The organism is Staphylococcus sp. SUC_1.2 (assembly GCF_026222585.1).
Genome location: NZ_JANJPM010000001.1, coordinates 115,344 through 173,014 on the forward strand (window position 1 = coordinate 115,344; position 57,671 = coordinate 173,014).

The window sequence follows — 57,671 nt, forward strand, 5'->3', positions numbered from 1 at the left end:
CATGGTACTTAAACGTTCATCCCACATAATAATTTCAATATTTGGTAAAGCCTCTTGAAGCAATTCTTTGTATTTAAGAGATGCTTCTCCACGAAAACCAATAGAATTATTCATGTTTTTCGGTAATCCTATGACTACTGAACCAACATTATTGTCTTTTATGATTGAAACCAGTCTATCAATACCAAATTCTTCATTTTCTTCATTTATTCTTAGAGTGTCTAGTCCTTGAGCAGTCCAGCCCATCAAATCACTAATTGCGATACCTACAGTTCTACTACCTACATCTAATCCTAAAATTTTATGACTTAACATTTATTTATTATTCTCTTTTAAGTAGTTTGAAACGAGTTCTTCCATAATTACATCTCTATCAATATGTCGTATTTGATTACGTGCATCATTTTGACGTGGAATGTATGCAGGGTCTCCTGAAAGTAAATAACCAACAATTTGATTTACAGCATTGTAGCCTCGTTCTTCTAGAGTTTGATGTACGTTTTTTAAAACTGTTTGGACATTTTCTTTTGGAATTTCATCATAATCGAATTTCATAGTTTTATCAATATTTTCCATAGATGCGACACTCCTCTGACATGTATTAACTTACATATTAATTTTACACCAGTTGATTAAAAAGTTATAGGTTTTTAATATAATCTTTAATAAAGCGTAATGATTCTGAGATGTTTTCAGGTTGTGTGCCGCCACCTTGTGCCATATCTGGACGACCGCCACCTTTTCCTCCTACAATTGGAGCCATGTTTTTAATGATATCTCCGGCTTTAACCTGACTTGTAAGCTCTTTAGGTACAGCGGCAATTAACGAAACTTTTTCACCAACATGACTTGCTAAAATAATAATTGTATCTTGTTGTTTTGATTTAAAATCATCCATTGTTTGACGGATTTCTTTTGGATTAGATACTTCTACCTCTGTAGCTAATACTTTAAATCCATTAATCATTTCTACTTGATCCTCTATATTACCCATTTTAAGTGAAGTAATTTCCTTATTACGTTGCTCTAATTGCTTATTCAATTGTTTTTCATTTTCTTGAATTTGAACAACTTTATCATAAACTTGTTTATCTGATTTTACTTTAAGTTGTTCTTTGACAGAATTAAATTTATTCTGAATATCTTCAAAATATAAGAATGCAGCTTTACCGGTAAGTGCCTCAATACGTCTAACACCTGCGCCTGTACCTGATTCGCTTACAATTTTAAACAACCCTATTTCAGCCGTATTATCTACATGAATACCACCACATAATTCAATTGAAAATGGAGCCATATTGACTACTCTTACAATATCACCATATTTTTCACCAAATAGAGCCATAGCACCCATTTCTTTAGCTTCTTGAATAGGCATTTCTTGAATATGAACTGAAATTCCTTTCCAAATTTCTTCATTTACTCTTCTTTCAACTTGATCAATCTCTTCTTCTGTCATTGGACCAAAGTGAGAAAAGTCAAATCTTAATCGTTCACTTTCAACGAGTGAACCTGCTTGGTTAACATGTTCACCTAAAATCTCTTTTAATGCAGCATGTAGTAAGTGAGTGGCACTATGATTTTTTTGTATATCTTTACGTTCTTCTTTATTTACAGTTGCATCTACATGACTATTTACACTTACTTGTCCAAATTGAACTGTACCTTGATGTAAATTTTGTCCATTTGGTGCCTTTGTAACTTCTTGAACGGCTATTTCGAAATGATCATTTCCTACTGTTCCTTTATCTGCAACTTGTCCACCACTTACTGCATAAAATGGTGTTTCTTTTAAGATAAAGTAAACTGTTTCTCCAGCCTCAGCAGATGTAACAGTTTTACCATTATAAATTAAATCTGTTAAAATTGTTTGATATTCTGTTGTTTCATATCCAACAAATTGACTTTCAGTATTAATATTTTTTAAAACATCACTTTGAACTTGCATAGATTGTGAACTTTGTCTAGCTTCTCTCGCTCTAGTACGTTGTTGTTCCATTTCAGTTTCAAATGTTGCCATGTCGACTGTAATACCTTCTTGACTTGCTAGTTCTTCAGTTAACTCAATTGGGAATCCATACGTATCATATAATTTAAACGCATCTGAACCATTAATCTGATGTGTAGATTCTTTTGCTTGCGTAATGAGTTGATTTAATATAGATACACCCTCTTGAAGTGTTTCATGGAAACGTTCTTCTTCAGATTTAATAACACGTTTAATAAAATCCGATTTTTCTTTTACATTTGGATAATATGGCTCCATAATGTCAGCAACGATATCAACCAATTTATACATAAATGGCTCATTAATGCCAAGCGTTTGACTAAAACGTACAGCACGACGTAAGAGACGACGTAAAACATAACCGCGCCCTTCATTTGCAGGTAAAGCGCCATCAGAGATTGCGAATGAGATTGTTCTGATATGATCGGCGATGACTTTAAATGCTACATCTTGTTCGTTATTTTCAAGATATTTTTTTCCTGATATATGCTCTACTTCTTCAATAATTGGCATAAATAAATCTGTTTCATAATTGGTACGAACATTTTGGGAAATAGACGTCATACGTTCTAATCCCATGCCGGTATCAATATTTTTATTTGGAAGTGGTGTATAAGTATGATCCTTATTATGGTTATATTCACTAAATACTAAGTTCCATACTTCTAAATATCTCTCATTTTCACCGCCAGGATACATTTCTTCTGCTGGATCATTTTGACCATATGCTTCACCACGATCATAGAAAATTTCGGTATTAGGTCCTGATGGTCCTTCTCCAATATCCCAGAAATTCCCTTCAATTCTAATAATACGACTTTCTTCTAAACCAATATCTTCATGCCATAAACGATAGGCTTCAACATCTTCTGGATGAATCGTTACATATAGCTTCTCTGGTTCCATCCCCATCCATTTGTCACTAGTTAAAAATTCCCAAGCAAATTCAATTGCTTCTTTTTTAAAATAGTCACCAATTGAGAAGTTTCCAAGCATTTCAAAGAAAGTATGATGACGCGCAGTAAAACCTACGTTTTCAATATCATTTGTTCTGATTGCTTTTTGAGAGTTCACTATTCTAGGCTTTTTAGGTGTTTCTCGTCCATCAAAGTATTTTTTTAAAGTTGCAACACCAGAGTTTATCCAAAGTAACGAATCATCGTCAATAGGCACAAGTGGTGCAGATGGTTCTACCATATGACCTTTTTCAACAAAGAAATCAATATATTTTTGACGTATATCACTTGCTTTAAGTTTTTTCATTTTTTCACTCCTAATATAATTAATACATTTATAAATAAAAAAACGTTCATCCAACAAAGGGACGAACGTTTTCGCGGTACCACCCTAGTTACAAGAAATAAATATTTTTCAAATATATTTAATTTCTCATCACTTAATTATCATATTAACGTTAACACAAAGTAGCGTTCAACAGATTAACTTGTACTTTTCACCAACCAGTACATCTCTACTTAAGTTAAAAAGTTTACTCATCTTTATGCGAATTCAAATTTATTTTAAGTATTTTTATTTAAATTGTCAATGTTCAACAAAGTCGTAAGGTGAAACATTTCCCATATTAATCATTGGATTAATTTGATAAATTGTTTCTTCACTTAAAGTAATGTGTTCATCTGCATTATTATCCTCTGTATCATCTATATTTATCGGTTCATCATTCTCTTCTACGTCTATATTAACATGACTCATACCAAAATAATTTATAATTAGTGTTTTTAATTGTGTATGTCTTTCTTGACCTTGAGTATTTAAGGCAATGTCAAATGCTTTTGGATCTCCTAATAGTACTAAAGATTGTTTTGCACGTGTCAGACCTGTATATAAAATAGGTCTTTGCAACATTCTAAAATATTGTTTGACAATAGGCATAATAACAATTGGGAATTCTGATCCTTGTGATTTATGGATTGAGGTACAATAAGCATGTGTGAGTTCTAATAAATCTTGTCTAGTAAATGTAATTTCATTTCCTTCAAAATCGACAATCAGTACATCTTTATTAAGTGCATTTTCTTTAGCCCAAAATATACCTACTATGACGCCAATATCACCATTAAAAATATTGTCATTTGGTCGATTAACTAGTTGTAAAACTTTGTCTCCTTTTCTAAACTTTATATCGCCAAACTCTATTTCTCTTGTATCTTTTTCTTTAGGATTTAAAATATTTTGTAATACTTGATTAAGTCTTTTTATCCCTGCACTTCCTTTGTACATAGGTGCTAAAACTTGAATATCACTCATATCATATCCTTTATTTACAGCGCTAGATACTACTTTCTCCACTACGGTTGGAATTTGTTCTACATTGCAATGAATAAAACTTCTATCGTGATAACGTTTTGTAATATCTATTGACTCATGATGTTTCATGCGATGAGCTAAGTCAATAATACTAGAACCATCTTGTTGGCGATAAACTTCAGTTAAATTAACTCTTGGAAATGCTTTAGACTCAATTAAATCCTTAAATACTTGGCCAGGACCGACAGACGGCAATTGATCTTCATCGCCTACTAGAATAATTTGTGCATCTAGTGGAACGGCACTTAAAAATTGATGGAACAACCAAGAATCAACCATTGACATTTCATCAATTATAATGAGCTTAGCTTTAATTTCATTTTCAAGAATATCTTCTGGTTGAGTATCTTGATTCCATCCTATTAATCGATGAATCGTCATTGCTTCTAATCCAGTTGATTCTTGTAAACGTTTTGATGCCCTTCCAGTTGGGGCGGCTAATACGATTGGATAATCATCTTCTTGATAATCGGAATACTTAAGAGATAGACCATGAATTTCAGCATACAATTCTACAATCCCTTTAATAACAGTTGTTTTACCTGTTCCTGGACCTCCAGTTAGTAACATTATTTTCGAATTCATCGCCGTTTCAAGTGCTTCTTGTTGTGATTTAGCATAATTAACATTATTTTGATCTTCTATTTCACCAATATGTATCTGTAAATCTGATTGCTCTATTATTTTAAAGTGATTTTTGTATGTGTTGATACGATACAAATTTTGAACACTTTTAAGTTCTGAATAGTATAAACTTGGAATCGCAACATGACTATTCTCTAAAATAATTTTCTTTTCTTCAAAAAGTGTTTGTAGCACATGTTTTAATTGTTCTTGTTCAATTGTTTCATCTAAATGCTTATCTGAAAGCATATCTTCTGTAATTTCTAATACAGCATTTTCATCTAAATAAGTATGTCCCTGTTTTATACATTCTTCTTCAAGAGTATATAATAACCCAGCTTTTAAACGTTCTGAATCGTTATAAGCAATACCATTATTTCTAGCTAATGTATCAGCTTTTTGAAAACCAATACCTTTTACATCATAAACTAATTGGTATGGATTGTTTTCTAGAATTTTTAAAGTCTCTGATTGATAAAATTGATAAATCGCCATGGATAATTTTGGACCAAAACCTAAGTCATGTAAGCGAATCATTATTTTTTCTGACTCTTGATTTGCACTAATTTGTTCTGCAATCTGTTTTTGTTTCGATTTTGCTAAACTAGGAACGTTTTCGAGAACAGAAGGATCAGTTAAAATATCATTTATTGCATTTTCTCCTAATGTATTTACAATATTCTGAGCAGTCTTTTTACCAATACCTTTAAATAAATCACTAGATAAATAACTTATTATGGCATCTTTAGTTTGAGGCAGTTCTTTTTCAAATGTTTCAGCTTTAAGTTGTTTACCATAACGAGGATGTTGAACAATTTGTCCTTTAAACGTATAGACATCTCCTTCAACAATATTAGGAAAAAACCCTACAACTGTAGGCAGATTATCAAATAATTCATTAGTTTCAATGGAATCTACTTTTAAAACAGTATAAAAGTTATCTTTATTTTGAAATAGAATGGTATCAACTGTTCCTTTAACCATTGAGTAATCAAATAGTGTAGGGTTTGACATATTATTCCTCCTCATTTTTTAGAGATTTAAATGTTTGTTTAGCATGCTGACTTAATAAATGTTTAGGATCAATTTGAATTGCTTTATCAAAATACTGAATTGCTTCATCAGCATCCTCAGTTTCCATATACGTTGCCAGACCTAAATTATATAATGCATCTACGTGATTAGGATTAATAGATAAAACATAGTTTAATTGCTTAATGGCTTCTTGAAACATTTCTAAATGACATAAGGTTAAACCATATTGAAATTGAACTTCTGTGTCCAAAGTTTGATCTAATTCAGCAGCAGTCATAAAAAACGGTAATGCTTCTCTTTGCGCATCTAGTTGGCTAAAAGACATACCAATCATATAATTAGTATCAATGGGATTCATATTATACTTTAAAGCTCGTTGATAAAGTTTTATTGCTTCTTGAAAACGAGATTGTTCATAATATAGATTAGCTAAATTATAGTAAACAGCACCATTTTTGTCATCTAATGTTATTGCTTTTTGGAAGAATCTTTCTGCTTTCTCAATCTCACCAACATCAGCTAAAATAATACCAGCATTAATATAATTTTCAATAATGTTAGGATTCTCTTCAATGTTATTAAATAATGCTTTAATGGCTTCTTCATAATTACCATTATTCATCCACTGATATATTGTTTCTTGTTCAATCATTTCCATGTCTCCATTTCTAACATAAATTTGCAATTAAAAAGAAACCGCTAATTCTCATTTACAATGAGTTAACGGTTTACTAAAAATTAAACAACATAGCTAAGTTGACCTGTTGTTTTATATACATCGTCTATAGTAGCGCCACCTAAACAAACTTCTCCATTATAGAATACCACTGCTTGGCCTGGTGTAATAGCTCGAACAGGTTCGTCGAAAGTAACTCGAATAGATTGTTCATCTTCTTTTTGAACAAATACTTTAGTGTCTTTTTGACGATATCTAAATTTAGCAGTACATTCAAATCCATTTTCTAAATCAACTGGATTAACAAATGATGCGTCGGAAGCAATTAAATAATCACTATATAATGCATCATGATGGAAGCCTTGCTCGACATATAAAATATTATCTTCAAGATTTTTACCAACAACAAACCATGGATCTCCATCTCCACCAATACCTAGTCCATGACGTTGGCCAATAGTATAATACATTAAACCACTGTGTATGCCCATTTTTTTACCATTGAGTGTTCTCATTTCACCAGATTGTGCCGGTAAATATTGAGAAAGGAATGATTTAAAATTACGTTCCCCAATAAAGCAAATACCTGTAGAATCTTTTTTCTTAGCTGTTGCTAAGTCTTGTTCTTCAGCGATTTTACGAACTTCTTTTTTTTCTATGTCTCCAATTGGAAACATGACTTTAGATAATTGTTCTTGAGATAATTGATTTAAAAAGTATGTTTGATCCTTATTATCATCTACCCCACGTAACATTTCTACGCGACCATCTTCATGTCGATGGATTCGTGCATAATGACCAGTAGCCACATAATTGGCTCCTAATTTTAATACATGTTCTAAAAATGCTTTAAATTTAATTTCTTTATTACACATGACGTCTGGGTTAGGGGTACGACCTTTTTTATATTCATCTAAGAAATATGTGAATACTTTATCCCAATATTCTTTTTCAAAATTCACAGCATAATATGGTATACCAATTTGATTACATACAGCTATGACATCATTATAATCTTCTGTAGCTGTACATACACCATTTTCATCTGTGTCGTCCCAGTTTTTCATGAAGATACCAATGACATCATATCCTTGTTCCTTTAAAAGATATGCTGTGACTGAACTATCTACACCTCCAGACATACCAACTACAACACGTATATCTTTATTTGACAAGTTCTATTCCTCCTTAAATTTATGATATATTTTATGAATTTCAGCAACAATATATTTTATATCTTGTTCGGTTGTGAGTTCATTAAAACTAAATCTAACTGAATGTTTTGCACGATCTTCATCTTCATACATAGCAGCAAGTACATGTGACGGAGTTGTTGAACCAGCTGTACATGCAGAACCAGACGAAACATAAATATTTGCTAAATCCAATAAAGTTAACATTGTTTCTACATCTATAAATGGAAAATATAAATTAAGTATATGGCCAGTCGTTTCTACCATTGAACCATTGACTTCAAATGGAATTGCACGTTCTTGCAAACTTACTAAAAATAGTTCTTTTAATTGCATTAAATGAATATTATTTTGATCTCGATTTTTAGTAGCTATTTCTAGAGCTTTTGTCATTCCAACTATTTGTGGAACACTTTCCGTTCCAGCACGGCGTTTAGTTTCTTGTTCCCCGCCTAATTGAGAATACTCGATTGGTGTATTGTTTTTTACTAATAAAATACCTACACCTTTAGGTCCACCAAATTTATGAGCAGTAATACTCATGGTATCAATATTAAACTCACTAAATTTAATATCTAAATGGCTAATTGCTTGGACTGCATCCACATGTAATAGAGCATTTGAATTAGAAACAATGTTTTCGATATCGTAAATAGGTTCTACTGTGCCCACTTCATTATTGACAAACATAATAGATACTAAGATAGTATCATCTGTTAAGGCTTCTTCCAATTGATCCAAATCAACTTTACCTGTATCATCTACATCTAAATATGTGACTTCATATCCTTCTTTTTCTAGTTGCTCGAATACGTGTAATACAGAATGATGTTCAATTTTTGTAGTAATAATATGATTACCTAAATGCTCATTAGCATAGACTAAACCTTTAATAGCAGTATTATTTGATTCTGTAGCACCACTAGTAAAAATGACTTCGCTTGGTTTAGCACCTAGTAATTGAGCTACATTTCTTCTAGATTCATCTAAATAACGTCTAGCATCTCTACCTACTGTGTGAATAGAAGATGGATTGCCGTAGTGCGATTGATATATATCCATCATTGCTTCTATAACTTCTGGTTTGACTGGTGTAGTTGCAGCATAATCTGCATATACTTCCATTATTAAGTACACTCCTCACAATATTATCAATGTTCCTATAATAGCACCTCATTCTAAAATTTTCTACCTTCTTGTTTATGAATTAATATATTAACTATTTTTCTTTCAATAATTATTTTAAGTATGAGCAATTTAATAACTGTAATCGTTTTAAGTTGTTAAACTATTAGATAATAAAGATAAAAAGGAGAAATAGTCTATGTCTGATATAAAATTTTCTGCATTAAATTTAGTTCCTATACGAGAAGGTCAAACTGATAAAGATGCAATTAATGATATGGTGACTTTAGCTCAGAAATTAGATGAATTAGATTATGAGCGTTATTGGATTGCAGAACATCATAATGCACCTAATTTAGTAAGCTCAGCTACATCATTGTTAATACAACATACGCTTGAACATACTCATAATATTAAAGTTGGTTCAGGTGGCATCATGCTTCCAAACCATGCACCTTTAGTTGTTGCTGAGCAATTTGGTACCTTAGAAACCATTTATCCCAATCGTGTAGATTTAGGATTAGGTAGAGCACCTGGTACTGATATGATGACAGCAAGTGCATTGAGACGAGATCAACATAATGGTGTGTATGCTTTCCCTGAAGAAGTAGAACAATTACAAACTTATTTTGGTCCAGGAAATAAACAAGCTTATGTAAGGGCTTATCCTGCAGTAGATAAAAATGTACCGTTGTATATACTCGGATCATCAACTGACTCTGCACATTTAGCAGCTAGAAAAGGTCTACCCTATGTTTTTGCAGGTCATTTTGCACCACAGCAAATGAAAGAAGCAATTGAAATTTATCACGACTTATTTGAACCATCTGAAGCATTAGATAAACCATATATGATTGTATGTTTAAATGCTATAGTGACAGAAACTGATAAAGAAGCAGAATATTTAGCTAGTTCTTTAGCACAAGTATTCATTAGTATTGCTCGAGGAAGAATGCAACCAGTTCAACCACCAACTGATGATTTAAAAGGTCTTTTAACACCTAGAGAGTATGAAATGGCAAAACAAAGATTTGATGATTCTCTTATTGGTTCTGAAGAAACAGTGAAAGCTAAATTAGAAGCATTTTTAGAGGAATATGGTGATATTGATGAAATAATGGTCGTAAGCTATATTTATGACCAAGATAGACAATTTGAATCATATGAGCGTTTTAAACGAGTCATTCAAAAATTAAATAAATAATATTGATTAAAACCTGTTGAATATAAATAAATTGTCAACAGGTTTTAAATTTTTCATAAAAAAAGAGTGATGATCAAAATCACCACTCACAATTTTAATTATTTATTGTCTTTTTTGTCGTCTTTACTGTCATTATTTCCGCCAGTATATTCATTAATTTTATCTTTTACTTTATTTACTTGTTCGTTATCGCTATTTTTAAATTTCTCTGCTGCATCTTTTGCTTTATCCATGAATCCCATGTTGAAATTCTCCTTTCGAATTTAAGCATTTAATTTTTAATAAATAATTTTTACTTATATTAATCCAATACCACAGCAAAAAAGTTTTAAACATAATAAATTTAAATTTTTAAATGTAAAACATATAACCATCTAAATCGTTATCTGATTCTACAAAATCAGCTAAATATTTTAATGTTGTATTATCTAAAACTTCTCTAACAGCATCTCTCATTCGCAACCATAATTCTTTTTGTGCTGGTGGTTCAGAATCTATACTTTCTACAATAGTAATAGGTCCTTCTAATAAGCGAATAATATCGCCAGCTGAAATTTCTTCAGATGGGACTCTTAATTGATATCCACCCTTAGCGCCACGAATACTTCGAATTAATCCAGCATTTCTTAAAGGACCCACGAGTTGTTCTAAATATAAATCACTTAAATGATTTTCTTCAGCAATTGTTTTTAATGATACACACCCTTGCCCCTCTCTTTTTGCTAGGGAAATCATTAAAGTTAACCCATATCTCCCTTTCGTTGATATTTTCATAGTTTTACCTCACTTAATTCGAATAATATAGTCCCATTCTATCATTTTTTCAGTTAATATAGTAATAGAAAGGTGTGAAAAAATTGAATACAGAACCTTTAGCTTCAAGAATGAGGCCTACAAATATAAATGAAATTATTTCACAACAACATCTAGTTGGTCCAAGAGGCATTATAAGACGTATGGTAGAAACTAAAAAATTATCTTCTATGATTTTTTATGGACCTCCTGGAATTGGAAAAACTAGTATTGCTAAAGCCATTGCTGGCAGTACTGAATATAAATTTAGACAATTAAATGCAGTAACGAATACAAAAAAAGATATGCAAATGATAGTTGAAGAAGCTAAAATGTCAGGACAAGTCATTTTATTATTAGATGAGATTCACCGCTTAGATAAAGCAAAACAGGATTTTTTATTACCACATTTAGAAAATGGTAAAATCATTTTAATTGGTGCTACAACTTCTAACCCTTATCATGCAATTAATCCAGCGATTCGCTCACGTGTACAAATTTTTGAATTATATCCACTTGATGAAAAGGATGTATATCAAGCATTAACTAGAGCATTAAATGATGATCAAAATGGTTTAAAATCGTATCAACCAAAAATTGATGAAGATGCACTAAAATATTTCTCTACTCAAAGTCATGGTGATGTAAGAAGCGCTTTAAATGCTTTGGAATTAGCAGTATTAAGTGCTAAAGTTTCCAATAATCAACGTCATGTTACTTTAGAAGATGCTAAAGATTGTTTACAAAAAGGTGCTTTTATCAGTGATAAAGATGGTGACATGCATTATGATGTCATGAGTGCATTTCAAAAGTCTATTCGTGGAAGTGACGTTAATGCTGCTTTACATTATTTGGCGAGACTAATCGAAGCAGGTGATCTTCCAACAATCGTACGACGTTTACTCGTCATTAGTTATGAAGATATTGGCTTAGCTTCTCCAAGTGCTGGTCAAAGAACACTAGCAGCTATTCAATCAGCTGAACGACTCGGATTGCCTGAAGCACGAATTCCTCTAAGTCAAGCAGTAATTGAATTATCACTATCTCCTAAGTCTAATTCAGCTATAAAAGCAATTGATAGTGCATTAAGTGATATCAGAAAAGGCAAAGTTGGTCAAATACCTAATCACCTACGTGATGGTCACTATCAAGGAGCAAAAGACTTAGGCCGATCTATCGGTTATAAATATCCTCATGATTATGAGAATGGTTATATTAAACAGCAATATTTACCTGACGCTTTAAAAAATAAAATATATTATGAACCAAAAACAACTTCTAAAAGTGAACAACAATTTAAAATAGTGTATGATAATTTAAATCATAAAAACTAATAAAACCTATGGAAAAGATGATAATACTTCATTCATCTCTTCCATAGGTTTTTTGTTAGTTATTACCTTTATCTTTAATTCTACGTACAGGAATATCTTTTAAAATATCATTTACGACATAACTTGCACAAATTAAACCTACTGTGCTTGGTACAAATGCATTCGATGATGGAGGCATTTGACCTTTTCGATTTATTGCATTTGCATCTCCAACAGTTTTCTTAACATCTTCACGAATAACTATTGGACTCTCATCTGAAAAAACAACAGGAACACCTTTTTTTATTCCAAGTTTTTTCAACTTGTTACGAATAATTTTTGCCATTGGATCCATATATGTTTTTGAAATATCAGCAATTTTGAAACGTGTTGGATCTATTTTATTCGCAGCGCCCATACTTGAAATCAACTTGATTCCTCTATCTAAACATTCTTTCATTAAATGAACTTTGTATATAATCGTGTCACTTGCATCGATAAAATAATCAATATTGTAATTATTAAAAATATCTTCATATGTCTCTTCAGTATAAAACATGTGAAGAGGTGTAACTTTACAATTTGGATTGATGAGTTTAATTCGTTCTTCCATTAATGTTACTTTACTTTGACCTATGGTAGTAGTTAATGCATGAATTTGACGGTTTACATTAGTGATATCTACGTCATCTTTATCAATAAGAATAATGTGACCAATGTTAGTTCTTGCTAAAGCTTCAGCAGCAAATGAACCAACTCCACCTACCCCTAAGACCGCTACTGTCTTGTCTTTTAGTAAATCTAGTCCTTCTTGTCCATAGGCTAATTCATTTCTAGAAAATTGATGTTTCATAATTAACTCCTTTACTTAGCAAATATTAATACTATATTAACAGAAAAAAGCAAAAAAAAATACGTAAGGCCTAAAGCCTTACGTACCGATAGAGTCCGTAGTTGCCGTAGTTATAAAAAGCTTGATCATTCGGCCTGCTATATACAGGTGGGTGCCCTGTTTCTTGTTTTGCAAGTCCTCCAAATGAGGCGTGTGCGCTGCAAGAAAACCTATTGGACTCCCTGATCAAAAAGTGTTAGGCCCAAATAAAAAGCAAACATACGAACAACACAGATGACTATCTTATAGACATATTTTATCATAAAGAGCTTATTAAATAAATCCTTAAATATTGTATGAGGATGTTTATTTTTAAAATATTTTTAAATATATAAGTTTACATAATATAATTATTGTTATTTAAAATTTAAGTTAGTGTATATAAAAATTGGAACAGAAACTCAATTCCCGTCCCAATTTAGCACTAAATTATTCTATTTTAAAAATGAAGATTAATGACGAATTCTTAATGATAATTCTTCTAATTGTTTATCTGATACTTCACTTGGTGCATCCGTTAATAAGCAAGTTGCAGAAGCAGTTTTAGGGAAAGCGATAGTATCACGTAAATTAGTTCTATTTGTGAGTAACATAACTAGTCTATCTAGACCTAAAGCGATGCCTCCATGTGGTGGTGCGCCGTATTTAAAGGCATCTAATAAGAAACCAAATTGCTCTCTAGCTTGTTCTTTAGTAAATCCTAAAACTTCAAACATTTTTTCTTGTAATTCTCCATCAGATATTCTGATTGATCCACCGCCTAATTCGTATCCATTTAATACAACGTCATAAGCATTTGCTTGAACTTTTTCAGGTTCAGAATCTAGTTTAGCAATATCTTCTTCTTTAGGTGATGTAAACGGATGATGCGCAGCAACATAACGTTTAGCATCTTCATCATATTCTAATAAAGGCCAATCTGTTACCCATAAGAAGTTTAATTTTGATTCATCAATTAATTTTAATTCTTTTGCAATTTTAATTCGAAGTGCACCTAAACTTTGTGCAACAACATTTGGCTTATCTGCAACAAACATTACTAAATCTCCAGGTTTAGCACCTGTTAATTCTTTTAATGTGTTAACATTCTCTTCTTCAAAGAATCTTGCTATCGGACCACTTAAGCCTTCATCTACAACTTTCACCCAAGCTAGACCCTTAGCACCATAGATATTTACAAATTCTGTTAATCCATCCATATCTTTACGTGTATAGTTATCTGCAGCACCTTCAGCAACGATTGCTTTAACTTCTCCGCCGTGTTCTACAGTATCTTTAAACACTTTGAAATCCATTTCTTTTCCTAATTGGGACACATCTTGCAATTCCATACCAAAACGTGTATCTGGTTTATCAGAACCATATCGTTTCATTGCTTCATCATATGTCATACGAGGGAATGGTGTTTGAATATCAATACCTTTTACATCTTTTACAACTTTAGAAAGCATTTCCTCGCCCATTTGAATAATATCTTCTTGATCAACAAAACTCATTTCGATATCTACTTGTGTGAATTCAGGTTGACGATCAGCACGTAAATCCTCATCACGGAAACATTTTACAATTTGATAGTATTTATCAAAACCACTAATCATCAATAATTGTTTAAATAACTGTGGTGATTGTGGTAAAGCGTAAAATTCGCCTTCATGTACACGAGATGGCACTAAATAGTCCCTCGCACCTTCTGGTGTAGATTTTGTTAATACGGGTGTTTCAATATCAAAGAAACCATTATTATCAAGGTATTGACGAATTGATCGAGTCGTTTGATGTCTCATTTTAAATGTTTGAGCTAATTCTGGTCGTCTTAAATCTAAATAGCGATATTTAAGACGAATATTTTCATCAACACTTTGATTTTCTTCATTAATTGAAAATGGAGGCGTCGCTGATTTATTAATTATACGAATATTAGATACTTGAACTTCTACTTGACCCGTTTTAATTTTTGGATTAACTGTTTCTGGGTCTCTTTTAGTTACTGAACCTTCAACTTCGACTACATATTCTGATCTTACAGTTTCAGCAATAGATAGAGCTTCTTTTGAAAAATCTGGATTAAATACAATTTGTACAATTCCCTCTCTATCACGTAAATCAACAAAAATAAGGCCACCTAAATCGCGTCGGTTATGAACCCAACCTTTTAGTGTTACTTTCTGACCTAATAATTCTTCAGTTACTAAACCACAATATGTTGTTCTTTTACCCATTATTTATTCTCCTTTTCTTTATTAAAGAAACTAACTACTTCATCTAATTGAATTGTTTTTGTTTCACCAGTAGACATTTCTTTAACATCAATTTTATTATTGTCTAGCTCTTGGTCACCTATTACAATCGTATATTTAGCATTTAAACGATCAGCTTGTTTCATTTGTCCCTTAATTTTTCGATTTAAGTAATCTTTATCAGCTTTCACGCCATGTTTTCTTAAATCATTTAAAAGTTTCACGCTATATTCTTCTGCTTTTTCACCCATCGTTACGACAAATAAATCGAAATCTTCATCCACATTCAATTCTATGTCTTCTTCTTCAAGTGCAAGAAGTAATCGTTCAATACTAAGGGCAAAACCTATTCCTGTTTGCTTAGGACCATCTAATAACTCAAGAAGTCCATTATAACGACCTCCACCACATAGTGTAGTAATAGCACCGTCATAATTTGGATTATCCATCATGAGTTCAAATGCCGTATGAGTATAATAATCAAGTCCACGCACTAAATTAGGATCTTCAACATAATTGATACCTAGTTGATCTAAATGATGTTTAACTGCTTCATAATATGCCTTTGATTCATCATTTAAGTAATCTGTAATTCTTGGAGCATGTTTCACTGCTTCTTTGTCTCTATCAACCTTACAATCTAAGATTCTCATTGGATTTGTATGCAAACGTGATTGACAATCATTACAGAATGTATCAATGACAGGTTCAAAATGCTTAATTAATGCTTCGTTATATTCTTTACGAGATGCTTGATCTCCTATACTATTAATCACTAACTTTAAATGTTTTAAACCAAATGATTCATATATATGCATTACCATTGCTAATACTTCTGCATCAATACTTGGATTTTCTGCTCCTATTGCTTCTACACCAAATTGATTAAATTGTCGATAACGTCCTTTTTGTTTTCGTTCGTATCTAAACATTGGTCCGTTATAGTAGAGCTTAATAGGTTGATTAGGTTCACCTTGCATTTTATTTTCAATATATGATCGCACGACTGCTGCAGTTCCTTCAGGTCTTAATGTAATACTTCTATCGCCTTTGTCTTTAAACGTATACATCTCTTTTTGAACGACATCAGTAGAATCTCCTACACCTCTTGCAAATAAGTCAGTACTTTCAAATATTGGTGTACGTATCTCTTTATAATTGTATAATTTCATTAATTCATCTAATTTATTTTCAATATATCGCCATTTTGCAGACTCTTGAGGTAAAATATCTTGCGTTCCTCTAGGAATCTTAATCATACAATCACTCCTTCTAAATTGTTGTTAACTATTAAATTTCTTTAATAAAAAAGTCCCTTATATAGCTTCATGCTATATAAGGGACGATATGCCGTGTTGCCACCCTAATTGAGAATAAAAATATTCTCCACTCATCACGTGTAACGTACGCAAACCGGCTTTATTTTATCAAAGCACCTTTTCTTGTGTTCAAAGATACCAATGTACTAGTGTAATCTTTCAGCCTAGGATTACTTCTCTTCACAATCAATATGATTGTTCACTATTTCATTAGTCTTTTCAAGAATACAAACGGTATTATTTATAAAGTTCACTGATTATGATACCGATTTTAGGAAAAGTTTGCAAGTATTATGAAGCAAAATATTGTTTTAATCCATCTACAACCGCTTCTTCTACAACCTGTCTATGTAATTGATTTCTAATCATTTTTTCATCGGTAGGATTACTTATATAGCCCAATTCAAGTAACACAGCTGGTTTATTCGTTTGTCTTAAAACTTGATAATTTTGTTGACGCACACCACGATTAGAAAGTAATGACTTTTTTTGAATATTCGCATTTAATACTTCTGCTAATGTTTCTTGACTATTTTGATACCAATATACAGTAGCGCCATTAGCATTATGACTATCTAATGAATCATTATGAATACTTATAAATACATCACCTGTCGCTTTTCTATTATCTAAGCTTACATAACTATCATCTGTTCTCGTCAATTTAACATGCGCTCCTGCTTTTTCTAATGCACGTTTTAATTCAAGTGCTGTTTTCAAAGTATAGTTTTTTTCGAGAGATTTAAGAGCCGTGGAACTTGAGGCTCCCTGATCACTCCCTCCATGACCAGGATCAAGCACCACAGTTTTATTCTTAAAAGGATTTTCCTGTTTACTGACATCAGCTTTAATATTCAAACTCGTATGCCAACCAGCAACCCATCCTTTTTCATCTCCTTTAGCATTTTGGACTTCAATCCATTTTCCTGACGTCTTTAATTTTTTAAAACTATCTCCTTTTTCAACTTTATATATCACCGGATATCCTGCATTAGGTCCTGTTCTTATTTCAGCATCTTCTGTTATTGTTAGTCTATTACTATCTTGATCATTATGATTCATAAACAAAAATAATAATATTATAAAAAGAATAAATAATAACACTACTACTAACGTCAACATATTTTTTAGATCATGTTTGGTTAACCATGTATCTAATTTATTCATATTACTTTGCCATCCTGACTTTCATATATAATCGTTACGGGACCATCATTAATAATTTCTACTTCCATATCTGTCCCAAATTCACCAGTTTGAACATCAATATCATACTTTTGAAGTTCAGAGTTAAACTTATCGTATAATATTTTGGCATCTTCAGGTCGCATGGATTGTGAGAAACCTGGTCTATTACCTTTTTTAACTTCTGCATAAAGTGTAAATTGAGAAATAGATAAAATCGCACCATTAATTTGTTGAATATTTAAATTTAATTTTCCGTTATCATCTTCAAACAAACGTGCATTAACAATTTTCTTCGCTAATACTTCTATATCAGATTCCGTCGAATTTTTCCCAACACCTACTAATAAACAATAACCTTTTTCAATTTGGTTATGAATAAATTTATTAGTGACAGATGCTCGTTTTACTCTTTGTACAACTATTTTCATATCTTAGCACCTCTTTTAATTCCATACTCTAGAAACTGTATAAATATCACTCAATTGTTTAAGTTTTTCAACTACACGAAATACATCATTTACATTTTTAACCATAACACTAATTGTAATGATTGCATTTTTGTCAATATCAGATCGTGCATTCATTTTAATAATACTTCCTACGGTTGAATTTACGGCTTGAATCACTTCATTGAGTAACCCATTTCGATCATATGCATTGACTTCTAAATCTACTTGATAACGTTGTGTTGAATCTTTTGATTTAACCCATTCGACATTAATTAATCTCTCGTTTTCATTTTTAATATTTGGGCAATCTGATCTATGAACTTTAATACCATGTCCTTTAGTGATATATCCAACAATATCATCACCAGGAATTGGATTACAACATTTAGATAATTTGATTAAAACATTCTCTAATCCTTCGACATAAACCCCACTATCAGTAATGATATCTTCTTTAATTGGTGACGTTTTAATGACTTCTTGTGCTTCATTTAATGCTTTTTGTTTATCTTGTATACGCTGTCTTTCCGTTAATTTATTCACTACTTGTAAAGCAGTAACACCACCAAAACCTACTGCAGCATATAAATCGTCATCATTGGCAAAATGATATTTTTCGTTAACGACTTCAATATTTTTTTCTGTTAGAATCTCATCAACTCGATAACCTTGTTCTTTAATTTCCGCTTCTACCATAAATTTACCTTTTTCTATATTAGAAGAACGATCTTGCTTTTTAAAGAAACTTTTTATCTTACTTTTTGCTCCAGATGATTTAACAATTTTCAACCAATCTCTACTTGGACCATATGAATGTTTACTTGTGCGAATTTCAATAATATCGCCTGTCTTAAGCATATAATCAATAGGCACAATTTTACCATTGACTTTTGCGCCAATCATTTTATTACCCACTTCGCTATGGATGGCATAAGCAAAATCAATAGGGACTGCGCCATAAGGTAATTCAATCACATCACTTGCAGGCGTAAACGCATATACTTTATCACTTTGTAAATCATATTTAAGTGATTCCATAAATTCTTGTGCATCTGAAGATGTATGGTCAGTTTCTGCAAGTTCTTTTAACCAGTTAAGTTTATTTTGGAAATCTTGTGTTTTAGAATTTATTGTTTTCCCTTCTTTATATGCCCAATGCGCTGCCACCCCATGCTCAGCAATTTCGTGCATTTCAAATGTTCGAATTTGAATCTCTAAAGGATCACCATTAGGTCCAACAACAGTAGTGTGTAATGATTGATACATATTTTGCTTTGGCATAGCGATATAATCTTTAAAACGACCTGGCATCGGTTTCCATAATGTATGAACCAAGCCTAAAATAGCATAACAATCATTAATTGAATTCACAATCACTCGTATAGCTAATAAATCAAATATTTGATCAAATTGTTTTTTTTGTTTTACCATCTTACGATAAATACTGTAAATATGTTTAGGGCGACCGCTTATTTCACCTTGGATATTCATTTTATTCATTTCAGTTTGAATTTTATCCATAGCATTTTGAATATATGCTTCACGTTCACTACGTTTTTTCTTCATTAAATTAACAATTCTAAAATACTGTACACTATCAATATAACGTAACGCAATATCTTCCAATTCCCATTTAATGGTATTAATACCTAGACGATGCGCTAAAGGTGCATAGATTTCTAATGTTTCTTTTGAAATACGAATTTGTTTTTCTCTAGCCATTGCTTTTAACGTTCTCATATTATGTAAGCGGTCAGCTAATTTAACTAATATGACACGAACATCCTTAGCTATCGCAATAAATAACTTTCTATGATTTTCAGCTTGTTGTTCCTCTTTAGAACGGTATTTAACTTTTTTTAACTTAGTTACACCATCTACAATTCGTGCAATTTCTTCATTAAACATATTCTTTACGTCTTCAAATGTATATGGTGTATCCTCTATCACATCATGTAAAAAGCCAGCTACAATTGTTGGTCCATCTAAGCGCATTTCTGTTAATATACCTGCTACTTGAATTGGATGCATGATATAAGGTAGCCCATTTTTTCGAAACTGTCCTTGATGTGCTTCATAAGCAATATGATAACTTTTTAAAACATATTGATAATCATCTGCTGATAAATAGGATTTAGCTTTATTTAGTACTTCATCAGCACTATATGGATACTCGTTATTCAATATATGACACCCCGACTTTTTAATATTTCAAATACTCTACCGATAACCGAATCATTGAAAATCAAGAAATTTCTTTTCATTACTTAATTAATCCGAGTACCACTCCTATTAATTAAAGATGCGTGAGTATTAATGTAATTTTAACAAAAGTATTAAAATCTCTAAAAGATTAACTTTGGTTTAAATAATAGTTATATAATACTACAAGTTTTTAAATAAATAAATGTGATTAGATTAATGATGATGCAACGATAATAAAAAAAGCGAGATAGTATTCAATCTGAATTCCTACACTCGCTTTAATATATATTAATCTAGTTACTAAATTAATGACTATTCATCGTATGAAATTAAACTCATGACATCATAGTCTTTAATTTTTTCCATACCATTTAAATATTTTAACTCAATAATAAAAGCTATTCCAACAACAATACCACCTAATTCTTCTACTAATTTAATAGCCGCTTCGATTGTTCCACCTGTCGCTAATAAATCATCAGTGATTAAAACACGTTGTCCTGGTTTAATTGCATCTTTATGCATTGTTAAAACATTTGTCCCATATTCTAAGTCGTATTCATAGCGAATAACTTCACGTGGTAATTTTCCTTCTTTTCTTACAGGTGCAAATCCAATTCCCATTGAGTACGCAACTGGACAGCCAATAATAAATCCTCTTGCTTCAGGGCCTACCACAATATCAACGTTACGATCTTTTGCATACTTTACAATTTGATCAGTTGCATAACCGTATGCTTCACCATTGTCCATAATAGTTGTAATATCTTTGAAACTAACACCTGGTTTAGGCCAGTCTTGTACTTCAGATACGTATTGCTTTAAATCCATTTAAAAATTTCCTCCTATGCGTTACGCTTTTTGAGCTTTAATCCAATTCTTAAGATGTGAAAAGTCATCATAAAGCATTAATTTTTCAACTTCAATTCTTGACTGTCTCGATTTATATACTTGACTCGACTCAATAGATTGTTTACTTGGATTATCATTTATTTTAATTATACCATTTTCTTCGTAAATAAAACTTAGGTCAAGAAATACTTTTAAAATAAACTTTAAAGTATTTGGCTTAATATTTAAGTATTGACATAATTGTAACCCTTCTTTTTCTAAGTTCATTTCTTTCTTAGTAAATAGCGCCTTATAACTTTGTTTAAATAGATGATCACTCGGTAACCCCTCGAAATAAATTGAATGTTGATGGTGTAATACTAAATAGAGTTGTGAGTATTCTAAATGTTTTAGAGATTGTGTAACACTATCTAAATCAGTTGGTAAATCACGAAACACAATCGTATTATATGATGAATCAATTATTTCACCATAGTGGAAATAATTCTCACCTAGCTTCTCTTTTTTAGAATGAATGACAAAAGCAACATTATTAGATGACGTATCAATATTAAGTTGTTTACGTTTACTTCTATAATCTAATATTTGCTCATTTTGAGTCGCTAAATCTTGTATAATCATTTGAGGTGTCTGATTGTTATTCCACTCATTTATTTGTAAATGTCCTATGATATTGACAGGTTGGCCTAATTCTATTTGTGTCATTAAATCACCATTTTTCCAAAATAAATGTTGTAATTTAGCTTGACCAGTTACTAATTTTAAATGATTTTTATCTTTTCCAATCGCTTTAACGTCATTAACTTCTGTATCATCCAATTCAAATAAAGGTTTTTCAAAATCAGTACCAAACGGTTTCAGTATTTTAATATCATGAATATTTGATACAGTAATTTCATCTTCTGAAAGTTTAGTCGTAATATGTTTTGTTGGTTCTAAAGAAGTATGTTTAGAAAGCTGAACCATCCATTCATTTAATCCTTTTGATAATGCATCAATATTATCAATCTCCATCGTCATTCCAGCTGCCATATGATGACCACCAAATTTAGATATCAAGTCTTGATGTGCACTTAAAATTTCGAACATAGACACTTGTTCAATACTTCTAGCTGAACCTTTTGCATGACGTTGTTCTAAATCTATATTTAAAATAAGAGTGGGTAAAGCATAAGTTTCTACAATTTTTGAAGCCACAATACCTAATACTCCCTCATGCCATCCTTCTTTAGCTAAAAGTAAAAATTTGTCGCCATTTTCAACTTTTTCATTAGCCATCAATAGTGCTTCTTCTGTTATTTGAGCTACAATATCTTTACGTTCAATGTTAAAAGCTTCTACTTGTTCAGCTAAAAAATTCGCCTCTTCAGAATCTTCTGCCATCAGCAATTCCGCTGCTAATGACGCATCTTCTAATCTACCTACCGCATTTAAACGAGGTCCAATAATGAAACCAATTGTTTCTTCATCTATTTCATCATTAAATCCTGCTTGATTTAATAATGATTGAATTTGAAATGGACAAGATTGATTTAAATATTTAAGACCTTCTTGAACAATCGTTCTGTTTTCATCAGTCAGTGACACTAAATCTGCAATCGTCCCAATAGTTGCAAGCGCTATGAAATATTCTGGAGGATGATCTATTAAACATTGCGATAATTTATATGCGACACCAGCTCCACATAAATATTTAAATGGATATTCAAATTCTGGATGCATAGGATGAATAATGGCATATGCTTTTGGTAATGTACGGCCTATTTCATGATGGTCTGTAACAATTACATCGACTCCCAATGCTTGTACCATTTCAATTTCTTCATGACCTTGTATTCCATTATCAACTGTAATAATAAGAGATACGCCTTCATTGTAAGCATTTTGAAAGGCATATTTATTTGGACCATAACCTTCACTAAATCGATTAGGAATATACCAACCGACTTCAGCGCCCAATTTTTGCAGTGTTTGAACTAATATCGTTGTAGATGTTACTCCATCAGCATCATAGTCTCCATATACTAATATTCTTTCATGTTTATCAATCGCTAAATTAATTCGATCAACAGCTTTTCGCATATCACTCATTAGCCATGAATCATGCTTTTTATTTGTACCATTAATTAATGTATTTATCTCATCATACTGTGTAATCGATTTACTTTCTAAAATCTTTCTTACAATAGGAGATAAATTAAATTCCTTAATAATCTCAGACGATATATCTTGTTTAGGTGCTTCATAAAGCCATTTATATTTAGATTGAATCATAAAGTTATCCTTCCTTTTTCCACAAGCAATTATACCTAAAAAAAGAATAAATAAAAAGAGGAAGAAACACTGAATTCAATTAGAATTCTTTTGTTTCTTCCACTAATTTTATATCATGTATTTAATTATACTAAGATTTTTTCATCATTTGATTTTTTCTCTTTATAAACTACAAGCTTACCGTTCTCAGATTTTTTCAACTGATGTTTCTTCATAATGCCCCATAGTGGAACTGCAATAAAGATAGAAGAGAATACACCAGATAATAATCCAATAAGTAATGCTAATGAGAAGTTAAACAGACTTGATGCACCAAAGATAAGTATGGCGATAACTACTACAACGACTGTAAGAACTGTATTAATAGAACGAGTCATTGTTTGTCTAATAGATCGGTTAACAATATCATCAATTTGATGAGGGTCTGTTATTACTTTGATTTTATGAAGATTTTCTCTTACACGGTCGAAAGTAACAATTGTATCATTTATTGAATAACCTACAATCGTTAAGATTGCAGCGATAAACGTAATATCTACTTCAAGTCTTAATAAACTGAATAAAGCAACGATAATAAATACATCATGAAGTAATGCTAAGACAGCAGAAAGCCCCATTCTCCATTCGAATCTTAATGAAACATAGATAATAATACCAATAGCTGCATAAATTAATGCTTTCATTGCATTTTTAGCTAACTCTTGACCAATCATTGGAGAAACTGTGTTCACTGTCGGTTTATGACCATATTGATCATTAATAACTTTATTAAGTTTCAAAGTTTCATCTTTAGATAAATCATTTTTAAATTGAACTGTTGCTTGTTTATTATCATTACCATTAATTTGAATTTGATCAGGTGTCAAACCAACATCTTTTATCGTACGTTCAACTTTAGTTTGAGATAACTTCGTATCAGAATCAAGATCTACTCTTGTACCAGATGAGAAATCAATACCTAAGTTAAGTTTAAATATACTTAGAATAATTATACCAATTACTAAAATTAAAATACTTACTCCAATTAATGGTTTTGCTAATTTAACAAAATTCCATTTTTCAAAAGCTGTTTTTAAATCATGAACATCTACACCTTCATTGATATCATGGCGATTATTTTTATTTACACCAAACATCCAATATTTCTTCTTAAAGTAATTAGAAGAAACTAAAAGTGATAATAGTCCTCTTGATAAGAAGACAGCTGTGATGAATATCATTAAAATACCTAATAATAACATCGTAGCAAATCCTTTAACTGAACTTTGACCAAAGAAGAATAACACTGCTGCTGCTATAACAGTTGTTAAGTTTGAATCAAAAATCGTCAAGAAAGAACTTTTATTTGCTTTAGAATAAGCCTGTTTAAGCGTTCGTCCTACTCTCAGTTCATCTTTAATCCGTTCATACATGATGATATTTGCATCTACAGCCATACCTACACCTAATACTAAGGCAGCTAAACCTGGTAATGTAAGTACACCTGAAATAAAGTTAAATGCTACTAATGTTAAATAAACATATACTGTTAAAGTAATCACTGCCACAATACCTGGTAATCTGTAAAAACCTACCATAAATAAATAGATAATTGCAACACCAATCATTGATGCAAAGATTGTTTTATCTAATGCATCTTGACCAAATTGTGCACCTACAGAATTAGAATAAACTTCTTTTAAATCAACTGGTAATGAACCTGCATTTAACAATTCTGCAATTTGCTTAGCACGTTCTACGCCTTGTTGACCCTGGAAGCCACCTGAAATTTCTACACTGTCTGAATTAATAGGTTGATCCACCGAAGCGGCTGAAACGTATTTCCGTTTATCTTCAGGTTTATCCAACTCTTTATGATAGCTATCACCTTTTTTATAATCTAACCACACTACCATCATGTTTTCTTGTTTTTTAGAAATTTCTTCTGTAACTTTTTTAAATTTCGCGCGGTCTTTTAATTTAAAAGTGACTGCAGGTTCGTTTGTACCTTGTTTAAATTCTTGTTTTGCAGAACCTTGTACAATATCTTTACCTGTTAATTTAACATGATCATTAGCATCACGTATAGTCAGATTTGCTTGTGAAGACAAAATTTTCCGAGCTTCATCAGGATTTTTTACCCCTGCGAGCTGTACCCTAATTCTATCAGGGTCTTCAACTTGAATATGAGGCTCAGATACGCCTAATACATTAACACGATTTTCTAAAGTTTGAGCAGTAGATTGTAAAGCCTTATCATCGATTTTACCATCACCGCCAAGTGGTTTAACTTGATATAATACTTCAAAACCACCTTGTAAATCCAAACCTAGATTTACATTCTTAACTACATTCTTATATGTAAAGCCCATACCTACAAATAGTAGCGCTACAATGAGTATGAATGCAATTATTCTACTTGTTTTTTTCACATGAACACCTCATTATTTAATTATGTAATTAGAATAATCTTTTAATAAACCATGTGCAAGTGAATTAAAGATTACATCTATGTGACAAGACTTATCTATCTTAACATAACCTTTTTATTAGTGTAATCACGATAGCTAGTTAATAAAAAAACATTCCACGACAATTTGTTGTCTGGAATGTCTTGTTATTATAATTTATGATGGGTCAACTTGTTTAATCGCAGGTTTTTCAAATGTCATTTCAGTACCATGACCATTTACTGTGATTACAACTGCTGTTTCATCCACAGCTTTAACAGTTCCTTTGATTCCACCAATAGTTGTAATTTTTTGACCTGCTTCGATACGACTAATCATTTCACGATGTTCTTTCGCACGTTTTTGTTGCGGTCTAATTAAAAAGAAATAAAATACTATAATTAAAATTATAGGCAAGATTAATGCTGAAACATTCATTATATTGTTCTCCTTATTAAAAGTTTTTAGGGTTCTCTACATTTAGCCCATATTGTTCGAAAAATTCTTCTTTAAAATCTAATAAACGATCTTCTCGAATGGCCTGTCTAATATCTTCCATTAATTTTAGCAGAAAATGTAAATTATGAATAGTAGTAAGACGGATACCAAACGTTTCCTCTGCTTTAATTAGATGTCTAATATATGCACGTGTATAATTCTTACAAGTATAGCAATCACAATTCGCATCTATAGGACTAAAATCATCTGCATATTTAGCATTTTTTATAACCAATCGTCCTTGAGATGTCATGCATGTTCCATTTCTAGCTATGCGTGTTGGCAACACACAATCAAACATATCCATACCGCGAATGCTACATTCTATTAATGCATCAGGTGATCCTACTCCCATTAAGTATCTTGGTTTGTCTTCTGGCATAAATTGAACCGTATGTTCAACCATATCGTACATCACTGGTTTTGGTTCACCTACAGATAAACCACCAATAGCATATCCAGGAAAATCCAATGATACAAGTTCTTTAGCACTTTGTTCTCTTAAGTCTTTGTACTCTCCACCTTGTATAATACCAAATAATGCTTGGTCCTCTGGACGTTGATGTGCTTCAAGACATCGTTTAGCCCATCTTGTTGTACGTTCAATTGAATCTTTTACGTATTTATATTCGGCAGGCATAGGCGGACACTCATCAAATGCCATCATAATATCTGAACCTAAGTCATTTTGAATTTGCATTGATTTTTCTGGACTTAAAAACAACTTAGAGCCATTTGTATGATGTCTAAATTCGACACCCTCTTCTGATATTTTTCTAAGATTACTCAAACTAAACACTTGGAAACCACCAGAATCTGTAAGAATAGGGCCATCCCAATTCATGAACTTATGTAAGCCCCCAGCTTGTTTGATAATATCATTTCCAGGTTGTAACCACAAATGATACGTATTTCCTAATATAATTCTAGCTTCAATTTGTCTTAACTCTTCTGGACTCATTGTTTTAACTGTTGCTTTCGTACCTACTGGCATAAACATGGGTGTTTCAAATGAGCCATGGGGTGTATGAACAATCCCTAAACGTGCACCTGATTGCTTACATGTTTTAATGTGCTCATAAGTTACTGCTGGCATAATCTGTACCTCTCATTCATTAAATTATTAACATTGCATCTCCAAAACTAAAGAATCTATATTTAAGTTTTACCGCTTCTTTATAAGCATTCAAAATGTATTCACGACTACTAAAAGCAGAGACTAACATCACTAATGTTGATTTGGGTAAATGAAAATTAGTAATTAACCCATCAATTGCTTTATATTCAAACCCTGGATAAATAAATATATCTGTCCAACCACTTGTAGCGACAAATTGTTCATGATCACGACGAATTGTTTCTAACGTTCTAGTAGACGTCGTACCTACAGAAATAATTCTATGCCCATTTTCTTTAGTTTTATTCAGCATATCTGCCGTTTCTTTAGTCATTTGATAGTACTCACTATGCATTTCATGATCATCAATATCCTCCACACTTACTGGTCTAAAGGTACCTAGGCCAACATGTAGTGTAATAAATGCAATATTGACACCTTTGTCTTTTATTTTCTGTAAAAGCTCATCTGTAAAATGTAACCCTGCAGTAGGCGCTGCAGCGGAACCATTTTCTTTAGCATACACAGTTTGATATCTATCCGGATCATCTAAACGTTCTTTAATATAAGGTGGTAAAGGCATTTCACCTAACTCATCTAAGCGTTCTTCTAAAATACCTTCATAATGTAAACGCATAATGCGCCCACCTTGTTCTAATTCTTTTATACATTCAGCAATGATTTTGCCGTTACCAAATGATAAAGTATTACCTACTTTAATACGTTTTGCTGGTTTTAATAATACTTCCCAGTCATTGTCCTCTATTCTAGTAAGCATTAACATTTCTACCTTTGCACCTGTTTCTTCTTTTAAACCGAATAAACGTGCTGGCATAACACGTGTATCATTTAATACTAATGTATCTCCAGGTTCAAAATAATCCATAATATCTGTAAAGTGTTTATGTGCAATATTTCCGGTCTTTCTACCTAGCACAAGTAATCTACTTTGATCTCTATTTTTTAAAGGTGTCTGAGCAATCAATGATTCAGGTAAATGATAATCAAACTCCTCAACGTTCATATTATTCCCTCATTCTTTAATTTTTTTGAAATGTTCATAGGCAAATGGTGTCGCTTTTCTACCTCTTGGTGTTCGTTCTATAAATCCTTTTTGTATTAAAAAGGGTTCATAGACATCTTCGATTGTAATACGTTCTTCTCCAATTGACACTGCTATCGTATCCAGTCCCACAGGACCTCCATTATATTGATTAATAATACAATTCATCATTTTATGATCAATGTAATCTAAGCCTTCATCATCCACTTGTAATAAGTTTAGAGCTTGCTTTGTTGTTTCGATATAAATTTGTTCATCTTCATTTACTTGTTGAAAATCTCTTACTCTTTTTAGTAGTCGATTTGCAACACGAGGTGTTCCTCTTGAACGCTTAGCAAGCTCAACTGCACTTTCATCATCAATTTTTGTACCTAATACTTCAGCAGTTCGAATAATGATTTCTTTTAAATCTGATTCCGAATAGTACTCTAATCTTAAATGAACACCAAATCGATCTCTTAAAGGGCCTGTTAGACTTCCAGCACGTGTTGTCGCGCCTACTAGAGTAAAAGGTGGTAAATCAATACGTATACTACGTGCTTCATCACCTTTACCGATAATAATATCTAAGAAAAAATCTTCCATAGCAGAGTATAAAACTTCTTCTACTACACTACTTAAGCGATGGATTTCATCAATAAATAAAACATCTCCAGGCTGTAAACCTGATAAAATTGCCGCTAAATCTCCGGGTCGCTCTAATGATGGACCAGATACAGTTCTTATATTGACTTCCATTTCATTAGCAATAATATTTGAAAGTGTTGTTTTACCTAATCCTGGAGGACCAAAAAGTAATACATGATCTAATGGCTCATCCCTTAGTTTAGCCGCTTTTATAAAAACTTCTAAATTATTCTTTATTGATGATTGCCCAATATATTGTTTTAATTTAGTTGGTCTGAGTGAGAATTCAAAAGAAGATTCTTCATTGTGTAATGATTGATCTACCATTCTATCATCCATATTTATCCCCCCAGTTATCGTTCATAATATTAAGATATAAGCGTTTTTAAACCAATCTTAACTGCTTCATCAACAGAGTGGATGGATGTTTTATTAAGCACTTTCTCAACTTTAGAAAGCTCTCTCTTAGAGTATCCTAAAGCTGCAAGCGCTAATAACGCTTCCTTAATTATATTGTCATTTTCTTCAACTTGTCCCTCAACCTGTAATAAGGTCTCACTAGTCTCTTCTGTAATCTTAACTTTACCTTTTAAATCTAATACAATTTGTCGTGCAGTCTTTTTACCTATACCAGGAAATTTAGTTAGATAAGTATCATTTTCATTTTCAATTGCACGTTTAACTTCGTTAGGTGTACTTGTTGCTAGAATAGCTAAAGCTGATTTAGGGCCTATACCTGTAACTTTTATTAAGCTTAAGAACATCTCTTTTTCTTCTTCGCTAATAAAACCATATAATAATTGTGCGTCTTCTCTTACAATCAGTGAAGTAAAGACTTTACATTCTTGATTTAAATATTTTTGAAATCGATATGAATTTGGAGTTTGAATTTCATAACCGATACCATTAGACGTTTCTACAACAATATGTGTTGGAAACAATTGAGATAAATGTCCTTTTATATAAGCGTACATAGATACCTTCCTTACATACTCATACTAATTAATTCAACTTTATAAACATGTTGAATATTTCTCAAAGTGCCCATGACCTTTTCTATTGATAATGATTGATCTTTTGCACTCAAAGAGAGTGTAATCGTTGCTTTTTCTTCCATTGGAACACTTTGATGAATAGTTAAAACGGATAACGCTAATTTTGAAATAGTTTGTAATACTTGAGCAAGCATTCCTACTATATCATTAACATAGAGAATTAAGGTGAATTCACGGTGTTCAAAAATCTTTTCATCTACAGGAAAAATAGTATCTCTATATTTATAAAAAGCACTTCTTGATAGATTAAACTGCTTAACTGCTTCATAAATGGACAGTGTGGCATCATTTTTTAAAGCGTCTTTAATTTTAAGCGTTTTAACCACTGATTCTGGTAAAACGTCTTCACGTATTAAATAAAACTTTTTATAATCTTTGCTGTCCACTAAAAAGCCCTCCTATTCGACGAATTCAAATTCTCCCCCAAGTATTCTAACAATATCACCATTACTACATCCACGTTCTCTTAATGCATCATCAATACCCATAGAGCGCATTTGACGTGCAAAACGTCTTACTGCTGGATCACTATTAAAGTCTGTCATTTTAAACATGCGTTCGATTGCATTACCGCTTACTACATAGGCACCATCATCATCTCTTGTAATCGTAAATTTATCTTGAGATGGTGTATGTTTATATAATACGCGATTAACACCTGCATCTTCGTCTTCTTCTACACTAAAATCAATATCTTTTACTTCTTCTAATTTATCAGCAATTGTATATAGTAATTGATCAATATTATCTCTTGTAATTGTAGAAACTGGAACAATAGTTACATCTTCATCAATTTCTTTTTTAAATAATTCTAGGTTATCGTTTGATTCCGGTATATCCATTTTATTTGCCACTATAATTTGAGGTCTATCTTCTAATCTTTGTTTATAATTTATCAGTTCATTATTGATGATTTGATAATCTTCAAGTGGATTTCTTCCTTCAGAACCACTCATATCTATCATATGAACAATAACTTTTGTTCTTTCAACATGACGTAAAAATTGATGACCTAAACCGACTCCTTCTGAAGCTCCTTCAATTAAACCTGGTAAATCCGCCATCACAAAACTTCTATGATCAGGTGTTGAAACCACACCTAAATTTGGTTTAATTGTTGTAAAATGATAAGCTCCAATTTTAGGTTTTGCCTTAGATACAATAGATAACAATGTTGATTTCCCTACACTTGGGAATCCAACGAGTCCCACATCAGCAAGTAGCTTTAATTCTAAGGTAACATCTAGTTCTTCTCCAGGTTCTCCATTTTCACTAAAGTCTGGAGCTGGATTTCGAGGGGTTGCAAAACGTGAATTTCCACGACCTCCACGACCTCCACGAGCAATAACTGCACGTTGACCTTCTTCAACTAAATCTGCTAAAACTTCTTCAGTTTCTACACTTTTAATAATGGTACCAGGAGGCACTTTTAAAACTAAGTCTTCCGCATTTTTACCATGCATATTACTACTTTGACCATTTTCACCTTTTTTAGCCTTAAAATGACGTTGAAATCTAAAGTCTAAAAGTGTTCTTAAACCTTCATCAACTTCAAAAATGACTGAAGCACCTTTACCTCCATCGCCACCAGCAGGGCCACCAAATGGTACATATTTTTCCCTACGATAAGCAGTAATACCATTACCTCCATCGCCTGCTTTTAGAGATATTTTTACTTGATCGACAAACATATATCTCACCTCTTTTTATATATTTTATTAATTCATCGCTAATATTATATCATTAACTCTAAAACGTTAGATTCTATTATAATCATTTTTAAACAAAAATAAAACACCAGAAGTCTTCACTTCTGGTGTTAATTAGACAAAAATTATTCAGCTACTGCATATACAGAAACTTGTTTTTTGTCGCGACCTTTACGTTCGAAACGAACAACGCCGTCGATTTTAGCGAATAATGTATCATCGCCACCACGACCTACATTTTCACCAGCATAAATTTTAGTACCGCGTTGACGATATAAAATTGAGCCACCTGTTACGAATTGACCGTCTGCACGTTTAGCACCTAAACGTTTTGATTCTGAGTCACGACCGTTTTTTGTAGAACTTACCCCTTTTTTAGATGCGAAGAATTGTAAGTTTAATTTTAACATCGGGATACACCTCACTTATAATTTAATCTTATATTTTCATTATATTCATCTTCAATCGTTTGTAAAGACACAAGCATTGCTTGAAGAATTAATTGTGCTTGCTCATTGTTAGTGTCTACTGATCTAATGTGAAAATGACCACCGTCATCATCATAATCAATATCCGGATTTTCAGAAGTTAAACTTAAAATAGCATTCACACTTCCAAAAAGAACAGCTGAAGCCCCTGCACAAACAATATCATAGCCATAATCACCATGATTAGCATGGCCATCCATGATGACGTCTGTTACTTTACCTTCATCATTAATTGAAATATCAACAGTAATCATAATTAAGCGTTGATTTTATCAATTGTTAATTTAGTATAAGGCTGACGATGACCTTTTTTACGTTTTGAATCTTTACGACGTTTGTAAGTGAAAACAGTAATTTTTTTACCGCGACCTTGTTTGTTCACAGTAGCAGTTACTGTAGCTCCTTCAACAGTTGGAGCACCAACTTTAACTGAATCTCCACCTACAAATAATACTTTATCAAATGTGAATGAATCACCTTCATTAACATCTAATTTTTCAACGAAGATCTCTTGACCTTCTTCTACTTTAATTTGTTTACCGCCTGTTTCGATAATAGCAAACATACCTTGCACCTCCTATAATTATAAGTCACGCCATATACAGGTGATAAAATATAACATTTTAACGCTTAAACCTGTATTTGAGCGGTTGTATGTAGCTATAAAACTACTCAACTATTGCATCTTACCATTACTTATATTCAATGTCAATCTATTATATTGGCTTTTTAAAGAATTTAAAGAATATAGGCATCAAAATAATTAATAAAATAATATTTAATATAAGTGTTGGGATAATACGTAGTAATATAAAGTTTAGTAAATCAAATTCTACATAGCTAATAACAGAATATATAATTGCTACAAATATTTCAAGAATCATTACACCAATGATACTGAACCAATATACCATAATATAGTCTCGGTAAAAAATCTTCAAGAACTTATTAAATATTGTTATTAAGAATATATAACCAAACAAATATAAACCATATACACTGCCAAAGTAGATATCAGTTATCATACCTAAAAAAATGCTTAGTAATAATGTGACCATAAATGGTCTATAAATTGATAAAAGTAATAAATACATTAGAGTTAAATGAGGAACTAAGATAAATGTTAGGTTGCCTATATGAAAAGGAATAACCAAACCAATAAGTGTATCAAGATAAAAAACGATGATACCGATCATTATATAAACGAACGCTTTCATTATCGAGTCTCTCTTTCATTGAAATCCGTGTTATTACTTTTTTTCGCTATGTATACATGTTGAATATCTGATAAATTTGCTCCAGTTTTCACCCTCACTTCTTTTGCTAAACCATATTCATCATTTTCTACCTTCGTCACTTCTCCTATGTATAAATCACTTGGCAATTGATCGGCTAATCCACTTGTTACTACTTTGTCACCTTTTGAAATTTTATCCTTATTATTGATATTACTAATAATTAATTCCTGAGTTTTATTATCATAGTGATCAATTAATCCAAAAACATTTTTAGAGTGATGTTGAATATTGACTGATAGTTTTCCAGCTCTTGTATTCGTTGAAAGTAAATCAACTTGAGAAGAAAATTGATTCACTCTAGTTACTCTTCCAATTAAACCATCACTAGTAAACACTGCCATATTATTGCTTACACCAGCTTTTTTACCTTTATCAATAATCACAGTATTCATCCATTGATCTGGATTACGTGCTATGATGGCACCTGAAATTGCATCGTATTTTGAAGCATCAGTCATATCAAGTTCTTTTTTTAAGTTTTTATTTTCCGCTTCTAATGCTTCGTTTTTTGCTTTTAATTGATTAACTTCATTATGATTTGATTTGTTAGATTGAAAGAAGTTACCTATAGCTCCAGTCACAAAATTGACAGGGTAACTAATTACTCTCTGACCAAATGACACTGAGTCCCCCACATATTGCTCAGGAGGTGATTGAGTTTGTGAACGAATGGACAAACCAATCAATGCAATAAAAATAATTATTGCACAAAAAACAACAATTAACTTGTTATTTTTAAAAAAATTTAACACTCATAACACCTCTACTATTTATTTTAAATTATTATATTCTATTTTATATTACTCTAGGATTGAAATAAAGAATAATATTAAATATTATCTTCAAAGAAAAAAAGGAACAAGTTAGAATCTTCATTGAATTCTAGTACTTGCTCCTATCAAATGTCATCTTATTTAATTTTACGATTCTTTATTCGGCTTATCTTTTTTATCTTCTTCATAGAGCGTTTCGTCTTTTCTCCATTTAGAAAATAAATTTTGTGCTTTTGCTTGTTCATTTGCCTGTTTTTCTTTAGATTGTTCAGACATACATTACACCAACCTTCAAAAGATTATTGTATCTATTTTAGACATTAACGCATTTATTTATTTTTTTCAAATTATATTTTTTAATACTCATTCTGAGGTTTTAAAGTGATTGATTGTCCTAGGCGATTTAATTCCTGTTCCATTTCAATTTCCGTACTAAAGACTTTAATCGTATCACTTCCGAATTTATAGATGATAAATTCATTATCTCTTTGCCCTACAATGTAATTATCATTATATCCCATTCTAACTATACCTGAAACTTCCATAAATTCTTTTTTATCTATAAATTTAAACACATTTTTTGTTTGACTAGCAGGAATATTCTGAAGTAAATGATTTTCTTCTATAGTATAACTTTTTCCATTAGTAGGCACTGGTGTTGATGTTTGATTACTTGGCAAGAGCTCGAATTGGTTATTGGGAGGTTGATTCATAGGATTCCAGTCCTGTTCTCTTAAAAACGGGGCATATTTTAATGCAAAATAAACAATACTAAGGATTGCAATAACTGCTACTATATTTTTAAAAATACTAAAAACCATTCGCAATAAAATCCCTCCAATTTTAAATCTAAATTATTATAAATATAAAATAGATTTTATCCATCGGTCTAAAGAAGTAAATTAAGTAAATTCTTAAGACTGATTAACATTTTCTTAAAATATATTATAATAATTAATATCACTCGTAAAATAAATTTAGAGGAGTGTGAGAAATGAACATTCTTACAATTATTTTACTTATCTTGCTTGCAGTTATACTTTTTAAAGTAGGATTTGCACTTTTAAGATTTTTAATCTCTGCTGCTTTTATTATTCTCGGACTGTATTTAGCCTATCAAGGTGTTCTTTGGATTTTAGAAAATTTTAATGTGCTTTCAGCTTATATAAGATAATGAAAAAGCTAGTTACTTTTCAATGTAATTAATACAATCTACCCTTTATTAATTCGTTTATGATTGTATTGTATGAAAAGTTAACTAGCTTTATTTACGATTGCTTTGAGACAAGTATTCATAAATTTTATATATTGTTGCTAATAGTAACCCAAATATCGTTCCAGTTACTATATCACTAATGAGTAAAATATATAATTGAGTATGCGTATGGTTGACGAATACTCCAATAAAAGAAAAAATTGTAATACCAACAATCGATAATAACACGGTATTAAGCGTTTCTTTTAAACGAATTGTTTTTTGTTTAATATTCAATCTCATTATGTAAATAATAGGTATTAACACCCCTATGATTAAAATTAAAGTCATCATACACCTCTAAATATATAATTAAGGCTTATTATACTAAAATTTTAACAATGAGACTATAAATAATTTTTAATCTTTTATACGAAATACCCCTCCTCTACTAAACTAGTAAATTTTTGATCACCGATAATAATGTGGTCAAGTAATTCAATGCCAAGAATTTGTCCACATTCTTTAAGTCTAATGGTAGTAGCAATATCTTCTTTTGAAGGCGTCACATCTCCAGATGGATGATTATGAATCACAATTACTGCATTACATGAAGCTCTAATGGCAGCATTAAAGACTTCTCTTGGGTGTATCACTGAAGAGTTTAATGTTCCTATAAATATAGTTTCTTCTTTTATCACTATATTTTTAGTATTTAAAAATAAAGCAACTAAATGCTCTTGAGTTAAATCTTTCATTTTAGACATCATCATATCTGCGACATCTTTAGGAGATTTAATCTTTACTTTTTCAATTGAATTACGTTTATTTATTCTTTCTCCCAATTCGAAAGCGGCTTTTAGTGTCACTGCTTTATGCAATCCTATACCTTTTATTTTTAACAAATCATGTATTGAAAGTAATTTTAATTCTTTTAAATTATTTACTTTATTAATCATTTCATTTGCAATATCAATACTTGAAACCCCTTGTCGTCCAGTGTTAATTAAAATTGCTAATAATTCACTGTTAGACAAACTTTTTTCACCATATTGAATGAGTCTCTCTTTAGGAAGCTCACTTTTGGCCATATCTTTAATTTTCAAAAACATCACCTTTTCTTTATTAGTTACATAATATTGTTGGAAAAATTAATTAATAAAATATATGAGATTGAAATAAAAGGAATAAGTGGGATTTTACGTATCTTAAAACGAAACAAGATGATATAAAACATAAGACCAATTGCACAAGTTAATAATATTAGATGAAGTATAAATTCATAAGTATAAAATATAGAAAGTATACTAAGTAATAAAATATCACCGTACCCTATACTTTTAGAATTTAACAGAAAAAATGTATGTAATAGAAAGAAAATAAATATAAATGAAATCAAATGTAATGAAGAAATATAGATACCGACAAAGAAAAAAACGAGGATTAAGTTACTGTTGATTGTTAATGTTTGAATATCGGTTAGAGACATCGTTATCAACATTAAACAAGTTAATATAAAGAGAGAATAATTTATATGTATATCGATAAATATTAAATATGGGACAATAAGAAACGATAATATTTCACCTATAATATAGGAGCGTTTTAAAGGATTTGAACAGCATCTCGAGCGTCCTTTTAAGAATATGAAACTTAATAATGGTATAGTATCAAACCACTTTAATGATGTATGACAATAATCACATTGTGATCGTCGCTTGAAATATTGAAGATTCACTTTCTCTATACTTGAAAATTGATATAAAAAACTAAATATTACACTACACGTAAATGCTAATAATACTATTATACTGATCACCTCATATCATTCATTATAACTAAAATATGGTCTAAGTAAATGGAATAACGAGGATTAGATTAAATTCATTTCAATAAATAAATATATCTTCTTTAAAGCATTTTAAATTCAATAAAATGAATAAAACCTTTATTAAAAATAATCAGTCCACTCTTAATCTATCAATTATATAACTAATAAAAAAGCTATGAAGAAGTTTAATTTGTAACTTTCTTCATAGCTATATTTAGATAATTAACATACTATATATTATGAATTAAATTCAACTTTCGATTTTACTTCACTTATAAAATATAAACTGCCTGTAATCAATAAGCCCTCACCATCATAATGATTTATAAAATCTACATAATCATCAATATATTCAATGTTATCAGCATCTATACTCTCAAGTAATTCTTGTTTAGATAAGGCTTTATGAAAATCAAATTCAGTAAAATAAAATGTACCAGCTAAATTCTGTAATTTACTTAACATTTCGGTTACAGGTTTACCTTTAATGGCTGAAAATAAAACATCCATTTTCTCAAGATCATAATAATTTTTGATTGTTGAAACTAATGCTTCAACACTTTCATTATTATGTGCTCCGTCAATAATAATAAGAGGTTTTTCTTTAACTTGCTCAATACGTCCTGTCCAACAAACACTTTCAATAGCATCAATCATTTTATTAAAATCTAATTCAATAATATTTTCTTCGTTCAACTCTATTAAAGCTGTAATAGCTAATGAAGCATTTTCTTTTTGATGATCACCTATCATATCTAAGATGATTGTTTCTAACTCATAATCTTTATATCTATAAGTAAATTCATCATCTTCAGATACAATAATGATTTCTCTATCTAGTTCAATTGGCTTTGCATTCTGATTTTCCGCTAAATCTCTAATGTATTTTAAAGCTTCCTCATTTTTTACTGCATAGATGACGGGTACATTAGGTTTTATGATAGCACCTTTATCTTTTGCGATATCTAAATACGTACTTCCTAAAATATCAGTATGATCTAATCCTATACTTGTCAAAATTGAAAGAATAGGAGTAAACACATTAGTTGAATCATTTTTAATTCCTAGTCCCGCTTCTACAATAACAAAATCTACAGGATTTATCTCTCCAAAATATAAAAACATCATTGTTGTTATAATTTCAAATTCTGTTGCAGAACCGAGTTCGGTTTCTTGTTCTAACGCTTCACTTACTGGTTTAACTCGCTTTACTAATTCAACTATTTCGTCATTTGAGATCGGATAACCATTTAAACTAATTCGTTCATTAAACGTTTCAATAAAAGGAGAAGTAAATGTTCCAACTTCATATCCATTCTCAACTAATGCAGCTCTTAAATAAGCTACTGTAGAACCTTTACCATTTGTTCCACCCACATGAATACCGCGAATATTTAATTGAGGATTATTTAAGTGGTTAAGCATCCATTCCATTCTTTTAACACCAGGTTTAATACCAAACTTAGTGCGCTCATGTATCCAATATAAGCTATCTAGGTAATTCATTGACAATTCTCCTATGCTTTTAATTGTTCAATTCTGTTTTTAACACCATTATATTTTTCTTGATATTTTTGTTGTTTTTCGCGCTCTTCATTTATAATTTTTTCAGGTGCTTTATTAACAAAATTCTCATTTGATAATTTTTTATCAACACGGTCTAATTCTTTTTGAAGTTTGTCTAACTCTTTCTCTAAACGTTCAATTTCTTTATCCATATCAATAAGTCCTTCTAACGGTAAAATGACTTTACCAGCAACTACTACCGCTGTCATCGCTTTTTCAGGAATATCTACATTTGTATCGATGGTTAATTCACTTGGATTACAAAATCTATGAATATAATCCGCATTTTTTTCTAAGATTGTTTTAATTTCTTCATTTTTAGCTTGAATGAGAATAGGGATTGATTTAGAAAGTGGTGTGTTTACTTCTACGCGTGATTGTCTCACAGATTTAATAATTTCAACTAATTGTTCCATTGTCTGTTTACTTTCATCAAACACAAACTCTTCTTTAACTGTCGGCCATGCTGCTTTTACAATTGTTTCTCCTTCATGCGGTAAACTTTGCCAAATTTTTTCAGTTACAAATGGCATAAATGGATGTAGCATTCTCATTATTTGATCAAGTGTATAACTTAGAACAGAACGTGTTGTTTGTTTTTGAGCTTCATCTTCACCATTCATTGGTATTTTACTCATTTCAATATACCAATCACAGAATTCATCCCAAATAAAGTTATATAAAGCACGTCCAACTTCACCAAATTCATATTTTTCACTCAGATTAGTAACGGTCTCTATTGTTTCATTTAGTCGTGTTAAAATCCATTTATCCGCTAAAGATAAATTACCAGATAAATCAATGTCTTCCACTTTAAAGTCTTCTCCAATATTCATCAAGCTAAAGCGAGCACCATTCCAAATTTTATTAATAAAGTTCCATACAGATTCAACTTTTTCGGTAGAATAACGTAAGTCATTACCTGGAGAAGAACCAGTTGCTAAGAAGTAGCGTAAACTATCTGCTCCATATTTTTCGATGACATCCATTGGATCTACACCATTACCAAGTGATTTACTCATTTTACGACCATCTTCAGCTCTTACTAAACCATGAAGAAGTACATCATTAAATGGTCGTTTACCAGTAAATTCTAATCCTTGGAAAATCATTCTTGCTACCCAGAAGAAGATAATATCATAACCGGTTACAAGAACATTCGTTGGATAGTAACGTTGATAATCTTTTGCTTCTTCATTAGGCCAACCTAAAGTTGAGAATGGCCATAACGCACTTGAGAACCATGTATCTAACACATCTTCATCTTGAGTCCAATTTTCGATATCAGCAGGTGCTTCTTCTCCAACATATACTTCACCTGTTTCATTATGATACCAAGCTGGAATTTGGTGACCCCACCATAATTGTCTAGAAATAGTCCAATCTCTAATTTCTTCCATCCAACGATTAAATGTATTTTCAAAACGTGGTGGATAAAAATCAATTCGATTATCTGTTTTTTGATTATCTAGTGCTTGTTGCGCAAGTGGTTTCATTTTTACAAACCATTGTGTAGATAAATAAGGTTCTACTACTGCACCAGAACGTTCTGAATGACCTACAGAATGCATATGTTCTTCAATTTTAATCACTAAATCTTGAGCTTTTAAATCTTCTACTAATTTTTTACGACATTCGAAACGGTCTAAACCAGCATACTGAGATGCATTGTCATTCATTTTTCCATTTTCATCCATTACGATAATGTTTTCTAAATGATGTCTCTGACCAATTTCAAAGTCATTAGGATCATGTGCAGGTGTAACTTTCATAGCTCCACTACCAAATTCAATATCAACATACTCATCTGCTAAAATTGGTAATTCTCTACCTATAATTGGTAAAATCACTTTTTTTCCTATGACATCTTTATAACGTTCATCATTTGGATTAACGACTATAGCAGTATCCCCTAACATTGTTTCAGGACGAGTTGTGGCAATTTCAATATATCCATTACCATCAGCATAAGGATATTTAAAATGATAAAAATGACCTTGCACATCTTCATGAATCACTTCTATATCTGACAATGCTGTACGTGCGACTGGATCCCAATTTATAATTCGCTCTCCACGATAAATAATTCCTTTATTATATAAATCAACAAATACTTTTCTAACCGCTTTACTTAAGCCGTCATCAAGAGTAAAACGTTCTCTACTATAATCAAGACCTAAGCCTAATTTAGCCCATTGTTTACGAATAAAAGATGCATATTCTTCTTTCCAAGACCAAGCATGTTCTAAAAATTTTTCACGTCCTATATCATGACGAGAAATACCTTGTTCTTTTAATTTAGCATCTACTTTAGCTTGTGTTGCAATACCCGCATGATCCATACCAGGTAAATAAAGCGTATCGTATCCTTGCATACGTTTCATTCGAGTAATAATATCTTGTAATGTTGTATCCCAAGCATGTCCTAAATGTAATTTACCAGTCACATTCGGCGGCGGAATAACAATTGTATATGCTTCTCTAGATTCATCTTCTAGAGGTTTAAAGTATTCATTTTTTACCCATTCTTCATAACGTCCCGCTTCAACTTCACGAGGATTATACTTTGATTCCATTTTCATTGAAATAACCTCCTAAAATAAAAAAGCATCCTTCCTAATATATAGGACGGATGCTCCGTGGTACCACCTAAATTCAAGACGATACCTCCATATCTTCTTGCACTTATTTATGATTAACGCTCATACACGCTTCTATCTACTATTATATGTGTATTCAATAAAAGAACTTGTGGGCTACCTTCAGTTTGATCATTATACATATTTACACCGTCCATATGCTCTCTTTGATAAGTATCAAACGTACTCTTCCCAAAAAATATATTTAATTACTAATTAATAGTATAATAGAAAACAATGATAAGTCAATCTTTTGGAGGAATATTTATGAACGCATGTGCCTTTGGAACTACAGACCCTATTTATTTAGATTATCATAATAAAGTATGGGGACAACCAGATTTTAATAGTCTTTCACTTTTCAAATTACTTGCACTTGAATCTCAACATGCTGGTTTATCTTGGTTAACTATATTAAAAAAGAAAGAGGCTTATGAAAAAGCATTTCATCAATTTGATCCTATAAAAATTTCTAAAATGACAGAGAAAGATATTAATGCTTTAATGACCTTTCCAAATATCGTACATAATAGAAAGAAATTAGAAGCCATAGTATCTCAAGCTAAGGGTTATTTACAAATTGAAAAAGAATATGGTAGCTTCAGTAAGTTTTTATGGTCATATGTTGATGGACATCCTATTGACTTGCACTATAAAACTCCCTCAGAACGTATTACAGTTGATGAAAGAGCAAAACAACTTTCAAAAGATTTAAAAGCTTATGGTTTTAAATTTTTAGGACCTGTGACTGTATTCTCGTTTATGGAAGCGGCTGGTCTATATGATGCTCACTTAGAAGGATGTCCTTCAAAACCTAATCATTAAATATTAAAAGGAGTAGAACAGATTATTTTGAATTCGTAGTTCTACTCCTTATGATTGATTATCACTTTTTTTTCGTTTTAAAAAGTAATTAATTATTGGTGCTACTAAAAATAATATAAAAAATATCCTAAAGATATGAAAACTTGATATCTTAGCAACATCTGCACCAGTAGCTATGGCAACTAGTACAATTTGACTCATACCTCCAGGAGCTCCACCTAAAAATAATTCGTTTAATGAATTATGAGTAAACAAATGAACAATAAAGACCATCAAAAATGACCCTAAAATTAAACTTATATTTTGATACATAATTGCTATAGCAATGCGACCTTTTAAATCACCTAATAAATGTGCAATTTGTAAACCAATTCTAATCATATAAATCACTTGTGCAAAAGCAAGAATATAATTATCTAAAGTAAAAGTCAGATGAGTTGATAAATTCCAAACAATTAAAACGACAATTGGAGCGAGTAATTGTTTTGTTGGAAAATTTATTTTTGACATTAAGAAATAAACAAAAGCTATAGCAATCATAATTAAAGCAATTTGGGGCACATTTAAAGCTCTTGTTAATGGTGTAGCTTTATGAATCATCTCTTCACTTGATGATGAATTGCTAAATAAAAAAGAAATAAGTGGTACAAGTACGACTACAAAAATAACCCTAGAAGTTTGGGTTAAACTTACTACTAAGATATTCGCTTTTTTATCTTCTTCAGCCATAATTAACATTTGACTTAAAGCGCCAGGTATTACACTCAAGATAGCAGTTTCAGTATTAACTCTTGCAATTTTTTTGAAAAAATAAGCAATCAATAATGATAACGTGATGAGTAAAACAGTCACCGTCACAATGGTTAACCACTCATTTTTGATATCGTTAATGACTTGTGACGTAAACGTAGATCCTATTTGTACTCCAAGTAATATTAAGCCAATCTGACTAATCCAAAAAGGCCATTTAATATTTAGTTTTAGTACTTTAACCACAATAATTGAGGCTATAATGGGCCCAAACATAAAGGGTAAAAGCATATGAGATAATTTTAATATTAAACTCATGATTATCGCTATTATTAATAATATAATATTATTTAGCCAAATTCGCCTCAAAAATCATCACTTCTTTCTAGATTAAAAGCATTTAAATTAAAAAAAGTGGAACGATGATATTATCTCATCTTTGTTCCACTTTTATTATATTAACTTTTAAATATTAAACAATTCTACTTAATGCATTATCAAAAGCATGAATCGTTTTTTCAATATCTTCTTTGGTATGTGCGGTAGATAAGAATGTTCCTTCAAACTGGGAAGGTGGTAAAAATATACCTTCTTTAGCCATTTCTCTATACATATTACTAAATAGCTCTAAATCACTTTGATTCGCTTCTTCAAAGTTGGTTACAGGTCCTTTATTTAAGAAATAACCAATCATAGAACCAGCTCTATTTACTGTAATAGGAACATTGTGTTTAGCAAATACTTCTTTAAGTCCTTTTTCTAATATATCGCCTAATTTTTGGAAATGCTCATATGATTCAGGCGTTAATTGACTTAGTGTTTCATAACCACTTGTCATTGCTAAAGGATTACCAGATAGAGTTCCCGCTTGATAAATATTACCTACTGGAGCAATTTTATCCATAATTTCTTTTTTGCCTCCAAAAGCACCTACAGGTAAGCCACCGCCAATCACTTTTCCTAGGCATGTGATATCTGGTGTCACACCAAAATAACCTTGAGCACAGTTATACCCTACACGGAAACCTGTCATGACTTCATCAAAGATAAGTAAAGAACCATATTCTTTAGTGACTTCCCTTAATCCTTCTAAGAAACCTTTTTTAGGGGGTACAACACCCATATTTCCTGCAACTGGTTCTACTATCACACCAGCAATATCATCTCCATAATTTTCAAATGCTACTTTAATCGCATCTAAATCATTATAAGGTACTGTAATTGTGTTTTTAGCTGTGCCTTCAGGTACTCCTGGTGAATCTGGAAGACCTAAAGTTGCTACACCTGAACCTGCTTTGATAAGCAATGAATCGCTATGTCCGTGATAGCATCCTTCAAACTTAACAATTTTATTTCTACCAGTGTAACCTCTAGCCAGTCTTAATGCCGCTAAAGTAGCTTCAGTACCTGAAGAAACCATTCTTACTTTTTCAATTGAAGGCACTCTTTCAATAACAAGTTCAGCTAATTTATTTTCTTCTAGTGTTGAAGCACCAAAACTAGTGCCTTTATCTACAGCATCATGTAATTTACTAATGACTTGTTTATTTTTATGACCTAAAATTAATGGTCCCCAACTTAATACATAATCAATGTATTCATTGCCATCTATATCATAAATCTTCGAACCTTCACCATGATCCATAAAAATTGCTGGTGTATCTACTGATTTAAATGCTCTTACAGGGCTATTGACACCACCAGGCATAAGTGTTTCAGCAATGCGCATTGCTTCTTGTGATTTTTCATAAGTCATTAACTTGTTCCTCCTTAACCATTATTTATCTAAGTAACGACAAATATCTTTCGCGAAATAAGTAATAATCATATCTGCGCCCGCACGTTTCATTGATACCATTTGTTCCATAACCACACGTTCTTCATCTATCCAACCATTTTGAGATGCTGCTTTAGTCATAGCATATTCACCACTAACATTATAAGCAATAACAGGAATATTAGTGTTATTTTTTACATCTCTAACAATATCTAAATAACTTAAAGCTGGTTTGACAATCATCATGTCTGCGCCTTCTTTTAAGTCACTTTCTAATTCTCTTAGTGCTTCTAAACGATTAGCTGGATCCATTTGATACGTTTTTCTATCTCCAAATGAAGGAGCTGAATCTGCAGCATCTCTAAATGGTCCAAAGAAACTAGAAGCATATTTAATGCCATAGCTCATAATTGGAATATTATAATAACCAGCTTCATCTAAACCTTGTCGAATTTCGGTAACAAAACCATCCATCATATTACTTGGAGCAATAATGTCAGCGCCAGCTTCGACTTGAGAAATTGCTGTTTTAACTAATAATGGTAAAGATTTGTCATTATCAACATCATGCGTATGATCATCAATGATACCGCAATGACCATGATCCGTATATTCACATAAACAAGTATCAGCAACGATTAATAAATCTTTATGAAGTTTTTTTGCTCTACGTGTTGCCTCTTGAACAATGCCATTATGATCGTATGCACCAGAACCCACATCATCTTTTTCATTAGGTACGCCAAAGAACATAATCGCTCTAATACCTAAATCATATGCTTCATTAATTTCATCATCTAATAGATTTAAACTTATTTGATATACACCAGGTAACGATTTAATTTCGCTTCTAACATTATCTTTTTCTACTACAAAAATTGGATAAATTAAATCTTCTTTTCTAACATGATTTTCTCTTACTAAACTTCTCATTGTAGCTGAAGAACGTAATCTTCTATGTCTATCGAATTTCATTATTTATTCCTACTTTCTAAAAATGTGTTTATTAATGCTTCAGAAGTTTGTTTATCTGCAATATAAGGTTCATAACCATAGGCTCTAATGCTATTTGCAGTTTGTTGACCTATAGCATAGTAATTTTTAAAATGCTTAGGAAATGCCTCACTAAAATAATAACGCACTGCAGATGAACTTGAAAATGTTAATGCTTCAACTTGATTATGTTGAATTAGATTGATAACTTCAATAATATTCTCTCTATCCGCTATAGGTGTATACAAGTCAATTTTCACAACATTATTATGTTCAGCGAGAGTTTGTTGCAATTTTGGTCTTGCCTGTGCACTGCTCGGAATTAAAATAGAAGATTTTTCTAGATTTAATCCTTCTAATAAACCTTCTTGAGAATAATCGTTAGGTATAAAATCTATATTTATACCTAATTGTTTACATAACTGCGCAGTTTTAGCTCCTACTACTGCAATATGTTTTACATTCACGTACTCTAAATATTTATAAAATAAATGTACGGCATTTTTTGAAGAAAAAATAAGCCAGTCATAATTATCATGCAAGAGTTGAGTATCAAATTCAAGTGATTGAATTTTAATAAATGGCTTATGAATGACTTCTACCATATCACTCTGTACTTTACTCGTTTGCGTCATAACTATCACTGGTTTCATCTAACTGTAACACCTCTACTAAGATTTAGTATTAATGTGATGCTTCTTCGTTTAATTTTCTTATAATTTCATACGCACCTTGTTCTTTAAGTATCTCACTTACTCTGTTCCCTAATTTTACAGGGTCAGTTCCTACTTCAGTATGTTCATAACGTTCCTTACCATCTGGTGTCATGATTAAGCCTGTAAACTCAATTTCATTGTTATTGTTATAATTCGCATATCCACCAATTGGAACTTGACAACTTCCATCCATTGCAGCTAAAAATGTTCGTTCGGCCGTTACACAATTTGCAACTTCATTATTGTGAACTTTTTGAAGTAACTCGAGAAGTTCAATATCGTTACTACGGCACTCAATGCCAAGAGCACCTTGACCGATTGCAGGTAGTAATGTGTCTTTATCTAAATAAGTTGTTACTACGTCATCAGACCAACCCATACGTTTGAGTCCTGCTGCTGCTAAAATAATCGCATCATAATCTTCTGTTTCTAATTTATTTAAACGTGTATCAATATTACCACGAATCCATTTAATTTTTAGATGAGGATATTTAGATAATATTTGTGCACCTCTTCTTAATGAACTTGTACCAACTATACTATTCTTAGGAAGTTCTTCTAATGGTACGTGATTTTTGGCAATATAGGCATCAAATGGTATTTCTCTATCAGGAATACAACCTAATGTTAAACCTTCTGGAATAATACTAGGAACATCTTTTAATGAGTGTATTGCCATATCGATATCGTTGTTAAATAGCTCATTTTGAATCTCTTTAACAAATAGGCCTTTTCCTCCAACTTTAGATAGTTGTTGATTCACAATTCGATCTCCCTTTGTGACAATCTCTTTAATTTCGATTTCTAAAGATGGATCAATGGCTTTTAATTTATCAATGAATTGTTTACTTTGTGTTAAAGCAAGTTTACTTCTACGTGAACCCACAACTAATTTACGCATAAACAAGGCCTCCTACATAAGTTTTCTTTTAATTAAAATGAGTAGTGAAGAATAAATTCACCATACATAGGCAAAATATCATAATATTAAAATAAATTAAATTAATTGAGATGATTTTCTTTTTTAAATACATAACGATATATACTGTATAAAGAAGCGTAATAATGACAGACAACATAACCTTCGGATCTTTAAATATTGCTATACCAACCGCATAGATTCCCCATTGAGCAATTAAAATTACACTCAATATTAATATTACTAAACCGCCCAAAGTTGAAAAAAATATAATTTTTTCAAGAGTTGCTACACTGCCAATTCTAAAATATTTCTGATTAAAGTTTTTTTCTTTAAGGTTTTTATATTGAATGATATATAGCAATGCATTTACAAATGCAAGTGCAAAAAAAGCATAACTCAATACTGCAAGCCCTACATGTACAAGTAATAATTCATTTATAACTTGTACTTTTTGTATACTGTTTGTATAGTGTTCAGGTCTAAATGTATTCATCGTTAATAAGATAAATCCAATTACATTCAAAAAAAACACAGAAAAACTTAGAACTTTAATAATATTTAAAACTAGAGAAATAGAAATAATCATCCATGACAAGAAGAAAAAAACATCAAATATGGAATTAAACAATACATCACTATGCGAAGTAATATACATAGACAAAGAGATTGTTTGTAAAAACCAAACAATCCCTAAGGCATAAATTCCAAGTACTCTAATCTTATGACTCTTCCGAACAAAGTCTATAAAATAACAAAGAATGCTAATTAAATATACAATTAATATAATTTCATGAAATCTAATAAATAGCGTTTCTTGCATATTATCACCATTTTAATATGCTTATTCAAAACTAAAGATATGTCGTACTGAAAGTTCCTTTTCTTTTTTTCGTTCTTTCACTGCTTTATAAGGATCTTCGGCTTCAATATCAAATATATTTTGAAATAGCTCTAATTTTTCATTACTTTTTTTATCGTTACTCAATTCCTTAGCCTGTTTAATTGGATCTTTCAACATTTGATTAATAATACTTTTAGTATGTTTAGAAATGACTGTTCGTTCTCGTTCAGATAGATTCGGTAATTTTCTATCGATACTATCCATTGTTTCAGCTTGAATAGTCATTGCTTTTTCACGTAAAGCTCTTATTACAGGAACTACACCCAACATATTTACCCAATCATTATGTGCTTTAATTTCAGCAGGAATTTCATTAGAAATAGCTTCAGCCGCTATTTGTCGTTCTTTTAAATTAGCATCAACTAAACCTTTTAAATCATCTACATCATAATTAAATACGTCATCACTTAAATTATGACATGGTTCAATATCTCGTGGTACTGCAATGTCTAATAATAATAATTTAGATTTTCTATATGATAGTGCCTGATTAATCATACTTTTAGTAATAATATAATCTGGTGAACTAGTAGAACTAATAACAATATCAGTTGAAGTTAATAAACTAGGTAAAGATTCTAGCTTATCATAACTAACTTGATGTTTTTCAGCTAAAATTCTAGCTTTACTTTCTGTTCGATTTACAATTGTAATATGATTAATGCCTGAGCCGAGTAAATTTAATAACGACAATTCACTCATTTCACCTGCACCAATAATAACAGCATGTTTATTTTTTAATTTACCTAATACTTTTTTTGATAATTCCACAGCAGCATATGAAACACTTACAGCATTATCTGCGATATCTGTTTCATTATGTGCTTTTTTAGCAAAAGTAATTGCTTGTTTAAATAGATGATTAAAGATAGTTCCAGTTGTTTTTAAATCTTGCGCTAAGAAAAATGCATCACGCATTTGGCCTAAAATTTGTGTTTCTCCTAACACAATTGAATCTAAACCTGAAGTTACACGCAATAGATGTTCTACTGCTTCGTCCCCCACTTTAACTTCAGACATTGCTTTAATATCATCTACTTCAAATCCAAATGAACGAGCTAAAAATCGTTGAATATAATATCGTCCTGTATGAATTTGATCCACTACAGCATATACTTCTGTACGATTACATGTCGATAATATTACATTTTCTAAAATTGCTTTAGTTTCGAATAAATCTTCATTGGCTAATCGTAAGGCATCATCTCTAAAAGCAACTTGCTCTCTTAAAGCTACATCAGCAGTACGATGATTTATGCTAATAGCAATAAAATGCATTTATAACGCCCTCCATATACTAACAATATCGTTAGTATAACACATTTTAGAATGAATTTAAGTTTGATGCTCAAATAAATTAGAAACATTCTAATGTGAAGTCAAAATTTCGTCACTTAATTACAAGATATTTCTTTTAATTTATATAATTAGCAATAATATCCCAAATGTATTGCTGTTTAGAATTTTGAATAGAAGAGTAACTTATAATTGTATCGTTTGGATCTAAATCTAATTTTTGTTTTATATTTTTTATATGTTTTTGAACTTTACCTTTCGCAATTTTATCTTCCTTAGTACAAATGACTAGTGTTGGTAGATCGAAATGTTTTAAATAATTATACATTAATACATCATCTTCGGTAGGATTATGTCGTAAATCTACAAGTTGAATGACTAAACCTAGATTTTCTCGTTTAGTTAAATACTCTTCTATCATTTTCCCAAATTTTTCACGCTGTGATTTACTTACTTTTGCATATCCATATCCAGGAACATCAACAAAAATAAGTTGTTCATCAATATTATAGAAGTTTAGAGTTTGCGTTTTTCCAGGCTGTTGTGAAGTACGAGCCATATTTTTTCTACCAATCATACTATTAATAAAAGAGGACTTACCCACATTAGAACGTCCACTTAAAGCGATTTCAGTTAAATTGGTTTCAGGATATTGTTCTTCTTTCACTGCACTAATCATTAATTCTATATTATTTGGGTTAATATTCATATTCAAACACCTCTTCATTATTATAGCTGCTTTATTATAATATAAATGTTTAAAAATCTAAAATTTTAAAAAAATGATATGTATAAAAATAAGGAAGCAGTTTCGAACTCAAATGAATTCTATCACCACTTCCTTATCATATGGTTGATAATTAAGCTGAAGTTTTAGTACCGTTCAATAAATTACCTTCTGAATCATACATTTCAGGCTCGATTTCCTCATTAATTGTTTGAGCAGTTACTACAACTTTAGCAACATCACTTGTTGAAGGTACATCATACATAATATCAATTAAAGATTCTTCTATAATTGATCGTAATCCACGTGCTCCAGTTTTTCGTTCAATTGCTTTTTCACTGACTGCTGCCAAAGCTTCTTCAGTAAATTCTAATTCAACGTTATCAAGAGCTAACATTTTTGTATATTGCTTAACTAACGCGTTTTTAGGTTGCGTTAAAATATTTTTAAGCGCTTCAACATCTAATGTTTCTAAATTAGCAACTATTGGTACACGTCCAATAAATTCTGGAATTAAACCATATGCTTGTAAATCTTCAGGACGAATTTGTGCTAATAAAGCTTCTTCATCATACTTATCTGCTTCATTGCTAGCAAAACCGATAACTTTTTCACCTAAACGGCGTTTAATGACTTCATCAATACCATCAAACGCACCACCTAATATAAATAGAATATTAGTTGTGTCAATTTGAATCAATTCTTGGTTAGGATGTTTACGGCCACCTTGAGGTGGTACACTTGCTGTTGTACCTTCTAAGATTTTAAGTAATGCTTGTTGTACACCTTCACCAGAAACATCACGCGTAATTGATGTATTTTCAGATTTTCTAGCAATTTTATCAATTTCGTCTACATAAATAATTCCTTTTTCTGCTTTATCAATGTCAAAATCAGCAGCTTGAATCAAACGTAATAAAATATTTTCAACATCATCACCAACATAACCTGCTTCAGTTAAACTTGTTGCATCTGCAATAGCAAATGGTACATTCAATGTTTTAGCAAGTGTTTGTGCAAGTAAAGTTTTACCGCTACCCGTTGGTCCAATTAAGGCGATATTACTTTTTTGTAACTCAACATCATCTTCATTTGGACCCAATTGTTGAATACGTTTGTAATGATTGTAAACTGCCACTGCTAAAGATTTTTTAGCTTTTTCTTGGCCAATAACATATTCATTTAAATGGTCCATAATTTCTTTAGGCGTCGGTAATTCAGTAAATTCTTCTGAAGTAGCTTGAGCTAATTCTTCTTCAACAATTTCAGAACATAGTTCGATACATTCATTACAAATGTATACACCACTCCCTGCTACTAATTTTTTAACTTGATCTTGGTCCTTACCACAGAAAGAACATTTTAAATTTTCTTCATCTTCATTAAATTTAAACATTCATTTACACCTCTATCCTTAAACGACTATACTAGATAGCATTCTACAATGCAAATTGATAGTTAACAACTAAAATGCTTAAAACATATAGTAGCAGATACATATAATGATGCACCTGCTACTTATTTTTAAACTTTATATCAATTTAAAAGTTTATTATTTGTCTTCTTTTTTATCTTCTTTAGCTGAATCAACATATTTAGCATTGTCTCTTAATAAGTCAATTACTTTTTGAATACGTACATCATTTTTAATGATATCAGTATTACCAAGAGTTTGTTTAATATCTTCTACTGAGATATTAAATTGACTGCTCATTTTTTCTAATTCTTTATCAATATCTTCATCTGTGACTTTGATATTTTCTTCATCTGCAATTGCTGATAATGTTAAGTTTGTTTTAACACGTTGCTCTGCATCATCTTTCATTTGTTCTCTTAATTGAGATTCATCTTGACCAGAAATTTGGAAGTAAGTTTGTAAGTCTAAACCTTGTTGTTGGATTCTTTGACCAAATTCTTGAACCATACGATCTAATTCAGTGTCAATCATAGCTTGTGGAATATCAATTGTTGTATTTTCAGTTGCTTTATTAATTGCTTCTTCTTTTTCCACATTTTCAGCATCTTGTGCTTTTTGTTCTGATAAACGTTTGCGTAAGTTTTCTTTATACTCATCTACTGAATTAGCATCTGAATCTAATTCATTTGCAATTTCATCAGTTAATTCGGGTACTTCTTTGTATTTAATTTCATTTACTTTAGTTTTGAATGTAGCTTCTTTACCAGCTAATTCTTCAGCGTGATATTCTTCTGGGAATGTTACAACAACGTCTTTTTCTTCTCCAGTTTTAACGCCTACTAATTGATCTTCAAATCCTGGAATAAATGAACCTGAACCGATTTCTAAATCATAACCATCAGCTTGGCCACCTTCAAATTGTTCGCCATCTACATAACCATCAAAGTCAATATTTACAGTGTCTCCTTCTTCAACTGCACCATCTTCTTTAACAACCATATCAGCTAAATGACCTAAACTATGATCAATTTCATCTTGTAAATCTTGATCAGTTAATTCAGAATCTTGTTTTTCAATTTCAAGACCTTTATAATCTCCTAATTTAACTTCAGGTTCAACAGTCACTGTTGCTTCAAATTCGAAATCTCTACCTTTTTCAATTTGAGTTACATTAATTTCAGGTTGAGCGACTGGATTGATTTTAGTTTCTTCAATGGCTTCACCATAAGCTTCAGGTAAAAGAATATCTACTGCATCTTGATATAATGCTTCAACGCCAAAACGTTGTTCGAAAATTGGACGAGGCACTTTACCTTTACGGAAACCAGGCACGTTAATTTGTTTAACCACTTTTTTAAATGCTTGATCTAATGCTTTATTTACTTTTTCTGCTGGAACAGTAACTTTTAATAAACCTTCGTTACCTTCTTTTTTTTCCCAAGTTGCTGTCATGTATAAATACCTCCATGCTTACATTTTTAATTTTTTCAACTTCCCTATTATATCATAGGTCTAATATGGACACAAACAATGTTTTATAGGGGATTTTAAATAGTAATTCAACTTTACAGAATCATTTAAGTAAACTAAAATGATTTGCTCACATTTAATTATCTAACTGATAAATTAATGTTAATAATTCTTGATTTGCTTCACTTACTTCTATACCAATCATTGACTTAAAATAAACATCATAAGCTATTATCCAATCTTCTTCATTAAAAAGTGAAAATATATCAAGTGGATATAGTTTTATTGAATGATTATTCATCACATACTGAGCTTCATTTTGTATATTCAAAGCTCCATTTTCTAATCTATCGAGAACTTGGGGAATAACAGTAGTTTTCATATCTGTGTGTTCTAAACCTTTTAATGTTGTAGGGAGGATGTTGACTTCATAACCATACTTCTCAATTTTTATTTCACTATCATAATTTGAAAAACGTAAATACTCAAGCATGAGACTTTTTAAATTATAAGATTCTACTTGATTAGACAATAAAAAAGCAACCGTCTTTCTGAATTCATAATGTCCGTTATCAATGAGTTTAATCATTAATTTAGTTTGACGATTTAAATCTAAACTAGTAAATTCTGATAATAATTGACTAGAAAGTTTCTTGTCTTCATCTAATTTAGATTGGGCATATTCTTTTAATGGAAAGAGTGCCATTCTAGTTTTATGTTCTTTCACTTCGTTAATGATTTGATTAATGACTTCAACTGCTTCATAATTCTGATTTAAACCTATTAATGCTTTAATATAGAAAATAATTAGTTCGTCGTAATGAGGTATACCTTTTTTTAAGAAAATAATTGCTTCTTCTCTTAATTCTAAATATAACCCTAATTCATTTAACATGTCACATTTAATCAAAGATAATTGATTATCTAACTCGAATGAGGCTTCATATATATCAAACAATTGATACATTTCTTTATATTTATTTTGTTGTTGTGCATTTAAAATATTATGATATAATTTTTGCTTTGATTGAGGAAAAGGGATAATATCAGACATATTGAGCCCCCTTTATTTTAAATCTTTTAAAATTAACGCACTCCATGATTCAAAATGATTTAAATCATTTATTTCCTCTTGTGATACCCAATTAATTTTTAAAGTGTCGGTTTCTCTAACTTCTACATCACTAGATTTCACCTTAATTTTGAAAACAACACCTATATGAACTTTACCTACTGCATTAGTATCATCATTAATAAAACCAATATATTCCATATTTTGAGATCTATCTTCAGATAATCCTACTTCTTCATTAAGTTCTCTTTGTGCATTCACTCTTAAAACTTCATTAATTGAATCGGCGCCAACAACATTATTCATATGTCCACCAACACCCACTGAAGACTGTCCGTGTAAGCGTTCTTCTCCGCCACCACTTAAACGTTGATATACTAAGATTTCATCATTTTCATTTTCTAAAAGACAATATGAAATAAGTTGTTTATAAGATGGATCTTCTTCCATATCTCCACGTCTTTTTACTTCATAATTTTTAAACGTATTAAATATTTCTTCACCTTGACCATCGTTTTTCGATAAGAATCCATTAAATGCATTTTTTTCATTATCAAATAATAATTCTCTTGATACGACGATGATTTGTTCATCAAATTTAGACATAGTTAACTCCTTGAAATTAATATTCTTTTTTTAATAGTTTAACAAACCAATGATTTAAATCACAATGATATTTAACTGGTTCGTTTACTTATCATAATTCTATTAAAGAATATTTGATGAATAAAAGTAAATAAAAAAAGCCAATAAGGTTTTATAGTTACCTTATTGGCTTTTAAATATGAATTATTTTAAAGCATCTTTAGCTTTTGATACTAATTCACCGAAAGCTTTATCGTCTGAAATAGCAATTTCAGAAAGCATTTTACGGTTAATGTTAATGTCAGCCTTTTTCAAGCCGTTCATTAAACGAGAATAGCTGATATCATGTTGACGTGCAGCTGCATTAATACGTGTAATCCATAATTTACGGAAATCACGTTTACGTTGACGACGGTCACGGAATGCGTATTGACCTGATTTCATCACTTGTTGTTTTGCTACTTTATATAATGTATGTTTTGAACCGAAGTAACCTTTAGCCAATTTAATCGTTTTTTTACGACGTGCTCTTGTTACTGTTCCACCTTTAACTCGTGGCATGTTAAATTCCTCCTTAAATATATCGCTTTATCATCGTTCGAAAGTAATATTAATTATTTTTTGTAAGCTAACAATTGTTTTACGCGTTTCATATCGCTTTTAGATACTAGTTTAGCTTTACGTAATTTACGTTTTTGTTTAGTATTTTTATTTGCAAATAAGTGAGATGTGAAAGCTCTAGAACGTTTTAATTGACCTGAACCAGTTCTTTTAACACGTTTAGCTGCTCCACGGTGAGTTTTCATTTTTGGCATGATTCATTTCCTCCTAATAAAAGTAAATTATTTTTCGTTTACAGGCGCTAACATAATAAACATTTGGCGCCCTTCCATTTTAGGTTTTTGTTCAACAGTGGCAATATCTTTACATTCGTCTGCAAATTTTTCTAAAACACGTTGACCAATTTCTTTGTGTGTAATTGCACGACCTCTGAAACGAATAGAAACTTTACATTTGTCACCTTTAGTTAAGAATTTACGTCCATTTTTCAACTTAGTTTGGAAATCGTGTTCCTCAATAGTTGGACTTAAACGAATTTCTTTAACATTGATAACTTTTTGTTTTTTCTTCATTTCTTTTTCTTTTTTCTGTTGTTCGAATTTATATTTACCATAATCCATAATTCTTGCAACAGGTGGTTTAGCATTTGGTGCAACAACTACTAAATCTAATTCAACTCTTTCAGCCATCTCAAGAGCTTCTCTTTTAGATTTAACACCAATTTGGTCACCATTTTGGCCAATTAAACGTAATTCTTTTGCGCGAATTTTTTCGTTAACTTGCGTTTGATTTTTTGCTATGGTTGACACCTCCCAAAATTTTACGAAATTTTCCCAAGCAAAAAGAGCGGACAATATTTGCCCGCTCTTCACTCATACACAATAATTGTGTGACATGATTAACCTGCCAACAGCTTTTTGCGTCGCTACAGGTGAGAAACGGGTGTTTCTACTTGGTTCGTTTCGTAATCAACGATACTAATCATATCAAGTTTTATTAAGCATGTCAATTGTTTTTTGAAATTAGTGATGTTTTACTTCATTCATTGAGACATCTTGGCTTAAATCAACTTCTTCAAGAGGTATTTTTTTAGTTTTATATCTTAATTTATGATAAATAAAGAATACTAAAAATACTGGAATACCCATATACGTAATAATAAATCGATTAAGATCAAAGTGCCCTGTTTTAATGAAATCCACATCTTGTCCAACAATCACAATCACACACAATATACCTGCAAATATTGGACCGAATGGGAACCATTTCGCTTTATATTTCAATTCTGATTTACGATGATGTTGAACATTAAATGCTCGTCTAAAGCGATAATGACTTACTGCAATACCTACCCAAGCAATAAAGCCTGTCATACCACTGGCAGCTACAATGTATTCATAAGCATTTCCGCTTAATTTTTGTACTAAGAAAATAACGACTACAAGTACACCAGTAGCAATCAATGATAAATATGGCACGCCGTGTTTATTCGTTTTACCAAACGAAGCGAATGCTAATTTATCTTTACTCATTGAATATAACATACGTGTTGATGCATACATCCCTGAATTACCAGCTGATAATACTGAAGTTAAAATAACTGCATTCATAAATGAAGCAGCGAATGCTAAGCCTGCATTTTTAAAGACAAGGGTAA

General features: G+C 31.2%; 57 protein-coding genes, 1 other RNA gene and 3 other annotated features (2 of these 61 cut by a window edge). Of the genes, 4 read left to right on the plus strand and 54 right to left on the minus strand.

What is annotated here, in order from left to right:
* The 7 genes from ruvX to NR218_RS00655 form a co-directional block, all read right to left on the minus strand.
* Positions 1–315, minus strand: the 5' portion of a protein-coding gene (gene ruvX, locus NR218_RS00625) for a Holliday junction resolvase RuvX (protein ID WP_017176179.1). It extends 114 nt beyond the left edge of the window; only the first 315 of its 429 coding nucleotides appear in the window; the start codon lies at positions 313–315; its stop codon lies beyond the left edge, outside the window.
* Complete coding sequence (locus NR218_RS00630; protein ID WP_002448947.1) at positions 316–576, minus strand: IreB family regulatory phosphoprotein; 261 nt, start codon at positions 574–576, stop codon at positions 316–318.
* A gap of 64 nt (positions 577–640) precedes the next feature.
* Entirely contained in the window at positions 641–3,271 is a 2,631-nt protein-coding gene (gene alaS, locus NR218_RS00635; protein ID WP_019835422.1) for an alanine--tRNA ligase, read from the minus strand.
* Positions 3,272–3,550: 279 nt separating this feature from the next.
* A complete protein-coding gene (locus NR218_RS00640) occupies positions 3,551–5,974 on the minus strand; it encodes an ATP-dependent RecD-like DNA helicase (protein WP_049413811.1) in 2,424 nt (807 codons plus the stop codon).
* 1 nt (position 5,975) lies between these two features.
* The gene (locus tag NR218_RS00645) at positions 5,976–6,647 is read right to left on the minus strand and encodes a tetratricopeptide repeat protein (protein ID WP_017176176.1); all 672 of its coding nucleotides are present in this window, start codon (positions 6,645–6,647) and stop codon (positions 5,976–5,978) included.
* 86 nt (positions 6,648–6,733) lie between these two features.
* Positions 6,734–7,846 carry a tRNA 2-thiouridine(34) synthase MnmA gene (gene mnmA, locus NR218_RS00650; RefSeq protein WP_265883189.1) on the minus strand — a complete coding sequence of 371 codons (1,113 nt, stop codon included), beginning with the start codon at positions 7,844–7,846 and terminating at the stop codon, positions 6,734–6,736.
* 3 nt (positions 7,847–7,849) lie between these two features.
* Positions 7,850–8,989, minus strand: a complete 1,140-nt coding sequence (locus NR218_RS00655) for a cysteine desulfurase family protein (protein WP_017176174.1) — start codon at positions 8,987–8,989, stop codon at positions 7,850–7,852.
* A gap of 199 nt (positions 8,990–9,188) precedes the next feature.
* Between NR218_RS00655 and NR218_RS00660 the strand changes: the two genes are divergently transcribed.
* Positions 9,189–10,193, plus strand: a complete 1,005-nt coding sequence (locus tag NR218_RS00660; protein ID WP_019835424.1) for an LLM class flavin-dependent oxidoreductase — start codon at positions 9,189–9,191, stop codon at positions 10,191–10,193.
* A 98-nt stretch (positions 10,194–10,291) separates the two neighbouring features.
* Here NR218_RS00660 and NR218_RS00665 read toward each other — a convergent pair whose 3' ends face one another.
* Positions 10,292–10,435: an SAS049 family protein gene (locus NR218_RS00665; protein WP_017176172.1), complete on the minus strand. Its 144-nt coding sequence runs from the start codon at positions 10,433–10,435 to the stop codon at positions 10,292–10,294.
* A 109-nt stretch (positions 10,436–10,544) separates the two neighbouring features.
* Complete coding sequence (cymR, locus tag NR218_RS00670; protein WP_002448977.1) at positions 10,545–10,967, minus strand: cysteine metabolism transcriptional regulator CymR; 423 nt, start codon at positions 10,965–10,967, stop codon at positions 10,545–10,547.
* 83 nt (positions 10,968–11,050) lie between these two features.
* Between cymR and NR218_RS00675 the strand changes: the two genes are divergently transcribed.
* On the plus strand, positions 11,051–12,319 hold the full coding sequence (locus tag NR218_RS00675; RefSeq protein WP_017176171.1) for a replication-associated recombination protein A: 1,269 nt from the start codon (positions 11,051–11,053) through the stop codon (positions 12,317–12,319).
* Between the two features lie 55 nt (positions 12,320–12,374).
* Here the strand turns inward: NR218_RS00675 and NR218_RS00680 are convergent, their stop codons facing one another.
* The 24 genes from NR218_RS00680 to NR218_RS00795 all read right to left on the minus strand — a co-directional run bounded on the left by NR218_RS00680 (position 12,375) and on the right by NR218_RS00795 (position 35,598).
* A complete protein-coding gene (locus tag NR218_RS00680; RefSeq protein ID WP_002455249.1) occupies positions 12,375–13,151 on the minus strand; it encodes a ThiF family adenylyltransferase in 777 nt (258 codons plus the stop codon).
* Between the two features lie 88 nt (positions 13,152–13,239).
* Positions 13,240–13,430: non-coding RNA, 6S RNA (gene ssrS / locus NR218_RS00685), on the minus strand.
* Positions 13,431–13,642: 212 nt separating this feature from the next.
* A complete protein-coding gene (gene aspS / locus NR218_RS00690; protein ID WP_017176170.1) occupies positions 13,643–15,409 on the minus strand; it encodes an aspartate--tRNA ligase in 1,767 nt (588 codons plus the stop codon).
* Complete coding sequence (gene hisS / locus NR218_RS00695) at positions 15,409–16,686, minus strand: histidine--tRNA ligase (protein WP_017176169.1); 1,278 nt, start codon at positions 16,684–16,686, stop codon at positions 15,409–15,411. The genes aspS and hisS overlap by 1 nt, the downstream gene beginning before the upstream one ends.
* Positions 16,687–17,037: 351 nt before the next feature.
* On the minus strand, positions 17,038–17,913 hold the full coding sequence (locus NR218_RS00700; protein ID WP_017176168.1) for an N-acetylmuramoyl-L-alanine amidase: 876 nt from the start codon (positions 17,911–17,913) through the stop codon (positions 17,038–17,040).
* Entirely contained in the window at positions 17,910–18,362 is a 453-nt protein-coding gene (gene dtd / locus NR218_RS00705; RefSeq protein ID WP_049414958.1) for a D-aminoacyl-tRNA deacylase, read from the minus strand. Before dtd ends, NR218_RS00700 begins: the two co-directional genes overlap by 4 nt.
* 15 nt (positions 18,363–18,377) lie before the next feature.
* Positions 18,378–20,567, minus strand: a complete 2,190-nt coding sequence (locus tag NR218_RS00710; protein WP_017176166.1) for a RelA/SpoT family protein — start codon at positions 20,565–20,567, stop codon at positions 18,378–18,380.
* A 333-nt stretch (positions 20,568–20,900) separates the two neighbouring features.
* The gene (locus NR218_RS00715; RefSeq protein ID WP_019835427.1) at positions 20,901–21,419 is read right to left on the minus strand and encodes an adenine phosphoribosyltransferase; all 519 of its coding nucleotides are present in this window, start codon (positions 21,417–21,419) and stop codon (positions 20,901–20,903) included.
* A 21-nt stretch (positions 21,420–21,440) separates the two neighbouring features.
* Positions 21,441–23,714, minus strand: a complete 2,274-nt coding sequence (gene recJ, locus NR218_RS00720) for a single-stranded-DNA-specific exonuclease RecJ (protein WP_265883190.1) — start codon at positions 23,712–23,714, stop codon at positions 21,441–21,443.
* Between the two features lie 125 nt (positions 23,715–23,839).
* Positions 23,840–26,125, minus strand: a complete 2,286-nt coding sequence (gene secDF / locus NR218_RS00725) for a protein translocase subunit SecDF (protein WP_235063058.1) — start codon at positions 26,123–26,125, stop codon at positions 23,840–23,842.
* A gap of 195 nt (positions 26,126–26,320) precedes the next feature.
* Positions 26,321–26,581: a preprotein translocase subunit YajC gene (yajC, locus tag NR218_RS00730; protein ID WP_002448938.1), complete on the minus strand. Its 261-nt coding sequence runs from the start codon at positions 26,579–26,581 to the stop codon at positions 26,321–26,323.
* 16 nt (positions 26,582–26,597) lie between these two features.
* Positions 26,598–27,737 (minus strand): tRNA guanosine(34) transglycosylase Tgt, encoded by a 1,140-nt coding sequence (tgt, locus tag NR218_RS00735; RefSeq protein WP_017176162.1) that lies wholly within the window; start codon positions 27,735–27,737, stop codon positions 26,598–26,600.
* A 19-nt stretch (positions 27,738–27,756) separates the two neighbouring features.
* On the minus strand, positions 27,757–28,782 hold the full coding sequence (gene queA, locus NR218_RS00740) for a tRNA preQ1(34) S-adenosylmethionine ribosyltransferase-isomerase QueA (protein WP_017176161.1): 1,026 nt from the start codon (positions 28,780–28,782) through the stop codon (positions 27,757–27,759).
* A 9-nt stretch (positions 28,783–28,791) separates the two neighbouring features.
* Complete coding sequence (gene ruvB, locus NR218_RS00745) at positions 28,792–29,787, minus strand: Holliday junction branch migration DNA helicase RuvB (RefSeq protein ID WP_017176160.1); 996 nt, start codon at positions 29,785–29,787, stop codon at positions 28,792–28,794.
* A gap of 29 nt (positions 29,788–29,816) precedes the next feature.
* Positions 29,817–30,422, minus strand: a complete 606-nt coding sequence (ruvA, locus tag NR218_RS00750; protein WP_017176159.1) for a Holliday junction branch migration protein RuvA — start codon at positions 30,420–30,422, stop codon at positions 29,817–29,819.
* Between the two features lie 11 nt (positions 30,423–30,433).
* Complete coding sequence (locus NR218_RS00755; RefSeq protein WP_017176158.1) at positions 30,434–30,889, minus strand: ACT domain-containing protein; 456 nt, start codon at positions 30,887–30,889, stop codon at positions 30,434–30,436.
* A gap of 12 nt (positions 30,890–30,901) precedes the next feature.
* Complete coding sequence (gene obgE / locus NR218_RS00760; RefSeq protein WP_019835431.1) at positions 30,902–32,194, minus strand: GTPase ObgE; 1,293 nt, start codon at positions 32,192–32,194, stop codon at positions 30,902–30,904.
* A 143-nt stretch (positions 32,195–32,337) separates the two neighbouring features.
* Entirely contained in the window at positions 32,338–32,622 is a 285-nt protein-coding gene (gene rpmA / locus NR218_RS00765) for a 50S ribosomal protein L27 (RefSeq protein ID WP_002449010.1), read from the minus strand.
* Between the two features lie 11 nt (positions 32,623–32,633).
* Positions 32,634–32,954: a ribosomal-processing cysteine protease Prp gene (locus NR218_RS00770; RefSeq protein WP_017176156.1), complete on the minus strand. Its 321-nt coding sequence runs from the start codon at positions 32,952–32,954 to the stop codon at positions 32,634–32,636.
* 2 nt (positions 32,955–32,956) lie between these two features.
* The gene (gene rplU, locus NR218_RS00775) at positions 32,957–33,265 is read right to left on the minus strand and encodes a 50S ribosomal protein L21 (protein WP_002448968.1); all 309 of its coding nucleotides are present in this window, start codon (positions 33,263–33,265) and stop codon (positions 32,957–32,959) included.
* A gap of 13 nt (positions 33,266–33,278) precedes the next feature.
* Positions 33,279–33,362, minus strand: a sequence feature (ribosomal protein L21 leader region).
* A 54-nt stretch (positions 33,363–33,416) separates the two neighbouring features.
* Positions 33,417–33,917 (minus strand): rod shape-determining protein MreD, encoded by a 501-nt coding sequence (gene mreD, locus NR218_RS00780; RefSeq protein ID WP_017176155.1) that lies wholly within the window; start codon positions 33,915–33,917, stop codon positions 33,417–33,419.
* Entirely contained in the window at positions 33,917–34,750 is an 834-nt protein-coding gene (gene mreC, locus NR218_RS00785) for a rod shape-determining protein MreC (RefSeq protein WP_017176154.1), read from the minus strand. The genes mreD and mreC overlap by 1 nt, the downstream gene beginning before the upstream one ends.
* A gap of 168 nt (positions 34,751–34,918) precedes the next feature.
* A complete protein-coding gene (locus NR218_RS00790; RefSeq protein WP_017176153.1) occupies positions 34,919–35,047 on the minus strand; it encodes a hypothetical protein in 129 nt (42 codons plus the stop codon).
* A gap of 80 nt (positions 35,048–35,127) precedes the next feature.
* The gene (locus tag NR218_RS00795; protein WP_017176152.1) at positions 35,128–35,598 is read right to left on the minus strand and encodes a DUF4930 family protein; all 471 of its coding nucleotides are present in this window, start codon (positions 35,596–35,598) and stop codon (positions 35,128–35,130) included.
* A 167-nt stretch (positions 35,599–35,765) separates the two neighbouring features.
* Here NR218_RS00795 and NR218_RS00800 point away from each other — a divergent pair, with 167 nt between their 5' ends.
* Entirely contained in the window at positions 35,766–35,945 is a 180-nt protein-coding gene (locus NR218_RS00800) for a hypothetical protein (RefSeq protein WP_002455241.1), read from the plus strand.
* 90 nt (positions 35,946–36,035) lie between these two features.
* Here the strand turns inward: NR218_RS00800 and NR218_RS00805 are convergent, their stop codons facing one another.
* The 5 genes from NR218_RS00805 to NR218_RS00825 form a co-directional block, all read right to left on the minus strand.
* Positions 36,036–36,269: a hypothetical protein gene (locus tag NR218_RS00805; RefSeq protein ID WP_231911334.1), complete on the minus strand. Its 234-nt coding sequence runs from the start codon at positions 36,267–36,269 to the stop codon at positions 36,036–36,038.
* Positions 36,270–36,394: 125 nt separating this feature from the next.
* Positions 36,395–37,072: a RadC family protein gene (gene radC, locus NR218_RS00810; protein ID WP_017176150.1), complete on the minus strand. Its 678-nt coding sequence runs from the start codon at positions 37,070–37,072 to the stop codon at positions 36,395–36,397.
* 23 nt (positions 37,073–37,095) lie between these two features.
* On the minus strand, positions 37,096–37,785 hold the full coding sequence (locus NR218_RS00815) for a prepilin peptidase (protein WP_002487997.1): 690 nt from the start codon (positions 37,783–37,785) through the stop codon (positions 37,096–37,098).
* A gap of 249 nt (positions 37,786–38,034) precedes the next feature.
* On the minus strand, positions 38,035–39,303 hold the full coding sequence (locus NR218_RS00820) for a bifunctional folylpolyglutamate synthase/dihydrofolate synthase (RefSeq protein ID WP_265883191.1): 1,269 nt from the start codon (positions 39,301–39,303) through the stop codon (positions 38,035–38,037).
* Positions 39,304–39,314: 11 nt separating this feature from the next.
* Positions 39,315–41,945: a valine--tRNA ligase gene (locus tag NR218_RS00825; RefSeq protein ID WP_002449015.1), complete on the minus strand. Its 2,631-nt coding sequence runs from the start codon at positions 41,943–41,945 to the stop codon at positions 39,315–39,317.
* 39 nt (positions 41,946–41,984) lie between these two features.
* Positions 41,985–42,211, minus strand: a binding site (T-box leader).
* A 58-nt stretch (positions 42,212–42,269) separates the two neighbouring features.
* On the opposite strand from NR218_RS00825, the gene NR218_RS00830 reads away from it, so the two are divergent.
* The gene (locus tag NR218_RS00830) at positions 42,270–42,827 is read left to right on the plus strand and encodes a DNA-3-methyladenine glycosylase I (protein WP_002448956.1); all 558 of its coding nucleotides are present in this window, start codon (positions 42,270–42,272) and stop codon (positions 42,825–42,827) included.
* 48 nt (positions 42,828–42,875) lie between these two features.
* Here the strand turns inward: NR218_RS00830 and NR218_RS00835 are convergent, their stop codons facing one another.
* From NR218_RS00835 to NR218_RS00910, 16 genes are all read right to left on the minus strand, one after another.
* Positions 42,876–43,946 (minus strand): AbrB family transcriptional regulator, encoded by a 1,071-nt coding sequence (locus NR218_RS00835; RefSeq protein ID WP_002449008.1) that lies wholly within the window; start codon positions 43,944–43,946, stop codon positions 42,876–42,878.
* Between the two features lie 103 nt (positions 43,947–44,049).
* Positions 44,050–45,333, minus strand: coding sequence for a glutamate-1-semialdehyde 2,1-aminomutase (gene hemL / locus NR218_RS00840; protein WP_049414967.1), 1,284 nt, complete (start codon positions 45,331–45,333; stop codon positions 44,050–44,052).
* Positions 45,334–45,354: 21 nt separating this feature from the next.
* Positions 45,355–46,329, minus strand: coding sequence for a porphobilinogen synthase (hemB, locus tag NR218_RS00845; RefSeq protein ID WP_002448944.1), 975 nt, complete (start codon positions 46,327–46,329; stop codon positions 45,355–45,357).
* Positions 46,329–47,000, minus strand: coding sequence for a uroporphyrinogen-III synthase (locus tag NR218_RS00850; RefSeq protein WP_002448958.1), 672 nt, complete (start codon positions 46,998–47,000; stop codon positions 46,329–46,331). Before NR218_RS00850 ends, hemB begins: the two co-directional genes overlap by 1 nt.
* 31 nt (positions 47,001–47,031) lie before the next feature.
* Positions 47,032–47,964 (minus strand): hydroxymethylbilane synthase, encoded by a 933-nt coding sequence (hemC, locus tag NR218_RS00855; RefSeq protein WP_017176145.1) that lies wholly within the window; start codon positions 47,962–47,964, stop codon positions 47,032–47,034.
* Between the two features lie 28 nt (positions 47,965–47,992).
* Positions 47,993–48,805 carry a cytochrome c biogenesis protein CcsA gene (ccsA, locus tag NR218_RS00860; RefSeq protein WP_002448932.1) on the minus strand — a complete coding sequence of 271 codons (813 nt, stop codon included), beginning with the start codon at positions 48,803–48,805 and terminating at the stop codon, positions 47,993–47,995.
* Between the two features lie 21 nt (positions 48,806–48,826).
* Entirely contained in the window at positions 48,827–50,164 is a 1,338-nt protein-coding gene (gene hemA, locus NR218_RS00865; protein WP_265883193.1) for a glutamyl-tRNA reductase, read from the minus strand.
* A gap of 136 nt (positions 50,165–50,300) precedes the next feature.
* A complete protein-coding gene (gene yihA / locus NR218_RS00870) occupies positions 50,301–50,891 on the minus strand; it encodes a ribosome biogenesis GTP-binding protein YihA/YsxC (protein WP_002448982.1) in 591 nt (196 codons plus the stop codon).
* Between the two features lie 151 nt (positions 50,892–51,042).
* Positions 51,043–52,305: an ATP-dependent Clp protease ATP-binding subunit ClpX gene (gene clpX / locus NR218_RS00875; RefSeq protein ID WP_002448985.1), complete on the minus strand. Its 1,263-nt coding sequence runs from the start codon at positions 52,303–52,305 to the stop codon at positions 51,043–51,045.
* 156 nt (positions 52,306–52,461) lie between these two features.
* Positions 52,462–53,778 carry a trigger factor gene (gene tig / locus NR218_RS00880; RefSeq protein WP_265883195.1) on the minus strand — a complete coding sequence of 439 codons (1,317 nt, stop codon included), beginning with the start codon at positions 53,776–53,778 and terminating at the stop codon, positions 52,462–52,464.
* A gap of 154 nt (positions 53,779–53,932) precedes the next feature.
* The gene (locus tag NR218_RS00885) at positions 53,933–54,850 is read right to left on the minus strand and encodes a hypothetical protein (RefSeq protein WP_049434659.1); all 918 of its coding nucleotides are present in this window, start codon (positions 54,848–54,850) and stop codon (positions 53,933–53,935) included.
* 12 nt (positions 54,851–54,862) lie between these two features.
* Positions 54,863–55,474: an NUDIX domain-containing protein gene (locus tag NR218_RS00890; RefSeq protein WP_019835437.1), complete on the minus strand. Its 612-nt coding sequence runs from the start codon at positions 55,472–55,474 to the stop codon at positions 54,863–54,865.
* 183 nt (positions 55,475–55,657) lie between these two features.
* Complete coding sequence (gene rplT / locus NR218_RS00895) at positions 55,658–56,014, minus strand: 50S ribosomal protein L20 (RefSeq protein ID WP_002448983.1); 357 nt, start codon at positions 56,012–56,014, stop codon at positions 55,658–55,660.
* Positions 56,015–56,067: 53 nt separating this feature from the next.
* On the minus strand, positions 56,068–56,268 hold the full coding sequence (rpmI, locus tag NR218_RS00900; RefSeq protein WP_002448990.1) for a 50S ribosomal protein L35: 201 nt from the start codon (positions 56,266–56,268) through the stop codon (positions 56,068–56,070).
* 27 nt (positions 56,269–56,295) lie between these two features.
* Positions 56,296–56,823, minus strand: coding sequence for a translation initiation factor IF-3 (gene infC, locus NR218_RS00905; RefSeq protein ID WP_002448994.1), 528 nt, complete (start codon positions 56,821–56,823; stop codon positions 56,296–56,298).
* Between the two features lie 23 nt (positions 56,824–56,846).
* Positions 56,847–56,974: a sequence feature (ribosomal protein L20 leader region), on the minus strand.
* A 62-nt stretch (positions 56,975–57,036) separates the two neighbouring features.
* Positions 57,037–57,671, minus strand: partial view of an amino acid permease gene (locus tag NR218_RS00910; RefSeq protein ID WP_002448996.1) — the 3' portion only. 859 nt of this gene lie beyond the right edge of the window; 635 of the gene's 1,494 nt are visible here — the last part of the coding sequence; its start codon lies off the right edge, out of view; its stop codon occupies positions 57,037–57,039.

What these genes read in the sequence shown, in the direction of transcription:
- NR218_RS00630 (WP_002448947.1), bottom strand. Translation starts at nt 576, where the DNA reads ATGGAAAATATTGATAAAACTATGAAATTCGATTATGATGAAATTCCA.
- alaS (WP_019835422.1), bottom strand. Translation starts at nt 3,271, where the DNA reads ATGAAAAAACTTAAAGCAAGTGATATACGTCAAAAATATATTGATTTC.
- NR218_RS00640 (WP_049413811.1), bottom strand. Translation starts at nt 5,974, where the DNA reads ATGTCAAACCCTACACTATTTGATTACTCAATGGTTAAAGGAACAGTT.
- NR218_RS00645 (WP_017176176.1), bottom strand. Translation starts at nt 6,647, where the DNA reads ATGATTGAACAAGAAACAATATATCAGTGGATGAATAATGGTAATTAT.
- NR218_RS00655 (WP_017176174.1), bottom strand. Translation starts at nt 8,989, where the DNA reads ATGGAAGTATATGCAGATTATGCTGCAACTACACCAGTCAAACCAGAA.
- NR218_RS00660 (WP_019835424.1), top strand. Translation starts at nt 9,189, where the DNA reads ATGTCTGATATAAAATTTTCTGCATTAAATTTAGTTCCTATACGAGAA.
- NR218_RS00665 (WP_017176172.1), bottom strand. Translation starts at nt 10,435, where the DNA reads ATGGGATTCATGGATAAAGCAAAAGATGCAGCAGAGAAATTTAAAAAT.
- cymR (WP_002448977.1), bottom strand. Translation starts at nt 10,967, where the DNA reads ATGAAAATATCAACGAAAGGGAGATATGGGTTAACTTTAATGATTTCC.
- NR218_RS00680 (WP_002455249.1), bottom strand. Translation starts at nt 13,151, where the DNA reads ATGAAACATCAATTTTCTAGAAATGAATTAGCCTATGGACAAGAAGGA.
- aspS (WP_017176170.1), bottom strand. Translation starts at nt 15,409, where the DNA reads ATGGGTAAAAGAACAACATATTGTGGTTTAGTAACTGAAGAATTATTA.
- hisS (WP_017176169.1), bottom strand. Translation starts at nt 16,686, where the DNA reads ATGATTAAGATTCCTAGAGGAACGCAAGATATTTTACCTCAAGAGTCT.
- NR218_RS00700 (WP_017176168.1), bottom strand. Translation starts at nt 17,913, where the DNA reads ATGAATAAATTAGATACATGGTTAACCAAACATGATCTAAAAAATATG.
- dtd (WP_049414958.1), bottom strand. Translation starts at nt 18,362, where the DNA reads ATGAAAATAGTTGTACAAAGAGTAAAACGAGCATCTGTCACTAATAAA.
- NR218_RS00715 (WP_019835427.1), bottom strand. Translation starts at nt 21,419, where the DNA reads ATGGATTTAAAGCAATACGTATCTGAAGTACAAGACTGGCCTAAACCA.
- recJ (WP_265883190.1), bottom strand. Translation starts at nt 23,714, where the DNA reads ATGATTCAATCTAAATATAAATGGCTTTATGAAGCACCTAAACAAGAT.
- yajC (WP_002448938.1), bottom strand. Translation starts at nt 26,581, where the DNA reads ATGAATGTTTCAGCATTAATCTTGCCTATAATTTTAATTATAGTATTT.
- tgt (WP_017176162.1), bottom strand. Translation starts at nt 27,737, where the DNA reads ATGCCAGCAGTAACTTATGAGCACATTAAAACATGTAAGCAATCAGGT.
- queA (WP_017176161.1), bottom strand. Translation starts at nt 28,782, where the DNA reads ATGAACGTTGAGGAGTTTGATTATCATTTACCTGAATCATTGATTGCT.
- ruvB (WP_017176160.1), bottom strand. Translation starts at nt 29,787, where the DNA reads ATGGATGATAGAATGGTAGATCAATCATTACACAATGAAGAATCTTCT.
- ruvA (WP_017176159.1), bottom strand. Translation starts at nt 30,422, where the DNA reads ATGTACGCTTATATAAAAGGACATTTATCTCAATTGTTTCCAACACAT.
- obgE (WP_019835431.1), bottom strand. Translation starts at nt 32,194, where the DNA reads ATGTTTGTCGATCAAGTAAAAATATCTCTAAAAGCAGGCGATGGAGGT.
- rpmA (WP_002449010.1), bottom strand. Translation starts at nt 32,622, where the DNA reads ATGTTAAAATTAAACTTACAATTCTTCGCATCTAAAAAAGGGGTAAGT.
- NR218_RS00770 (WP_017176156.1), bottom strand. Translation starts at nt 32,954, where the DNA reads ATGATTACTGTTGATATTTCAATTAATGATGAAGGTAAAGTAACAGAC.
- rplU (WP_002448968.1), bottom strand. Translation starts at nt 33,265, where the DNA reads ATGTTTGCTATTATCGAAACAGGCGGTAAACAAATTAAAGTAGAAGAA.
- mreD (WP_017176155.1), bottom strand. Translation starts at nt 33,917, where the DNA reads ATGAAAGCGTTCGTTTATATAATGATCGGTATCATCGTTTTTTATCTT.
- NR218_RS00790 (WP_017176153.1), bottom strand. Translation starts at nt 35,047, where the DNA reads ATGTCTGAACAATCTAAAGAAAAACAGGCAAATGAACAAGCAAAAGCA.
- NR218_RS00800 (WP_002455241.1), top strand. Translation starts at nt 35,766, where the DNA reads ATGAACATTCTTACAATTATTTTACTTATCTTGCTTGCAGTTATACTT.
- NR218_RS00805 (WP_231911334.1), bottom strand. Translation starts at nt 36,269, where the DNA reads ATGAGATTGAATATTAAACAAAAAACAATTCGTTTAAAAGAAACGCTT.
- NR218_RS00820 (WP_265883191.1), bottom strand. Translation starts at nt 39,303, where the DNA reads ATGAATTACCTAGATAGCTTATATTGGATACATGAGCGCACTAAGTTT.
- NR218_RS00825 (WP_002449015.1), bottom strand. Translation starts at nt 41,945, where the DNA reads ATGAAAATGGAATCAAAGTATAATCCTCGTGAAGTTGAAGCGGGACGT.
- NR218_RS00830 (WP_002448956.1), top strand. Translation starts at nt 42,270, where the DNA reads ATGAACGCATGTGCCTTTGGAACTACAGACCCTATTTATTTAGATTAT.
- hemL (WP_049414967.1), bottom strand. Translation starts at nt 45,333, where the DNA reads ATGACTTATGAAAAATCACAAGAAGCAATGCGCATTGCTGAAACACTT.
- hemB (WP_002448944.1), bottom strand. Translation starts at nt 46,329, where the DNA reads ATGAAATTCGATAGACATAGAAGATTACGTTCTTCAGCTACAATGAGA.
- NR218_RS00850 (WP_002448958.1), bottom strand. Translation starts at nt 47,000, where the DNA reads ATGAAACCAGTGATAGTTATGACGCAAACGAGTAAAGTACAGAGTGAT.
- hemC (WP_017176145.1), bottom strand. Translation starts at nt 47,964, where the DNA reads ATGCGTAAATTAGTTGTGGGTTCACGTAGAAGTAAACTTGCTTTAACA.
- ccsA (WP_002448932.1), bottom strand. Translation starts at nt 48,805, where the DNA reads ATGCAAGAAACGCTATTTATTAGATTTCATGAAATTATATTAATTGTA.
- hemA (WP_265883193.1), bottom strand. Translation starts at nt 50,164, where the DNA reads ATGCATTTTATTGCTATTAGCATAAATCATCGTACTGCTGATGTAGCT.
- yihA (WP_002448982.1), bottom strand. Translation starts at nt 50,891, where the DNA reads ATGAATATTAACCCAAATAATATAGAATTAATGATTAGTGCAGTGAAA.
- clpX (WP_002448985.1), bottom strand. Translation starts at nt 52,305, where the DNA reads ATGTTTAAATTTAATGAAGATGAAGAAAATTTAAAATGTTCTTTCTGT.
- tig (WP_265883195.1), bottom strand. Translation starts at nt 53,778, where the DNA reads ATGACAGCAACTTGGGAAAAAAAAGAAGGTAACGAAGGTTTATTAAAA.
- NR218_RS00885 (WP_049434659.1), bottom strand. Translation starts at nt 54,850, where the DNA reads ATGTCTGATATTATCCCTTTTCCTCAATCAAAGCAAAAATTATATCAT.
- NR218_RS00890 (WP_019835437.1), bottom strand. Translation starts at nt 55,474, where the DNA reads ATGTCTAAATTTGATGAACAAATCATCGTCGTATCAAGAGAATTATTA.
- rplT (WP_002448983.1), bottom strand. Translation starts at nt 56,014, where the DNA reads ATGCCACGAGTTAAAGGTGGAACAGTAACAAGAGCACGTCGTAAAAAA.
- rpmI (WP_002448990.1), bottom strand. Translation starts at nt 56,268, where the DNA reads ATGCCAAAAATGAAAACTCACCGTGGAGCAGCTAAACGTGTTAAAAGA.